The following is a 54,524-nucleotide window of genomic DNA, read 5'->3' on the forward strand; positions in this document are numbered from 1 at the left end:
GGATCGACGGGCTCGTCGCCCGGACCCGGCAAGGTCAGTTCGCTGTCGTCGCGCAACACACCGTCGACACGGACGGCGAACTGCTCCTCGACCGCCGCGATCGAACGCCGCTCAGCACCAAGCAAAGCGGTGCCGGTAGCCGGTGCGGAGCTCGTCCACTGCACCAGGCTGACCTGGTCGTGGAAGTCCGCCAGGTGGTGCGTCATCAGCGCACGAATCGAGGCACCGTACGCACCAGCCTTCGCTTGCGCGTCGTTCATGCTCGCCCCGGCGATCTCGACCGCAATGCCGATCCGCCAGGTGTGACCGATCAGGCCGTTCGAGTCGGGGCCATACGGTGCGCCGATCGTGCCGCCGTCAACGACGACGAGGCGCGGGAGTGCGTCTTCGGCGAGTTCTTCGGTGACGGTGATCGGGTGGGTCTGCAGGCTGTTCCACGGCTGCACGCCCGGTGTGCCCGGGGTGACGGTTTCGCCGTCTTGGCGGACCGTCTCGTCGAGATACGTCGGCAGCCCAATTTCAAGCAGCGTCTCGATCACCAACGTCAAGTGGTTGCCGTCCGTGAGTGGCCCGAGAACACGGGCCTTTCGCTGGGCGTACGTCAACGCCGGCATCAGTCGGCCACGCTCATCGCGAACTTCTGCAACCGGCGCTGAACCTCACGGCGCCCCGACTCCGGGAGCTGCATGACCGGCCGGAGCTTCGTGAAGTGCGGCAGGTACGGGACGGTGGACCCGAACAGGAACATGCCTGGTGCCGTTTCGCGGATGCCTTGGTGGGCGCCCTTGATGCACAGGCTGTTCGCCATCGCACCGGTCGCGCGTCCGATGCGGGTGTCGAGGTCGTGCGACTCCTTGTACGCCAGCCAGGAATCGGACAGGCGCTTCCAGCCGTTCGAGCCGTACTCGCCCTGCGAATCGAACTGCTTCGCTGCCTCGTGGGTGAGGGCGTCCTCGATGTCGGGCCACGCGTCGGTCCAGTCTTCGACGGCGCCGGCGAGTCTGGAGAGGGTGCGGTCGACGATGCGGTCGCCGCCAACGTCGATGGTGAAACGCAGCGACATCCGGCTACCAGCGCGTCAAGCGTCCGACGGTCCGGCAACCCGTGCCGCGAACAGCCGGCCCGAACCGAGACACGCTGGGGTGCTCCGCTTCGTCGTCGGGCAGCGGGCACCGGTCGGTGATCTCGAACTTCGCGGCCGCGAGCTTCTCCTCCGCGAGCCGGCCGAGCTGGGCTGCGAGCGTGGTGTTCTCGACCGACGCCTCCGGCCGGTACGACATCTCGACCAGCTGGGCGGCGCGATACGTCATGAACGACGCAGCACGCAACTCCAGGCTTGCCGTGCACGGCGCACGTCCTTCGACAGCCTCCGTCAGTTCGCTGCCCGCCAGCGCGATCAACGCGGTGACCTGCGCAGCAGTCGGGCTGGTCTTCGTCGTGAACGTGTCGACGTAGTCGCCGCCACGCCCCGCTTCGACCGTCCGGGCCCGCAGCAGAGCAGCGACCGACGTCAGGGTCGGCCACCACTCCGGGGTGTTCTGCGGGTCCGGCACCCGTTACTCCGTGTCGCTGGTCGTCTTGCGACGGCCGTCGATCTTCTCGGCGGCGTCGAGGCTGACGAGACGATCGGCGACCTTCTGGTCGACGTCGACGACCGTGCCGCCCTTGAGCCACACGCCGTCGATCTCGACCAGTCGGCCCTTGAGCTCAACCTTCGGCATCAGGAGCTGATGCCGCGGATCTCGACGGCAGCCGGTGTGTTGTCGACCACGAACGCCGGGGAGCCCTCGAGGTCGATCTGCTGCGACCGGATCGGCTTGTTGTCCCACGTGTCGACCGTGAGGGGGTCCTCCCAGTACGTGCCGCCGAGCTGCCCCTCGGCCGCCAGGAGCGCCTTCGTGGCCGGCTGTGCCGGGTTCGAGATCGGCTCGAGGCCGTAGGCGGACAGGACGTCCATCGCGCGCTTGCGGCCGTAGCCCTGCACGAACAGCAGCCAGTCCGACGGGTTCATGATCAGGAGCGTCGGCTTCTGGCCCTGGTCGTCGGCCTCGAAGACCGCGAGGCCCGCGTCGATGGCACCCTCCGGACGGAGACGCGCGGCCGTCGGGCTCGCGCCCTCGACCGTGAACGACGTCCAGTTCGCGGCGGCCGTGATGAACTGCCCGTCCTCCTGCAGCCGCGCCGAGATCACGGCGAGCGCGAGCTTCCTGAACTTCCGGTCCAGCGACTGCGTGGCGCCGCGAACGAGGCGGTTGTACAGGCGGATGTCGTTGCGCTTCAGCGACTGGCGCGGGATGACGATCTTGTGGCCCCACGTGGAGACCTCGGCGATCTTCGGCGCGCCGACCTTGCCGCCGTACTCCGGCAGCTCAGCACCGGGAGCGACTTCCTCGACCTCTTCGATGCCGGCGTTGACGTCGGGATCGTTGGGGTAGTACTTGATCGCGCCGCCGGTCGTGGCTCCGGAGTCCGGCAGCAGCCGGCCGAGGAACGAGAACGCGGTGTAGAGCTGCGCGAAGTCACGTGCGACGACCCGAGGGTCCTGCACGTACTGCGAGATCGTGATGTTGCGCCCGTTGACCGTCGGAACGGCCTCCGGGTACAGGGGGGTGGGGATGTTGGCGACCATGAGTCAGTTCCTCAGACGAGACGGACTTCGACGTCCTGATCGGTCGCCGTTGTGGTGGACAGGGCGTAGGCGACGATCACGTTCGTGCCGGTCTGCGGGATGACCTTGCCGCCCGTGCCGACCATCAGCGCGACGGGGCCGGCGGATGTGTCGATCGCGGCGCCGCACTGGACGCGCAGCTGGTAGCCGGAGCCGGAGTACACTGCGACGGTCTTGCCGGCGACCGTGTCGACGGCGGGGACGCCGAGCGCCCAGACGTTCGCGACGGCCGGCTTGATCGGCAGGTTCTCGCCGGCCAGTGCGTTGCGGCCCGCGGAGATGGTGACGAACCGCTTCGCGAGCACGTCGGCCGTGGCGCGGCCGGTGACCTGAACGCCGGGTCGGAAGTGGACGCGGGTTTCGTTGGCAGCCATGGGTCAGGCCCCCTTCGTGAGGGTGTCGATGCGGGCCTGTTCGGCCGCGGTGAACTGGACGATGGACGGGAGCAGCTCGTCCGTGGGCTGCTCGTCGTGCGGCTGCCGCGAGAACGTCGCGAGCTGGCCGACGGGGATGGTCGCGGCGACGTGGTCGAAGATCCCGCGGGTGAGCTGCGGGTTCTCCTTGTAGTCGGCGACGACCTTGTCCTTGGACTTCGGGGCGATCTTGCCGGCGGCGACGAGCTCGGACGCGAACGTCTCGGCGTCGGTCTGGGCCTTGCGGTCCATGAACTCGTCGAAGCGCTTCAGCCGGGCGTTGATGTCGGCCTCCTGGTCCTCGCTGATCAGCTTGAACCCGGCGGGCGGGGTGTAATCGGGCGTGTCGACCTTCGGCTCGTCGGCCTTGGGCTGCTCGTCCACCTTCGGCGCGTCCGTCGTCGCGGTCGTGTCGTCGGTCTTGTTCTCCGGAGCGTCCGTCGTCTCCGGGGTCTTCTCGGGCTGGGTGTCAGCCATGTTCGGTCCCTCCAGGGGATCGGGGGTGGTGACCGCCGGAGCGGCGTTGTCGTCATCGGGAGAAGGGGTGGAGAAGGCCACCAGCCGCGACGCAGCCACGAGGGGCGCGTCAGCGGTTGGGGATGGGGCCGCGGTGTCGTTGCGCGCCCACAGGTCTTCGAGGTCCTCGAGCGTTTCGACTGCCGGCAGTTCGTCGGACAGCAGCGCGAGGCCGGTGACGACCATGCGGTAGTCGCCGGTGTCGGTCTTGACGTTCCGGATCGCTTCGATCGAACGGGACGGGAACGCGGTTGCGGCGATCCGGTCGATGTTCGGCGGGACCGTGATGTCGGCGTACAGGGTGTCGCCGTCGACCTGCAGGTTCTGGGTACGCCCGATGACTGCGCGGTCGAGGAGACGGATGTGGTCGCCGTCTTGGCGGAACGAGTGGCCGAGGATGGTGCGGGCGGTCTTGACGGCGGGGTCGCCTTGGGCGGCGACGGCGTCGTTGAGGTCGTCGATGGTGATGCCGCCGTCGCCGACGCTGGTCTGGTGGTTGCCGACTGCGGCGATGGGGACGCGCTTCCAGGTGACGAGGTCGTCGGTCATGCGGTGCCCCTGTCGTCAACGGCCAGTGCCTGCTCGGACTCCCACGTGACGACGTACAGGCAGCGGCACCTGTCGCCGCCCTCGCACCCGGCGTAACCTCCGGTCGGGAAGTCCTGCTCGGCTTCGTCGACCGAGTCGTACTGCGTGCCGTCGAGATCAGCGCACGCGGAGCACGTGTTGCCATCGAGCACGCTCGAGGCGTAGATGTCGCGGATCTGGCTCTCGGATGCGCGGGTCTGCGTCTGCCTGCCCGCCGTCTGTGCACGGGTGGTGTCCGCGCCGGCGATCTGCGTCAGCTGGGCGTCGGTGAGCTGCGTGTCGATCTGGTCCTTGACTGCTGCTGCGACAGCGGCAGGATCGGCGGCCTCGGACGCCAAGGCCTGCGTGCGGTTCGTGACCTCTTCGGCGACGGTCGTCGCGATCTGCTGCGACGCAAGGGTCGCGGCAGTCGACGCTGCGGTGGCGTACTCGACGTTCGCCTCCTGAACACGGGTCCCGGCCTCGCGGGCATCCGCGGCGACTGTGCCGGCGGCCTGCTGCGCCGTTGACTCCAGGACGCTGGACACGGCCTCGAGCTGCGCTTGCGGAACGGCGTCGAGGGCGGCTGCTCGTGCGTCCTCGCGGAGCGTCTCGAGGGCGCCGAGGACGGTGTTCGCGGTTGCGACTACCTCGATCGCGGCCTTCAGCTGCTCGCCACGGACAGCGCGGTACGCGGTCGTGACTTCCGCGACGGCGTCTTCCCAGTCGCCATGTATCTCGGCGAAGTTCGTGGACCGCTCGGCAGCACGCAGCTGACGGGTTGCCTGCGGAACACCAGGCACCTTGCCACCGTCCGGGGCCGCTCGGGCTGCGGCGACGTGGTCTGTGCCGCACGTGCATCCACGGGACGCAGCGACGACATCGGCCGGTTCGTCCACGGAAGGCTGGGCCGGCGGCGGGGTGTTCACGACGATCGGCGTTGCCGGCTTCGGCTTGTCGCACGTGACGCGCGGCCTCTTCACCAGGCCCCGGTAGTCGTTGAACTCCGTCCACCGGGACACGGACTGGCGGTTGAACTCCTCCGCGATGTCAGCGGCAACCGCGATTCGTGCGGACGCTGCGATGTCCTCGTGGACCTCCCCCAGCGCACGCGACCCCGACTCGGTTGAGCCGAGCTGGACGACCTGCTCCGACCACGCGCGGCTCATCGCCTCTTCGTGGTGCTTGATCGACTGCAGCGGGTCGGTGACCGCACCCGTGATGCCGACGTTCTCGGCGGTCTGGCCCTGCTGAAGGCCGATCGCTGCGAGCTCGTCCACGATCGTCTGCGAGAACGCGTCGGTCAGCTCCTCGATCGTGTCGTGGTCGTCGCCTTCCTTGCCGGTGACGACCCACGTGCCGTTCGCGGACTTGTTGTGGCGGACCTGATCGACGCGGTACAGCTCCTGGTTGCAGAGCCAGTGCATGTACAGCGGGCGAAGCATCGACCGGCCAACCGGGTCGCCCTGCCGCGGCTTGTACGCCCACCGCTGCACACGGACGGCATCGAGAACGACGGGCTCGGGGCCGAGCAGATCGACACCGAGCGACTGCAGGGTGCCGTCGGGTTCGACCATCCACTTTCCGGGGTTGATCGTTTCCTGCTCGATCGGCGCGAACCGCTTGATGCGCCACCAACCGGGGTCCATGTCGGTGTCGCCGACGATCTCGCAGACGGCGTGGCCGTACAGGGCGTACGTGAGTGCGTAGTCGAGGAGCTGGTGGAACCCGACCTGGTACCGGCGGGTCGAGTCGTCGTCGGCCTGGCCGATCGGGAGGTCGAGGTCTTCGGCGAGTTTCGCTGCGGCGTCGGGCGGCAGGTCGCCGGGCTCGAGGCGCCAGGGGAGGTTGTGGATCGGCTGGAAGAACGCGGACTCGAGCGCGACGATGTGGCCGTAGGTCCGCATCTCGGCGATGACGTCGTTGCGCCAGGGGTACGTCCATTCGGGGACGCGTTCCATGACGCGCGTGGCGATCTGGGTCCAGGTCGCGGCCGCGGCGGTGGTGTTGCCGGCGGTGGCGAGGACGGGACGGCGGACGGTGTCTTGGCCGGTCGGTGCGTTTGGCGCGATTGCCACTGCCCGTGAGGGTACTAGCGATCACGGACGCTATTTCAGCGCTATGCGCTGGTTTGAGGTCAGGCGGCGCGGCGTGCTGTGGTGCGTGGTCGTCGGGTGCGGCTCCCCGGCCGTGTCTTGACGATGGGCTTCCAGTCGTCGGATGCGATGGCGGGGAGCTTGATGGCGCCGTAGGAGATGGTGTCGACCATGTCGTCGTGCGCGCCGTTCGGGAACGCGAGGAGTTCAGCTTCGAACTCGTCGAGCCATGGTGCGGTCTGGGGGTGGTAGACCGAGTGGGCTTCGTAGCGGGCGACGGCGTCCATGGCCCGGGTGACCTTGTCCGAAACCGGCTGGATGTCGTGCACGGGCACGCCGCGTCCTCGCAGCGTCTTGACCGGGCCGTATCCGTGACCGAACCCCTCCACATGCAACGGCGCTCGGGCCTGGCCTTTCCAGACTCCCTCGATGAAGTCTGGGACCTGGAGCAGGTCGAACTTGCGCGCCTTCAGGTCCCAGATGATTAGGTCGGAGTCGGGCGTACGCAGGAACGTGGTGACGACGCTGTAGTCGGCGGTCTCCTTGGTCGACGCGGCAGTATCCGCAACAAGGAACTTTGCGCACCGGCCGATGTCGAAGCTCTTCGAGGTTCCGTCAAGGGCGTGCAACCGGATGAACGGCTGCCCATCGACGTTCTCGGACATCGTCCAGTATCGGAAGTGCTCGGCCTTGAACAACATGCCCTCGGCCGGTGCGGGCGTCTGCTGATACAGGCTCGCCCACTGGTAACTGCCGACCGTCCGCTTCGTCGTCAGCAACTCGTCGCGAGTCATCAACGCCTCGCACAACGCCTCCCCCACCTCGCGACCGAGCGCGTCGCCTTCCTCTGCGATCGCGGGCAGGTTCAGCACGGTCCACTGGTCCGCTTCGGGATCGTCGGCGGACTGCTGAATCATGCGCCCGGCCAGATCGTCTTCGTGCCACCGGGTTTGCACGACGATGGCCGAACCGCCTGTCGCTAGACGGGAGCGTGCGGTGCCCTTCCACCACTTCCATTGGTCGTCGCGGATGTTCGACGACGCGGCGTCCTTGTCGTTCTTGATCGGGTCGTCGACGATCAGCAGGTGAGCGCCGCGGCCGGTGATTGTTCCTCCCACGCCGGCGGCGATAAAGACGCCGCCCTGGTCGGTCTGCCAGCGACTTGAAGCGGCCACATCGTCGCGCACCTCGACCCCGAAAACCGCGGGCCCGAACTCCTCGAGCGCGTCCCGTGCACCGCGGCCGAAGTCCTCGGCCAGGTGCGCGGTGTTTGAGGTGACCATCACCTTGCGGCGCGGGAACGTGCCCAAGTACCAGGCCGGGAAGTAGTGCGAGATCAGCTGCGACTTGCCGTGCCGCGGGGGCATGGTGACGATCGCGCGCTTGACCTCGCCGGACGCGACCCGCATCAACAGGTCGGTCAGCAGGAGCAGGTGCTTGTACGGCAGCCACCCCTGTTCGGGGTCGCTCGTTTCGTTCCGGCCGTCTGCGACCCAGGCGAACCCCGCGGGAGAAGCCCGGGCCGTGATGATGTCCTTGGCGTCTAGCCCATGCTCAGCCGGCGCCGCACTAGTCGTCGACATTGCCAGCGCGCTCGCGAACCATGTCGAGCGCCCAAGCGCGAACGGCCGGGTCGCTCATATCCGCAGCTTGCACCTTGATCGCGTCACCGCCCACACCGCTGACCTCAGTGGCCTGCTTCGGGCGGCCGTACGCGCGGTCGAGGATCTCCTTCGCGGCGAGGAGCCTGACGCGGTGGTCCGGCAGGATCTCAAGCTCGGCGCTCTCACCGGAGCCTACGACGGTGTGGGTGTCGGCTTCCAGGCCGTCCCAGAGCACGTTGAGGACGGCATCGGCCTGCTGTTCGAGGCGCTCCCGCAGGATGTCCACCGCCCGCGGGTTGCGGGGACGACCCGACCCCTCCTGCGGCCCTCCGAACCCCGTGGAAGCTCGTGTTTCCTGGTCGCTGTGCGCGAGGCAGAAGTCACTGCCCTTGAGGGGTGCGGCTCCGCAGTCTTCGCCCTGGGCGTTCTCGCCCTTACACCGACGACGAGCTGTCATCCTTCAGCCTCGCGCTCTGCAAGAAGGCGGGCACGCATCGGCTTTCCGCCGCGGCGCTCCCACTCAGCGAAGGCGTCCCAGTACACCGCGTATTCGATCTTGTCGAGGCCGGCGCCAAAGCGTGTGGCTGCTTCGCCTGCGTCCTCGAACGCATTGACGATGGCGTCGAGTTCGTCGTCGGTGAAGGCGTCCCACCGGCTCATCAGCGGGCCTCGAATCGAAGGATCGCGTGCGGACCGACCAGAAGGTTCCTCCGGGCCTCATCGACTGCCCGGGTCAGCCGTGTGATGCGGTCGGGGCCTTCGCCGAAGGGTTTCGGCGTGACGCCCACGGTCCAGACCTCAGTGATGAGGCTGATCGGTTCGGCGTTTCCTCCGGGGTGCAACTGGTCGATGATGTCGTCCCGTTCGACGTAGAGGACCCAGGGCATGTCCTTCAGTTCGTCGATCGTCATCGGTCGGTCCGCCTGACGGGGATGAGTTCGATGGGCGGGTCGTTGACCAGATCGTCGTGCAGCACCTGTGCCGCGTTCGCCAACGCCTTCAAGGTCATCTCGCCGTTGATGGTCGTCATGCGGCGTTGCTGTGCCCAGCCGGCCGACGTCATCGCTGCGGTCGACCGGACCTTGAGGTGCCAGATCGTGGGTGCGGGGTGGTCGAGTGTGAGCGTCATGCTGTACTCGGCGCAGAGGTCGGCGAGGGCTTGGAGTGGGTCGTGTGGGTGTTCGCCGATCCCTTGATGGTATCGCGCATATCGGCTGTTTCAGGACGCATTCGGGAGCGGGAGGTCGTGGTTCGGGCCGCGGTCGGATGACGGTTGCGGCGCTTGTTGGATCTGGTGTTCCTTCGCGGTGCTGACGATGCGCGGGTAGCTCGCTTGAAACGTGAGCGGCACGACTCCGGTGCCGCCGTGCCTGTTCTTCGCGACGTTGATCTCGACGATCCCGGGCGTTTCGGAGCGCTTGTTGTAGTACTCGTCGCGGTACATCAGCAGGACTTGGTCGGCGGTCTGTTCGACGTCCCCGGATTCGCGGAGGTCCGACAGGTGCGGGCGTTTGTCGTCGCGCGTTTCGCACTCGCGGTTCAGCTGGCTGAGCGCGATGACGGGGCATTCGAGGTCGAACGCGAGGGTCTTGAGCTCGTTTGCCATCTCGGCGACCTGGAGGTGCCGGGGGGTCTTGGGGTCGGTGGGTTTGAGGAGCTGCAGGTAGTCGACGACGATCAGGGCGAGGGGGTCTTTGGCGTGTTGGCGGTGCGCGATGCGTACGAGTTCGCGGACTTGGAGGCCGCGTCGGACGACGACGTGGATGCGGTTCGCTTCCTCCGTTTCGAGGAGCCCCATGATGCGGCCCCAGGCGGGGTCCTTGTTCGCTCCGGGCCGGCGGCCCTCGCCGTGCGTGAGCCAGTGGCCGGGCGTGGACGTGCGGCCTGAGACGTAGCGGGCGGCGACTTCTTGGTCGGTCATCTCGAGGGAGCCGAAGAGGACGGCGCCTTGGGTGGCGGCGTTGGCGGTGATGTCGACGGCGAATGCGGTTTTGCCCATGGCGGGGCGGGCGCCGATGACGCAGAGGTTGCCGGGCTCGAGGCCTTTGAGGACGTGGTCGAGGTCGGGGTAGCGCGTTTGGAGGCCGGGGTTGTGTTCGGGGTTTTCCCAGGCGGGGATGGTTGCTTCGGCGATGTCGGCGATGGTGCGGGTGGGGCGGCCGTCGGTTGATGCGGCGGCGGCCATGGCTTGGTCGTGTGCGACGAGGATGTCGGCGGGTTTTTGGTCGGGGGCGTGCGCCTGGCGGATCGCGGCGGTGCAGGCGTTGATGATGCGTCGGCGTTCGGCGAGGTCGAGGAGTCGTGCGGCGTGTTCGGGGTTCGCTTTCGGGTTCGCGTTGTAGACGATCTGCGCGGCGGTTTCGAGTACGGCGTCGCGGTCGTGGTAGCCCTCGATGAGGTCGGGGTGGCGTTGTAGGACGTCGTTGAGGACGTGGTGGTCGATGGGGCCTTTGGCGTGGTCGATGCGGTGTTGGACGACGCGCCAGAGGCTGATGTGGTGGTCGTGGGTGAAGTCGGTGTCGGTGAGCTTGTCGTCGAGGGCGTAGCGTTCGGCGGCTTGGCGGCTGGTGAGGGCGGCGCCGAGGATGTGCTGTTCGAGGTCGTGGTCTTGCGGGGGGGTTTGGTCGTTCACTCGGCCTCCTTCGCCCTCGATGTGGAAGTGATCGAGTCGAAGATGCGGACGGCCTCCGTCAGCACCGATCCCGCGTCCTCTCGCTCCCGGGAGCACGGCTCCAGATGACCGAGGTCACGAACGCAACGCCAGTCCCAGCCCCCGTACCGGACGGTCCCCCGGCACCTCTGCCGCTTATCCACGGTCGGCCTCCTCGGCCCTCGAAGTAGCGTTCCCGGCTCGCACCGCGCCGCAGCGCAAGCAGACCTCGCCGCTCTCCACAGCGGAGTTGCGGGCATCGACCCACTGGTGCTCGCAAGCCCTCGAAGTAGCGTTGGTAGCGACCGCCCAGTACATGGACGCCGCGCAGCACGCGAAGCCGTAGACCATGGCGCCCCACCCAGCGAGCAACATCGCCGTGCCTTCGCCCATGAAAACGACGCCGATCAGGAACCAGATGGTTCGGAAGTCGGAAGCGGTCATCGACGCTCATCCCCCGGAGTGAGGTCGCGCTCCATGAAGCGCTGGATCAGCCGCTCAGCGGCCGCGCGGAAGCGCTCGGTCTCAGCGGACGCGGGCTCGTACGGGAACGACTCGTCACCCTCCGCAGCGCGCAGGGCCGCGATACCGGCGTCGTCGAGGTCGACGATCGCCGTCGCCTGCTCCATCTTGCGCAGCCCGCCGCGGTGCAGCATGACCGCCTGCCACGTCCCGGCACCGCGTTCCCGGACGCACGTCACCATGCACGCCATCGCCTCGCCGTCGACGTAGGAGAGCGCCGCCGCGAGGTCGTAGCGGTCACGGTCCTTGCCCGGGTCGAGGAGACGCACCTCGTGCTGGCCGATGACGAACTCGCCGTGGCCGTCCCGCGCGAGAGCGCGACGGCACAGCAGCTCACCCGCGCTGCGGATCTTCGCCTCAGGCACGACCCTGCTCCTGACCAGCGGCGGCGTCGAGCTGGGCCCGCAGCCGGCGTGCCTCGTTACGGGCACCATTGCGCTGCTCGATCAGAATCGACGCGGTCTTGCGGCTCGCGCCGAGCTGGCGCTTCAGCCGAGCATTCTCGCCCTCGAGCGTCAGGTTGCGCCCAAGGGCGCGTTGGGCGATGGCGTGTGCGTGTCCGTAGCTCATGCGGCTTCCTGGTGGGTCTGGGTGTGCTCGGCGACGTAGGTGTCGACGAGGTCGTCGAGGTCGCGTGCGGCCTGGGCGGGGTCGAGGGAGGCGAGATACCGCGCCTCGAGATCCGTCGGCGGTGGCAGGAACCGCGGGTGCGGCCTGTGCACCGCGGCGGCGTGGTGCGGGTCGTGGACGGCGACGAGGCGGCGGGGCCGGAACGCGTTGGGGTCGAACCAGTCGTCGGTCATGCCGGCATCTCGATCAGTTCGCCGACCGCGCCGCCGTTGACGCGGTGGTTGTGGTTGATGATCAGCAGCCGCAGGTTGTTCTTGACCTCGGTTTGGTCCGGGGTTGCGTCGGCCCATTGGCGGCGGAGTGCTTGCTTCCACTGGCCGGCTTCGAAGGTGGACCTGTTGCCTTGCCAGTGGTCGGAGAGGTCGGACATGGCGAGGAGCTGTGCGGCGGCGGGGTCGGATCGTTCGAGGTCTTGGAGCGTGAACAGCCACTCGTAGCGGTTGCGCTTGAGTGCGCGGTCGACGGTTTCGAATGCCTGCTCGAACGGCGGCAGGCCGGGCACGTCCGGTTTCGGCTGGCCGGTGGAGATGTCGAGCTTCGGGGCGTCGCTGCTGGTGACGATGCCGCGGAAGTAGCCGAAGGGGTTGCCGGTGATGAGCCGCTCGCGGTGGCGCTTGATGACGATGTGTGCGACAGCAACGAGGTCGACAGTCGGGTAGTCGGTGTGCAGCACCGCGAGTTGGTAGGCGTCGAGGATTTGGACGCCGGCGTCTTGGAGGAGCTTCGCGGCCAGGTCGGGGTGCGGCAGCATCGGCGGCGGGGGCGGAACGACAGTGAGAGGAGAAGGCGAGGCGGCGGCGGTTTCCGGGGGCCGGGCCGGGCCGGGTTGGGACGGGACGGGCCGGGCCGGGCCGGGACTTCCGGAATCCGCGTTGCTTCCGGACGGATTCCGCGCGGAATCCTGCTGGACGCGGCCTGGAGTCTTCGGGGATTCCTTGCGGCCTCCAACCGCCTTCCGCTCGCGGTCCTTCGCGCGCTTGGACTCAAGGTCTTGGCGGGCCGGGTTGTACTCGAGGTAGTCGTGGACGCGGTAGTGATCGTCGTCGACGGTGTCGAACAGGCCGGTGTCGACGAGGACGGCGAGGACGTCGGTGTACTCGGCGGGGTCGGGGAGCTTCTCGTGAAGCCACTCGACATCAACGAGGCCGTCGGTTTCGTGGCGGGAGCAATAGGTGATCGCCATGGAGTGGAGGCCGACGGCGCGGGGGTGCTGGCGCCAGGCTTTCTTGACCTTGCGGTTGTCGTCCATGCGGTCGTCGAACTTCGCCCAGGTCATCGGGTGGGGTCCTTGGTGTCGTTGATGCACGCGGTGAGCCAGGCGCCGGCGAGCGCGAGGTCGGTTCCGACGTTGAGGAACCACGCAAGAAACGCGAGGGAGCACGCGAACGCGACCGCGAAGTTGATGAGCCGGACGGGATGGGCGAGGCGGATCACGCGGCCGCCTCGAACAGCTCGAGCTGCACGGGCTCGGACACGCCGCGGGCTTGGCGGTGTGCCTCGAGGTAGAGGCCGAACGCGTACTTCACGTCGGCGCGGCTGTGGATCGGCGCGGTGCCGTTCGGGGAGGCGTTGCCGACGTATCCGACCTCGGCGAGGAGCACGCCGTAGATGGCGGTGCTGCCGTCGGCCATGGGGTACTCGGCGCGTTGCCAGCGCCAAGGCATCTGGATGCGCTCGAGGTCGACGATCAGGGTTCGTTCGAGGCTGCCGATCGGGTGGGTGAACCAGCCGGGAGTGGTGAGGGCCTGGTCGAGCGGGTCAGTCGCCACGATCTGACTCCTGTTCGGAAGCAGGCCCGTCGGTCGGCCAGTGCGAGACGGTCCAGAACGTGGCGGTCGTCACCGGGTCCGGGCCGTCGCCGACGCGGTAGAGCACGACCTCCGGACCGTGGACTGCCTCGATCCGCCAGGGGTGGCCGGCGGGGTCGATGCGGACTTGGCCGACAGTGGGGACGTCTTCGGTCTCTCGGAACTCGCGGCCGTCCAGGCTGTGGTGGATGACGTGCCAGCCGACCGATCCGTCTTCGCGCTCGACGGGTTCGACGGTCGGGCCGCAGATGCAGTCGCCGCCCTCCGTGTCGTGCCCGACGATGTCGTTGACGGGGTATGTGTGGACCGTCGTCATGCGGTCACGCGCCCTTCCGCTTCGAGGATGCGTTGCCCCGGGTGGAGTCGAGCGCCTCAAAGGCCTCGCGCTTCCAGGCACGGTCACGCAGACGCCGCACTTCGAGCGCCTCGGACGCGAGAGTTTCGGCGGGCCGGAACAGGCGCCACACCCCGAACGCGAAGTTGAAGGCGGCAGCCGCGAAGGCCACCCACGAGAACACAGCTCCACGGTCGATGGCGTTCGCCAGCGCGTACGAGCCGGCGGTAGCCCACAGGAACGTGCTCCACCCGAGCTCGCGGCGCCAGAGACGGTAGGCCCCGACCGACAGCTCTTCCCGAACCTGGATCGGCGTCTCCTCATGGAAGATGCTCACGCGACCCGCTCCGTGTTGTCGGCGATCCGGGACGCCTCGGTCCCCAAGACCAAGGCCAGGTGCTGCAGCCGGGCGTCGATACCGAGCAGGGCGTGGATCAGACCGCGGGCCAGGACCTCGGTTTCACCACCATGCTCTGCGTGGACGTCGAGGCATGCGGCGGCGAGATCGCGGCTGCTTTCCGCGCGGCCCCACGCGTCGTGGACGCTCATGCTGCTTCCCCCGATCGGATGAGCTCGCGGTACGCGCGACGGTCCGCTTTCGGGATCTGCCGCTTCTTCTGGATGCACGTCGTCGCGAGCAGCCGGCCGTCACGGATCACAAGCGGGAACGCGATCGGGCCCTTCACGGCCCAGCCGTCGGCGGGCTCCTGGCCCTGCTGCGCCCAGCCGGGCGGGCACACCTGGATCGTGCACGCCTCGAGCGCCGCGCCGATCTCTTCCTGCCGGGCGCGGGCCTTGATGCGCTGCCGGTACCTGTCGATCGCGTGAAGCGAGAGGTACGGGCCGGGAAGGGCCTCGAGTGCCTGACGCCGGGCGTCTAGGTCGGTACTATTCACCGTAGAACTCCTGTTCTGAAGGGCCCTGTGCTTGTCCGGCGTTGGGGCCCTTCTTTTTGGGCTCAACGCCGAGCGACTAGCGGAAGGCGATGAGATACCAGCGATCCGCGCTGGTACGGTGAATGTAGCACGCGAACAGCGCGTTCCGATGATATTTCGGCGCTACCAGATGGCCGTCGATGCACCCTCAGTGAACACCCCTGAGGCACCGTGATACGCACCCGATGACATCTCATCGGGGAACGACAGCGAGCCCCAAACGAGGGGCCCTAGAACACAGGCGATCCGGACCTAGCCGGTCAGATCACGCACGCTTGACATGCGTGAGGTCACAAGTTCGAGTCTTGTATCGCGCACCTCGCAGAAGGCCCCGCCCCGGCGGGGCCTTCGTCGTTCAGTCGGCCGCCGCGGCGCTGCGGCGGTCGGAGACGGCCGTCGTCGCGGCCTCCAGCAGGAAGCTGCCGAGCACGCCGCGCAGCGACTCCGCGGTCCGGCGGTCCGCCACCACGTTGCAGGCCTGCACGTGCAACGCCCACATCTCGTCGCGGTCGATCGGCCGGTCGAGGTCGCCGCCCAGGCGCCGCGCGAGCGCCCGGAGGGCCTCCCGGCGCTCGCGGGCCGCGCGGCCGCCGATCAGGCCGGCGTGGTGGTGCATCTCGATGTCGCGCCCGACGGCCTGCAACACGCTCCTGGGGGTGCACACCGTCCGCTCCATGATGTTCGGATCGACCACTTCCGCGCCGAACTTGAGCCCGAGTTCGTGGCCGTCGTCCCGGCGTCCCGGTCGGCGCCCGACGGCGCGCGACCTCGGCACGCCCCAGGAGCGCGCGCCGGTACCGTCGGGCTCCCCCGCACCCGACCGGACGGAGCACGATGTCCACCGCAGACCTGACCGTGATCGGCCTCGGCCGCGCCGAGGCGAGCGCCAGCGGCTACATCGCCGAGATCCAGCGCCGGCTCGCCGCGCAGGACCGGGTCCGGTTCGTCATGCACGGCATGGGCACCTCGCTGGAGGGCTCGACCGCCGACATCCTCGCCGTCGTCGCGACGCTCCACCGGGTGCCCCTGGACCTGGGGCTCCCCCGCGCCTACTCGATCCTCAAGCTCGACGAGCGCACCGACAAGCCGGACCAGACCCTCGAGGACAAGGTGCGCAGCGTCGAGGACCGGCTGGCCGCGGACGGCTCCTGAACCCGGCCCCGGCGGGCGACCGGAGGCCGGCGGCGGCGCGTGCACGACGAGGGTCCGGCGGACGACGTCAGCGCCGTCGGGGCAGCCAGATCCGCGACCCGTCGTCGACGAGCATCCCGTCCGGACCGACGGGGTCGCCGGGCCGCGGCCCCGACTCCACCGCGACGCCGTCGAGCCGGTCCGCCGCCACGAGCGCCGCGGCCGCGGCGTCGAGGCCGTCGTGGGACCACATCCCGAGGTGCGGGACGTCGCCGACCTCGGCGCGGAGGAGCGCGACGCGCTCCCCCAGCCCGTCCGGGCGCTGCTTGCTGCGCAGGCGCCGCCCGCCGGCGAGCTCCGCGAACGCCGCGTGGGGATAGACCTCGATCGCGAGGGCCCCGGCCTCGCGGAAGGCCGCGTGCAGCGCGACCGCGACCGCCATCCAGGATCCGTCCGGGACGTCCGCCGGCGTCACCCAGGAGACCCAGTGGCCGTGGTGCCGGCCGAGCGCCACCTCCCCCGTCCGCGCCGCCCGGAACTTCCGTGCGATCGTCCCGTCGTCCGCGTGGACGCCGGGGCTCGCGGCGTCCGGGCCGTCGATGCCGGCGACCTGCGCTCCCGCGGCCCACGACACGACCCCGGCGACGTCGTGGGCGTCGAAGACCGCGGCGCGGGCGATCCGCCGGTCCGCGGTCAGCGCGACGGCGTGGAGGCTCCGGGCCCCGACGTCGATTCCCACGGCGGGTGCCGCGGAGCCGTCCGCCGGGGCGACGTCGTCGTCCGGCTGCGGTCCGGTGCTCAGGCGGCGGCGTGGTGGTCGCGCCGGCGCTGCTCCTCGAGCTTCGCCTCGCGGTACTCGCGCGGCGACCGCGGCTGACGGACGACCGGGTCGGGGGCGGCGTGGCGCGCCTGCGGCGACGGTCGGCGCTCCGGGGCGGGCTCGGCGGGACGCCCGGACCCCGGCCGGCGCTCCGTGCCCCGCGAGGCCGAGACGACGGGGGGACGCTGGCGCTGCGGGCGCTCCGGCGGGGCGACCGGCTCGTCGCCGAAGCGCTCGCGCTCCTGGGCCTCGCGCTGCTCGCGATAGGCCCGGGGGGACGGGGAGATCGCCGCGCGGACCTTGCGGTCGCGCTCGGCCCGCTCGCGGCGGCGGCGCTCGGCCTTCGCGGCCGCGTCCTCCTCGGCCGTCGGCGCCGCGACGCGCGGACCGGACGCGATGCCGGCAGCCTCCGCGTTGGAGGACACCGACGTCGAGGGCCCGGCATCGGTGACCGCGGCGACGGCGGGGTCGACCGGCTTCGGCGCCCGGACCGGCGGGGCGGGGATCGCCAGCGTCCCGAGCTTGGTGTTCTGCAGCTCCTCGACGCGGTCGTGCTCCTCGACCGTGCTGCGGTCGACGAGGAACGCGAACAGCGTGCCCACGCCACCCCAGAACAGCAGGAGGAACAGGAGGAAGCCGACCCCCGCGTCCATGAACCAGCCGATCAGCGCGGAGGCGAGCAGACCGACGAGCCCGATGCCCCACCCGACCTCCGGCCCCGGTGCTGCTGACTGGTGCTGCATGTCGTCCTCGTTCCCCGGATCGGCGTTGCGTGCACCGATTCTCTCACGGCCCGCGGTGCCCGCCGGAGAAACCGCGCACACGGTGCGGTCAGGGTCGCCGCGACCGTCAGTCGCCCGGCCACTCCCCCGTGACCCGTTCGAACGCCTTGGCGCCCGCGCGGTCCGTGGCGGCCTTGACGGCCCCGAAGATCGCGCCCTGCAGCGCCGCGGCCGGGATGATCTGCGCCCAGCCGTACTCGCTCTGGAGCGCACCGGGCGCGTCCTCCTCCCCCGCGACCCGCTTCCAGACCTGCTTGAAGAGCGCCCCGCCGGCGAGGCCGCCGAGGACGCCGAACGCGATGCCCAGGGGCTTGTAGAGGAGCTTCACCGCGACCGCCTCCAGAGGACGACGAGCATCAGGACGCCCGCCACCGCGGCGATCGTCGTCACCGGCACCTTGTGTTCCTCGACGGCCTGCCCCGCCTGCTGCGCGCGGGCCTGCGCGGACGCCGTCGCCGCCCCGGCCGTGTCCTGCGCCCCCGAGGCCACCTGCGCGGCGGACTCCTGCGCGTCGGAGGCCGCGGTGGACGCCTTGGACTGGACGCTCGCCGCAGCGTCGCCGATCGCGGCCTGCGCCTTCGTGGCCGTCTCGGAGACGACCTCCTTCGCGTGCTGCACGCCGTCCTTGGCCTGCTGCTTGCGCTCGTCGATGCCCTCCTTCGCCCGCGCCTTCACGTCGAGCTTGTGGGACAGGGCCTCGACCGTGTCGCCGAGCTCGCTGCGGGTCTCCTCGATCTGCTCGCGCAGCTCGGCCGCGGAGCCGGCCTCGGCCGGGTCGGGCTCCGTCCCGGGCACGGGGTCCGGGTGCTCGGGCTCGGCCGCGTGGACCTGCTCGACCGTGGCGTCCTCCGTCACGGCCTCGTCCTTCTCGCTCGCGCTCATCGTCCGCTCCGCTCCTTGATCTCCTGGACGTCCCGTTGGGTGCTGTCGATCGCCTGCTCGGGCACCGGCGGCGTGGCGGCGGTGACCTCCTTCTTGCCGACCAGCGCCGCGACGCCGGCGACCGCGAAGAGCACGACGGCCACGATCAGCGCGGCGAGCCACCCGTCGACGGCGGTCGCCAGCGCGAGGATCGCGGTCGCGACCAGGGCGCCGACCCCGTAGAAGGCGATCACCCCGGCCCCGCCGAAGAGCCCGACGCCGATGCCGGCCTTCTTCCCCTTCTCCTGCATCTCGAGCTGCGCCAGGCGCAGCTCCTGTCGCACGAGGGTCGAGGTCTGTTGGGAGAAGTCGTGGACGAGCTGGGCGACGGGCCGCTCGTCCGAGGTCTGGGGGGCCATGCCCTCCACGCTGCCCCCTGTCCCGTGCGACAAACGGACACGGGTCGGGCGAGGACGACGCGGCCGTCCTCGGGGATCAGGAGGGGCGCGGCCGGCTCGGCGGCGCCGTTCCGGACGATCGACCACCGGGGTTCCACCGATCGTCGTGCCCACCTCCCCCCATCGGTGGTCCCCCAATTGGAACATTCGGCGTCAGGATGGCTACGATCCAGGTGTGGGAGCGACGGGCGAGACGCTGCACGCGAACCGACGGGCCGGGACCTCGTGACGAGCGGGGGAGCAGGTCACGCGGGTCGGGGCCGCCGCGACGTGGGGGCGATGGATCGCCTCGGGGCGGCCGCGCTCAGCAGCGGGGTCGCCGTGGTGCGCGTCACCGGCGTGCGGGACGACCTCCACCTGGCGACGCTGCGTCGCGCGATCGCCGCCATCCGCGGCATCGGCGCGGTCGACGTCCGGTCCGAGGGCGAGGTCCCCGTCCTCGACGTGACGACCCTCCGCCCGGTGGCGCTCGCGAGCGAGCTGCGGACCGTCCTCGGACGGCAGGTCGTCTCGTGCCTCGCGGTGGACGGCCAGATCGAGCTGACCGTCGACCCCGGGCACCGCGGACCGCACCAGGGTCGCCCGGGCGTCCGTGCCCGCCGGGACACCGACGCGCTCCACGGTCCGGGCGCGCTCGCCGGCCACATCGCCTACCCGGGGTCCGGCGCGCGCGGGTCCGCCGGGCCGGGCACCACCGGAGCGGACACGTCCGGCCACGGGCCCCCGCCACCGTCGTCGACGCGCCGCAGCTGGGCCGCGTACGGCGCCCGCCCGCCCGTGGCGGACGCGGCGCCGGGCGGCGACGCGCCCCGCCCCCGTCCGCCGGGAGCGGACCCCGCCGAGTCCGGCCTGCGTCAGGCGATCGACGCGATCGCGTCGCTGTCGATCCTGACCTTCGACACCGACCTGCGGTTCGTCCGGACCGCCGGCGCGATGCACGACCGCTACGACCACCGGGGGAGCGAGCTCCTCGGACGCCGTCCCGACGAGATCGTCGGCCGGGAGCACTGGAAGCAGCTGGCGCCCGGGTACGAGGGGGCGCTCCGGGGCAGGACCACCACGCTCGAGACGCCGAGCCCGGACGGCCAGCGCCACTACGAGGCGACGTTCCGGCCGCTCGTCGACGGCGACCGCATCGTCGGCGGGACCGTGACGCTCCGCGACATCACCGGCGAGCGGCGCGACGAGCGCCGGCTCGAGGAGCTCCGCGCCGTGCTCGCGTCGTCGTTCGACCGTGCCCCCACCGGTCAGGCGCTGCTGTCGCCCGACGGCGAGTGGATGCGCACCAACGAGGCGCTCCGGCGGCTCCTCGGCCGCAGCGACGAGTCGCTGCTCGGGACCACGCTCCGCGAGACGACCCACCCGGACGACCGTGGGAGGGAGGACCAGCTCCTGTTCGGGGTCCGGCAGGGCGCGCAGGACGGGTACGACATCGAGAAGCGCATGCTCCGTGGCGACGGGACGGAGCTCCGCGTGCACGCCCGGGTCTCGGCGATCCGGACCCGGGAGACGCAGATCCGCGGATTCATCGTGCACGTGGACGAGAGCGGGCACTGGGCCGCCGGGGGCGCCTGAGCTCCGGGCCGCCCGACGCCCGGTCGACCGGCGACGGATACCCGACCGACACGCGGCGCTCGTACGTTGGTCCACATGCGCACCGCAAGGCTCCCCCGCCGCACCGCGACCGCCGACGTGGCGACCGTGCTCGCCGCCGCCGGACGCCGGGACCGGCTGACGAACCTGACGCCGGTGCTCGTCGCGCTCACCGCCGCGGCCGGCCTGCTGGTCCTGGCCCTCGCCGGATGACGCCCTGCGTCTCGGACGTGCACGGGCGACCCGGGACTCCTACGGCGTAGGCGGAGGAACGACCGTGGGGATCGGCGAGCGACTGGCGGCGAAGGCCGCCGCGATCGGAGAGCAGGCGAAGGAGGTCGCCGCGACCCGCGCGCGCGAGGCCGCCGACGCGGCGAAGGACGCCGTCACCGCGCGGACCGAGGGCGGGCTCCTCGGACTGCTGCGGATGGACGACGAGCGGCCGGTCACGATCGAGGGCGTCACCGTCCTCCTCGTGGCGGCGGTCCGGCGGGACGAGAGCCGCGGGCTCTCCGACCGGGACGTCCTGAAGGCCGCGAAGCGGCGCTACCGCCGGCTCGGGACGCTGTCCCTGCCGTCCGGGCCGGTCGGGGGGATCCTCGTGAACCTCTACTGCGAGGCGGCGACGCTCTGCGACGTCGTCGAGCTCCGCGGCGTGGCGATGTCCGACGACGCGGTCGCCGCCCACCTGCTCGTCCTGTGGCACGTGCTGCCCGACCTCGACGTGGCCGCGGCCGCCGTCGCCGGCGACGGCCTCGGGGTCGTCGACGAGCTCCGGGCCCGCGCCCGCGAGCGGGTGGCGGCCGTCGAGCTGCCCGATCCGATGACGAAGCGCGCGGCGCTGACGGCGTTGTGGCGGCTCAACGGCCTGGCCGGGGACGCCATGGAGGCCGAGGGCACCGGCGTCCGTGAGCGGCTCTTCCCGGGCCGTCGGGTCAAGGCGTTCGTCCGCGAGGCCGGCGAGCAGCTCGACCGCGCGGCGTAGGGCGCGCGCGTCCGGCCCCGCTCCCGAGGCGTAGTCGCATCATGGGACCCGTGGATTCACGCAGCACCCGCCGGCCGGTACGGAGGGCACCGGACCGGGCGGACGCGGCGGTCCGGTGCCCGCCCCACCTGCCCGCGGACCGCGCGGCGGCGTGGTCGGCGCTCCGCCTCGCGCTGGACGCCACCGGCGCGGCATCGGTCAGCGCACCCCAGGTCGCGGAGTGGCTGCGCGCGATCGACCCGGCGGCCGCGTCCCGGCCGCTGCGGGTCGAGCTGCTGCTCGAGGCCCTGGCCGTCGACGCGCGCACCACGGTGGTGTCGATCGACGCGTTCGGCGACCAGGAGCCCGGCTACGCGATGTGAGCCCATCCCGGTCGGGGTGCGGGCGGGGTCGCGGAGGCCCGGGTCACCGCCAGGCGTCGTCGTCCCAGCGATCGAGGTCGCGCAGCCACGCGGCCGCCGTCCCGTCCGACGGCGCGCGCCAGTCGCCGCGCGGGGACAGCGATCCGCCGGCGGACACCTTCGGGCCGTTGGGCAGCGCCGACCGCTTGAACTGCGCGAAGGCGAAGAAGCGCCGGCAGAAGACGTCGAGCCAGCGGCGGATCTCGGGCAGGTCGTAGGCGACCCGCCGGTCGTCCGGGAATCCGGTGGGCCACGCCCCACGGTCCGCGTCGTGCCACGCGTGCCAGGCCAGGAAGCCGATCTTCGACGGGCGGAACCCGTAGCGGAGCACGTGGAACAGCGTGAAGTCCTGCAGCGCGTACGGGCCGACCTTCGACTCGGTCGACTGGAGCTCCTCGCCGGGGACGAGCTCGGGGCTGATCTCCGTCTCGACGATCGCGGTGAGCGTCCCGTTCACGTCCGCGCCGAACTGGTCGGACGCCGCGACCCAGCGGATCAGGTGCTGGATCAGCGTCTTCGGCACCCCGCCGTTGACGTTGTAGTGGCTCATCTGATCGCCGACGCCGTAGGTCGACCAGCCGAGCGCGAGCTCGGAGAGGTCGCCCGTGCCCAGCACGATCCCGCCCCGCTGATTCGCGATCCGGAACAGGTAGTCCGTCCGCAGGCCCGCCTGGACGTTCTCGAACGTCACGTCGTAGACGGGCTCCCCGCGTCCGAAGGGGTGCCCCATCTCCTGCAGCATCAGCCGCGCCGTCGGGGTGATGTCGAGCTCCGCGGCGGTGATGCCGAGCGCCGCCATCAGGGCGTGCGCGTTCTCCTTCGTGCCGTCGCTCGTGGCGAAGCCGGGGAGCGTGTAGCCGAGGATGTCCGTCCGGGGCCGCCCGGCGCGGTCCATCGCCCGCGCGGCGACGATCAGCGCGTGGGTCGAGTCGAGGCCGCCCGAGACGCCGATGACGACCTTGGGGTGCCCGATCGACTCGAGGCGCCGGACGAGCCCCGCGACCTGGATGTTGTACGCCTCGTAGCAGTCGAGCTCGAGCCGCTCCGGGTCGGCGGGGACGAACGGGAACCGCTCGAGGCTCCGCCGCAGGCCGAGGTCCTCGTCGGGCGGGGCGAGCGTGAACCGCACGGTCCGGAAGGCGTCGGTCCGGGCGGCGTGCGTGCGGCGGTTGTCGTCGAACGTCCCCATCCGCATGCGCTCCTGGCGCAGCAGGTCCAGGTCGACGTCCGCCACCGACCGGCGGTCGCCGTCGGGGAACCGCTCGGTCTCGTCGAGCAGCGCCCCGTTCTCGTGGATCATCGTCTGCCCGTCCCACGCGAGGTCGGTCGTGGACTCCCCCTCGCCCGCCGCGGCGTAGACGTAGGCGGCGAGGCACCGCGCCGACTGGGACCGGCAGAGCAGCCGGCGGTCCTCCGCCCGGCCGACCGTGATCGGGCTGCCGGAGAGGTTCAGGAGCACGGTCGCGCCGGCGAGCGCGGCCTCCGAGCTCGGCGGGACCGGGACCCACAGGTCCTCGCAGACCTCGGCGTGGACGACGAGCCCCGGCACGTCGTCGGCGGCGAAGAGGAGGTCCGGGCCGAACGGGACTTCGTCGCCCGCGATCCGGATGGTCCCGCGCTCGGCGTCGCCGGCGGTCAGCTGGCGGCCCTCGTAGAACTCGCGGTAGTTCGGCAGGTAGGACTTCGGCGCGACGCCGAGCACGCGGCCGCGGTGGACGACCACGGCGCAGTTGTAGATCCCGTTGCGGTGGCGCAGCGGCGTGCCGAGCACGAGCAGCGGGAGCAGCCCGGCGGAGCCCTCGACGACCGCCGACAGGGCGGTCTCCACGTCGTCCAGCACCGGGTCCTGGTGCACGAGGTCCTCGAGCGAGTAGCCCGTCAGCGTGAGCTCCGGGAAGACCGCCACCGCGACGCCGTCCCCGTCGCACGCGGCCGCCTGCCGCAGGACGGCCTCGGCGTTCCGGACCGGGTCGGCGATCGCGACGCGCCCCGTGCACGCGGCGACCCGCGCGAACCCGTGCTGGTAGATGCTGCGGAAGTCCATCGTGCCCTCGGTCGTGCGGTCCGCCCGGGCGCGGCGGGCGCGCGGGCCCGACGGAGCCTACGAGGCCGTCGCCCGTGGTGCCCGCGGCGACACCGGGCGTGCAGCGCGCCGTCCCGCCGGGCCGGCGGTCAGGGGGCGGCGGGCGTCATGTCCGTCGGGGTCACGAGCGTGGCCCCCGACTCGGCGTAGCCGCTGCGCGTCGCGGCGGTGGGATCGCCGCCCGACCCGGACGCGAACGCGATGCCGCCCAGCGCCAGCAGGATCGCGACCGCCCCGCCGGCCACGGCCACGCGCGGCTTCGTGATGCGCGGGGTCGGCCCACCGTTGCCGATCGTGCCCCACCCGCCCGGCGACGTCGCCGACCCGTGACCGGACGCGGCGGCGTGCCCCGCGCCTCCGTGGCCCGACGCGGCGGCGCCGGCGTGCCCCGACGACGCGGACGATCCGGCGCCGGCCGTCCCGGCGTTCGCGGAGCTCGTCCCGGCGTGGCCGGCCGCGGCGGTGTTCCCGGCGGAGCCGGCGTGCCCCGCGGCCGCAGCGTGCCCCGTGGTCCCGCCGGCGTGGCCGGCACCCGACGCGGAGCCCGTCGTCCCGGCGTGCCCCGCGACCGCGTGCCCGGACGCGGTCGCGGCCACGTGGCCGGACGCCGCCGCCCCGGCGGCGGCGGACCCGCCCGAGGAGAAGATCGGCCAGCCGGAGAGGATCTGTCCCGGCAGTGCGAGCGGGTGCACGCCGAGGGCGCCCCACGGCAGCGCGAACGGCGGGACCACGGCCCCGATCCCCCGCAGGCGGCGCACGTGCGCCCGGCACCCGGGGCAGGACTCGAGGTGGGAGGCGGCGTACCGGCGTCGCTCGCCGTCCGGCGCCAGGACGCCGAGGGCGTAGGCGGTCATCAGCGACCGCTGGCTCTCGCACCAGCCGCCGGCGCCGACCTCGGCGGTGACGCCGCGGACGACCTTGGACACGCGGTCCATGATCTTCTCCATCCGCGGCGCCGAGACGCCCAGCGCCTCGGCGGCCTCGGGCCGGGAGTAGCCGTGGAGGTAGCAGAGGGCGGCCGCCCGGCGGTCCCGGCCGTCGAGGCGCTGGGTGAGCCCCTCGGAGAACTGCTTCAGGCGGGCGCGGTCGTCGAGGTCGCCCTCGAGGTCGGGCGCGACCCCGAGCTGGTCGAGGTCCGCGACGTCCCGCCGGCGATCGGGGTGCTGGGCGCGGTACTCGTCGACGGCACGGAAGAACGCGGCCTGGGTCAGGAACCCGGCCGGGTTCTGGACGTCCTCGCCGTCCGCGAGCTTCGCGTAGAGCGCGTGCCACGCCATGTTGTACGCAGCGTCGAGGTCCGCGGCGTCGAGCTGCACGCCCGCGGCGACCAGCCGGCGGCGGAGCGACGAGATCGTCGTCCCGCGGAGTCGCTCGTAGTCCCGGTCCATGGCCCGACGGGCACGCCGGCTCCCGCGCTCCTCGCGGGGCGGGAGGACGGTGCTCATCGGGCCGCGCCGGCTGAGCGACCGGGGCGTGAGGACGCGGGTGAGCGGACGGAGCGGTGCGGCATCACGGGACGGTGCCGGGTGGCGGGGCGGGACTCGCGCCCCCGGCGACGGCCCGTGATGAAAGCAGACCCGGGCGGCCGCTCCCACCACGCTCCCACCAATTCCACAGGCGTACGAGGGCGTCCCGAACGGGCCGACTGGGCCCTCCCCCGAACGTCCAGGGGCGTCGACCGGCCCGCAGCGGTCGTCCACCCGGGCGTCGCCTACGTGGCGAGCTCCGTGCGCATCCGGGCGAGACCGCGGCTGATCCGGCCCTTCACCGTCCCGAGCGGCATCCGGAGGCGCTCGGCGATCTCGATGTGCGTGCACCCGACGAAGAACGCGAGCTCGATGACCTCGCGCTGCTCGTACGAGAGGACGTCCAGCAGGTCGCGCGTGCGGTGGGCGTCGATCTGCCGCAGCGCCGCGACCTCCGTCGCCGTCGCCGCCGGTGCGGGCTGGCGGTCGATGGCGGTGTCGTCCCAGGACTCGCGCTCCGCGAGCCGGTTCCGGCGCCGCCGCTGGTCGACGGCGCGGTTGCGGACGATCGACAGGAGCCACGCGCGCGGCTCGCCGAGCGCGGGGTCGTAGGAGCCGGCCGACCGCCAGACCGCGATGAACGCCTCCTGGCAGACGTCGTCGGCGAGCGAGGTCCACCCGACGATCCGGCCCGCGAGCGCGTGGGCGGACACGACGTGCCGGTCGTAGAGCGCGTTGAACGCCGCGACGTCCGAGCGGGAGACGCGCTTCAGCAGCACCCGGTCGGAGACCGTCCGCAGGCTGTGGTCCGTATCGATCATCGTCCCGCGCCTCCCGACCTTCCGGTCGATGGCACGCAGCAGTGGGTGAAGTCGGTCGGCGCTCCGGTCGTGCGCCGCCTGGGCGAGTCCGTCATGTGTTCCCCGATAAGCGTTTCCCGCGCGGTCGGCGCGAGGAACACGTCCCCCACTGACCGCGAGCATAGGGGGTGGGTCGCCCCATGACACCTACCCGGACGGCATGGATCTCTCCCCCTAAGGGAGGGTCGTCGCACGACGGAGTCAGGTTCCGGCGCCACGCGGAAAGGGCTGGCTACGGATCCGTAGTTCCGCTACGCTACGGATCCGTAGCCACGAGCCGCCCGCGGGGTCCCCGACCACGCGCAGGCGCCTCCGGCCCACCGTCACCGAGCAGGGAGCAGCAGATGAGCACCACCACCGCCCCGCGCACCCGCACCAGCGGCCACGACCAGGCCTACGAGACGATGCTGAAGACCCTCTCCGAGGGCTCCGTGCACGTCCACTTCGATCCGTACGAGGACATCGCCTGGGACGCCCCGGAGATGCAGATCGACCAGCAGGACCCGCGCTGGATCCTCTCCCCCGTGCTCGACCCGCTCGGTGCGACGGAGTGGTACCGGTCGCAGCCCCGGGAGCGCCAGATCGAGATCGGCCGCTGGCGCATGGTCAACGCCATCAAGGTCGGCGGCGCGTTCGAGAGCATCCTCATCCGCGGGCTCATGCACTACGCGATGAGCCTGCCGAACGGCTCCGCCGAGTTCCGGTACTGCATGCACGAGATGACGGAGGAGTGCAACCACATCCAGATGTTCCAGGAGCTGGTCAACCGCACCGGCACCGACGTCCCCGGGATGCGCCCCCTGTTCAAGGCCGCGACGCCCCTGATCGGCGTGGCCGGCGGCTACCTCCCGGTCGTCCTGATGGTCGGCATCCTCGCCGGCGAGGAGCCGATCGACCACTACCAGAAGGCCATGCTGCGGGAGGGCGTCGACCTGCCGCCCGCGATGCTCCGGACGATGGAGATCCACATCGCGGAGGAGGCCCGCCACATCTCCTTCGCCGACGAGTTCCTGCGCCTGCGGGTCCCCCGCCTCGGCCGGGTCCAGAAGCACCTGCTGGCGATCGCTTTCCCGATCATCATGCGCTGGCTCGCCGGCGAGATCATGACCTCGCCGAAGTCGTTGAAGCGGCGCTTCCAGATCCCGGACGACGTCTACCGCGAGGCCTTCTGGAAGGGCGAGCACGCCCAGAGCGTCATGGCGTCGTACTTCGGCGACATGCGCCGTCTGTGCACCGACGTCGGGCTGATGACCCCGATGGCCAAGCGGATGTGGAAGCGCATGGGCATCGACGGCGAGCCCTCGAACTACCGCGGCGAGCCCGACCGCCGCGCGACGCTGGTCGCCTGATGCCCCACGTCGTCACGCAGTCGTGCGTCGGCGACGGGTCGTGCGTCTACGCCTGCCCCGTCAACTGCATCCAGCCGACCCCGGACGACCCGGCGTTCGAGCTGGCCGAGATGCTGCACGTCGATCCGGCGAGCTGCGTCGACTGCGGCGCGTGCATCAGCGCGTGCCCGGTCGACGCGATCAAGCCGCACACGCAGCTGACGGAGGCCGAGCGCGTGTTCGCCGGCATCAACGCCGAGTACCACGCCGTCCCGAAGGCCCGGCCGGTGATGGCGCCCATGCGTCCGCGTCTGGTCGTCAAGGACCGCGGCGAGGCGCTGCGGGTCGCGATCGTCGGGTCCGGGCCGGCCGCGATGTACGCGGCCGAGGAGCTCCTGACCGTCCCCGATGCGCGGGTCGACGTCTACGAGCGCCTGGACCAGCCGTTCGGCCTCGTCCGCACGGGCGTCGCGCCGGACCACCGCCGCACCCGGCGCGTCAGCCGCCAGATGGAGCGGATCCGCGAGTCCCCGCGCCTGTCGCTGCACCTCGGGGTCGAGGTCGGCCGCGACGTCACGCACGAGCAGCTGCTCGAGGGGCACCACGCGGTGATCTACGCCGTGGGCGCGGCGTCCGACCGGCGTCTGGAGATCCCCGGCGCCGACCTGCCCGGCGTCGTCTCCGCCACGCAGCTCGTCGGCTGGTACAACGGCCACCCCGACCACGCGGACCGCGCCGTCGACCTGTCGCACCGGCGGGCGGTCGTGATCGGCAACGGCAACGTCGCTCTCGACGTCGCGCGCGTCCTGACGCAGGACCCCGACGCCCTGGACGACAGCGAGATCGCGCCGGCCGCGCTCTCCGCCCTGCGGACGAGCGGGATCGAGGAGGTCGTCGTCCTCGCCCGGCGCGGAGCCGAGGGGTCGGCGTTCACGCTGCCGGAGCTCGTCGGCCTGCGGTCGACGCCCGGCGTCGCGCTGGACGTCCCGGCGTCCGAGCTCGTCGGGACCCCCGACGGTCACGCGAAGGTCGCCCTCCTGCGCGACCTGCCCGCGCCCGCCCCAGGGGACCGGCGGATCGCGCTGCGCTTCCGGCGCGCGCCCCTGCGGGTGCTCGGCGAGGGTGGGGTCGCGGCGCTGGAGGTCGAGCGCACCACGACGGATGCGTCCTGCGCCGTCGTCGGGACCGGCGAGCTCGAGCGCCTCGACGCGGGGCTGATCGTCACCTCGATCGGCTACCGCGGGCTGCCCGTCGGGGACCTGCCCTACGACGCCGCCCGCGGGATCGTCCCGAACGCCCTGGGGCGCGTCGTCGACCCGGCGACCGCGGTGCCGCGCGAGGGCACCTACGTCGTCGGCTGGATCAAGCGCGGCCCGTCCGGCTTCATCGGCACGAACAAGGGCTGCTCGCAGGACACGGTCGCCGCGCTGATCGAGGACTACAACGCCGGCCTGCTCCCGTCGCCGCCCGCGGTGGTCGCCGACCCCGCACCGGTCGGGGCACCCGGCAGGCGCGAGCGGCTGCGGGCGCTCGCGGGCCAGGCGCTCGCCGGACGGCGGTGAGCCGAGCCCGGGCGGGCCGCCCGGGCACGGCTCACGACGGGCGACCGCGGGTCGTGCGCCAGTAGCGGTCGACGGCGTGCGCCCGATTGCTCGCCCGCATCTTGCGCAGGATCCGGCGGACGTGGCTCTTCACGGTCGGCTCGGACAGCGTCAGCCGCTCGGCGATCTCTGCGTTGCGCAGCCCTCCCGCCATCAGCCGGAGCACCTCGAGCTCGCGACCGCTGAGGTGCCGGAGCTCCTCGGTCGGCGCGGGACCGGAGAGGACCACCGGGTGGCGCTCGGCCAGGACCTCCTCGCCGCGGAGGTGATCGGCGACGCGCAGGAGCTCGGAGCCGAGCCGCTCGACCTCCTGCGGCAGTTCGCGGAGGCGTTCGAGCAGCGCGGTCCGCTCCGAACCCGCAGCTCGCGGCCTCGACGGGGATGCGCTCGAGCATCTCGGCCACCGAGGCCACCGTCCGCAGGCGGGCGAGGGCCGCCTGGATCCGGCCGACGGCCGTCAGCTCGCCGGCGTCGTCCACGCGACCGACCTCAGGCCGCCGTACTGCGGACCGGCATCTTCTTCAGCCCGCCGCCGAAGTTCGACTGCGCGACCTTCGTCGGGCCGGCGGCCTCGATGGACTCGATCCGCGGCAGGAACTCCTCGAAGAAGATCTTCATCTCGAGCTTCGCGACGTGCTGGCCGATGCACGCGTGCGGGCCGTACCCGAACGCGATGTGCTTGTTCGGGCGGCGCGTCAGGTCGAACGTGTCCGGGTCGTCGAAGACGTCCGCGTCGCGGTTGCCCGACTGGTACAGGAGCATCAGACGGTCGCCCTTCCGGATCTCCTGACCGCTGATCACCGCGTCCTCCTCCGCCCTGCGGACGAAGTGCTTGATCGGCGATGCCCACCGGATCGCCTCGTTGACCAACCCACCGATGTTCTTCGGGTCCTCCCGGACGAGCGCCAGCTGGTCCGGGCGCCGGAGCAGCTCGTCGATGCCGGTGGCGATCGAGGTCGTCGTGGTGTCGTGCCCCGCGGTGGCGATTGCGACGAAGTAGCCGAAGCAGTACCCCTTCGACAGGTACTCGCCGTCGACCTTCGCGTTCGAGATCAGGCCGGCGAGATCGTCCTTCGGGTTCGCGCGTCGGTCCTCGACGAGCGCGTCGAAGTACCCGTAGAAGCCCTGGATGGCGTTCGCGAACTGCTCCGCCGCGGCCTCGGGGGTGACCTCCACGTCCGGCTTCTTCACGTCGGGGTCGTCGGTCCCGAAGAACTCCTGCGACAGGGCGTGCATCTGCGGCTCGTCCTCCCGCGGCACCCCGAACAGGGTCATGATCACGTGCATCGGGAAGGCCAGCAGCCAGTCCTGGATCAGGTCGAACTCGCCGTCCTTCACGGCCAGCTCCTCCATCGCCTCGCGGGCCGACCCGCGGATGCGGTCCTCGTAGCCCTTGAGGTTCGCCGGCCGGAACCAGTCGACGGCGACGTCCTTCAGCCGCGTGTGCTCCGGCGGGTCCAGGTACGGGATCGCATCGAGGATGCGCAGGTTGCCACCGGTCAGCGACTTCGTGAACGCGTCGCCGGCCTGGTTCTGCAGGATCGGGTTGTTGCCGCCCGGCTCGTCGGGCCCGCCGGCGCTCGAGAAGATCGTCGGGTTGCGCTCGATCTCCATGATGTCGGCGTGCTTGGAGACGAGCCACACCGGGTCGTAGCCCTCGACGCGGCCGACGCCGAGCGGCACGTGCTCGCGCAGCCACCGGTACGCCTCGTACAGGGCGGGCTCGTCGACGTGGCCCTCGGGCGTGACGATCCGGCGCGCCACCTCGTCGGGGATCTGACCGGTGGTGGGGGCTTCCGTGGTGCTCATGAGACTCCGTTGGTGCGAGGGGTGAGGGGTGGTGCGGGGACCGTCACGAGGGCACCGGGCCGGCCGTCCGCGCGGCGTCGCCCCGCATCAGGGAGCGGCCGACGATGTCGCGCATGATCTCGCTGGTCCCGCCGTAGATCCGCTGCACGCGGGCGTTGCGCAGGAGCCGCGCCATCGGGTACTCCTCGGAGTAGCCGTAGCCGCCGTGGAGCTGCAGGCAGCGGTCGATGACGCGGAATTCCATCTCGGTCGTCCAGTACTTCGCCGTGGCGGCCTGGGCGCCCGTGAGCTCACCGTCGCCGAGGGCCTGCAGGCACCGGTCGACGTAGACGCGTCCGAGCTCGACGTCGGCGTGCAGGTCGGCGAGCTGCCAGCGCAGTCCCTGGTGCTCGCCGATCGGCCTGCCGAACGTCGTGCGGTCGCGGCAGTACTCGACCGTGAGCTGCAGCGCGCGCTCGGCGACGGCGACGGCGACGACCGCGATCGACAGGCGCTCGCGCGGCAAGTGGCGCGTCAGTTGCGCCATGCCCCGGCCCTCGGCCCCGAGCAGGTTCGCCGCCGGCACGAAGACCTCGTCGAACGAGAGCTCGCCGGTGTCCTGGGCGTGGCACCCGAGCTTGTGCAGCGGGCCGCTGCGCGTGAAGCCCGGGGCGCCGTCCTCGACGCAGAGGAGCGTGAGACCGCCACCGGCACCCGCGGCGTCCGGCTCGAGGTCGGCGACGACGATCACCATGCCGGCCTGCAGGCCGGCGGTGACCCACGTCTTCGTCCCGTCGAGCACGTAGCCGCCGACCGCGCGACGGGCGGTCGTGCGGATGCCGCGCAGGTCGGAGCCGGTCCCGGGCTCGGTCATGCAGATCGCGAACGTCAGGTCGCCGGTCATGAACGACGGGAGCCAGCGCGCCTGCTGCTCCTCGGTGGCGAGGTCGCAGAGGTAGGGGCAGATGATGTCGCTCTGCGCCTGGAAGTTGTCGCCGACGGCGTCGCCGTAGGCGACCTCCTCGGCCACGATCGCGTTGAAGCGGTAGTCGTCGATCCCCGGGCCGCCGTGGGCCTCGGGGACCTCGAACCCGATCAGGCCCTGCGCGGCGGCCGCGCGCCAGAACGCCCGGGGCACCTCGCCGGCGGCCTCCCAGGCCGCCACGTTCGGGGTGGCGTGGGTGGCGACGAAGTCGCGGACCGCGGCCCGGAAGGCGTCGTGCTCGTCGGTGAAGAGCGTGCGCCTCACGCGTAGAGCTCGTCGATCTGCGCCGCGTAGCGCTCCTCGATCGGTCCGCGCTTGAGCTTCGCGGTCGGCGTCAGCTGGTCGCTCGCCGGAAGCCAGACGTGGTCCAGGACCCGGTAGGACTTGATCTGCTCGACCCGCGCCAGCTTCTCGTTGCCCTCGCGCACGGCCCGGTCGACCTCGGAGAGCACCTCGGGGTGCTGCGACAGCTCGGCGAACGGGGCCTCGGCGAGCCCACAGCTCGCGCGCAGCGCCTCGAGCCCGTCGGGATCGAGCACGATCAGCGCGACGTTGTACCTGCGCGCGTCGCCCACCGCGACGACCTGGCCGATCAGCGGCTCGCCGCCTTTGATCGCCTGCTCGATCATCGCCGGCGACATGTTCTTGCCGGCGCTGTTGATGATCAGCGCCTTCTTCCGATCGGTGATCGTGAGGTAGCCGTCGGCGTCGATCGTGCCGATGTCGCCGGAGTGCATCCAGCCGTCCTTCAGGACCTCGGCCGTGCGCTCTTCGTCGTCGAGGTAGCCGGGCATGGTCGTGACCCCGCTGACGAGGATCTCGCCGTCGTCGGCGAGCTTGACCTCGACCCCCGGGAGCGGCACGCCGCACGTGCCGATCTTCACGCGCTCCGGCGGGCTCGTCGACACGATGATCGTCTCCGACATGCCGTAGAGCTCGTTGACCGGGAGCCCGAGGGCGTGCAGCGCGACGAGCGTGTCGCGACCGGCGGGCGCCCCCGCCACGCCGAGCCACTCGGCCCGGTCGAGGCCGAGCATCGGCTTCACCGCACCGAGGACCGCGTCGTCGGCCTCGCGTGACGTGTCGAGCTCGGCCGCCGGGGCCGTGCCGGCCTGCTCGGCCTCGACCCGCTGGATCGCCCGCCCCCACGCCGCGCGGAACGTCGCGGCCTGCTCGGCGGGGAACTGCTCGCCGACCGCGCGGTGCACGCCGGAGAGGAGCTTCTCCCAGATCCGGGGGACGCCGAAGAACCGCGTCGGGCGGACCTCTGCGAGCGCACCACCGAGCTTCGTGGGGTCGCCGAGCGTCGTGATCTCGCAGCCGAAGACGAACCCCGCGTAGTGGCCGAACATCCGCTCGGCGATGTGTGCCATCGGCAGGTACGAGACGACGCGACCGTCCTCCGACACCGGGGTGTGCCCGTGGATCGAGGCCATCGTCGCCATCAGGCACCGGTGCAGGTACGGCACGCCCTTCGGCGCCCCGGTGGTGCCCGAGGTGTAGACGAGGCTGCAGAGGTCCTCCGGCCCGACGCGGGCGGCGGTCGCCTCGACGTCGAAGTCGTCCGGGCCGAGGTCCTGCAGGCCGAAGAGGTCGAGCTCCTCCCCCCGGTCGCCGTCGATCACGACGAGGTGCTCGAGGCCCGGGCACCGTTCGAGGAGCTCGCGTCCCTCGTCGGCCATCGACGCCTCGGTGATGAGGACCCGCGACGCGCTGCCCACGATGCTCGGCTCCAGCTGCGCGACCGGGGAGGTGGCGTACGCCGAGAACGGCACGGCGCCGAGGAGCAGGGCGCCCATGTCGGCGACGTGGAACTCCAGGCGGCTCGTGAGCAGCAGGGCGACGCGGTCGCCGTGCCCGACCCCGAGCGCGTGGAGCCCACCCGCGACCCGGCGGGCCTCCTCGTGCCACGCGCCGTAGGTCAGGGTCCGCTCCGAGCCGAAGGCGCGCAGCGCGACGCGGTCGGGCCGGTCGCGGACGACCTGGAGGAAGGCCGCGCAGAGCGTCGCCTCCCCGAGCGCCCGCTCGATCGGACCGCTCGTGGTGGTGTCGTCGTCTCGGGTGGGGTTCGTCATGGGCTGGCGTCAGTCTCTGCCGCCGTCGGCCCCCGGCGCTGCCACCGAGCGGGTGACCCCTGTCACCCCAAGGGCTGACTTTTTGCCACCGGGCCCCTAGGGTGGACCCGTGAGCGACGTCCTCGAGCGGTGCCGGGAGGAACGCCACCGCGCCCGCGAGGTCCGCGGGCACGTGTCCGTGGCCGTCGTCGCCGAACTGCGGTCGGAGTGGGAGTCGTGGCGTGCGACGGCGCGGACCCTCCCGACCACGGAATCGCTGCGCCGACTGCTCGAGGTCGCCGACGAGCTGCGCGCCGTCGACGAGCACGAGGAGCACACCCTGGAACGGACGAGGACCGAGATCCAGCACGCCCTCGGGCGGCTCCGGCGCTGCGACTCGATCGACCAGCTCGTCCGGCTCGCCCCCGGCGAGCTGCGGCGGGCCTGCGGGTTCTCCCGGGCGATGATCTCCCGGGTCGACGGGTCGTCGTGGGTGCCGATCTTCCCGCCGCCCGGGGTCGACGCCGACGCCGACGCGCTGCGGGCCCGGTTCGGGGACCACTTCGTCCTGCCGATGCAGCACATGCTGCTGGAGGCCGAGATGGTCCGGCGCCGCATCCCGCTGCTCGTGGAGCACGCCGCGAGCGACCCGCGGGTCCACGAGGCGTTCGTGAGCCTGGCGGGCGCGCGGGACTACGTCGGGGCTCCGATCCTGTCGGGGCGTCGCGTGATCGGCTTCCTCCACGCGGACCGCCGGGACCAGGACCACGCCGTCGCGCCGGGCGACCGCGAGGGGATCCACGTCTTCGCGCGGCACTTCGGCCTGCTCCACGACCGCGTGGCGATCGCCGAGGAGCTGCAGCGCCGGCACGACGACATCGCCGGCCGCCAGCGGGCGATGGCGGACGAGCTCGCGTCGCTCGTGACGAGTCGCCTCGTCTTCCTCCCGCCGGCGGAGTCGGACGTCTGGCGGCCGCAGGCTGAGCACCACCACGAGGCGGACGACCAGCCCGCACCCGACACGCTCACGGCCCGCGAGCGCGAGATCCTCGCGATGGTCGCGTCGGGTGCGACGAACCAGGCGATCGCCCGGGAGCTCGTCGTCTCGCCGAACACGATCAAGACGCACGTGGCGCGCGCGAGCCGCAAGCTCCGCGCCCACTCGCGCGCGGAGGCCGTCGCCCGATACCTGCAGGCCACGGAGCGGACCTGGTGAGCACCCCGGAGCACGTCGGCCGGACCGAGCCGCACGTCCTCGCGGCGGTCGAGCGGCTCGCTCGTCGTGCGGCGGATCGTGGCCTCGCGACGGCGGACGTGCCACGGCCGCCCCGCGCCCCCGACGCGCTGGCCCTCGTCCAGGGGCTCGCGCGCGACGCCGGTGCGCGGATGGCCGAGGGGTCCGGCCGCTCCGACGACGCCGCGATCGCGATGGACGCCCTCGACCTCGAACGCGAACTCCGGCACCACGGGGCGGTCCGGCGGGCCCGCCGCCGTGCCGCGCAGGAGGACGCCGTCGAGCGGCTGATGGCGATCGCCGATCCCGCGACCCTGCTGCGGCGGGTCGCCGACGAGGCCGTCCTCGCCGGGGGCATGCGGCGCGCGCTGTTCAGCCGCGTCGGGGACGACGCCTGGTCCCCGGTGTCGTGGTCGTCCGGCGCGTCCGACCGCCAGGACCCCGACGAGCCCACGGTGCCGCTGGACCGCATGCCGCTGGAGTTCGAGGTCGTGCGGACGCGCCGGCCGCTCCTCGTCACCGACGCCGACGCCGACGCACGGGTGCACCGGCGGATCCGCGGGGTGATGGACCGGTCGTTCGCCGTCGTCCCCGTCGCGCCGGACGACCGCGTGATCGGGCTGCTCCACGTCGACCGGGACGGGGAGGACCGCGACGTCGACGAGGGCGACCGCGACCTCTTGTGGGCGTTCGCCGAGGGGTTCGGCCGGCTCTACGAGCGCGCGGCGCTGCGGTACCGGCTCGGCGCCCAGCGCGCGATCGTCGAGGCGACTGCCCGCGCGGCGCTGAAGGCGGTGCCCGAGCTCAGCGAGACGATCGAGCTCGCCCGGCCCGTCGACCTCCGGTACCGCGCACGCGACCCGCTGGAGGACCGCCCGGTCGACGACGCGCTCCTGACGCCGCGCGAGCGCGAGGTCGCAGACCTCATGGCGGCGGGGCTGACGAACGCCGCGATCGGCCGGAAGCTCGTCGTCGAGCCCGCGACCGTGAAATCGCACATGCGGATCATCCTCCGGAAGCTCGGGGCCACGAACCGGGCCCAGGCGGTCGCGCTGTACCTCCGCCGCGACGTGCCCGGATCGTCGCCGCGCGACCGCCGCTGACGCCGCTCCGGCGCCGAACACGACGGGAGTTCCGCCCAACGCACGACGAGAGTCACCCGCAGGGCTGAAGCGCGGGAGGTCACGGTTGACAGAGACTGCTCCCAGTCCCAGAGACTGCTCCCGGTCCGGGCCGCCGACGCCCCGACCGCGTCGTCCCCGGACGCGTCCCTCGACGCCCGACACCGGGTGGCTCCGTCCCCGGAGCACCCACGACCCAGAAGGCCGCATGACCGACAAGGTGCTCTACGAGAAGCGCGGGCCGATCGCCTACGTCACCCTCAACCGCCCGGACAAGCTCAACGCGATCGACCCGGACGTCAACGAGCGGCTGCGCGAGATCTGGACCGACTTCCGCGACGACGACGAGCTCCGCCTGGCGATCCTCACCGGGTCGGGCGACAAGGCCTTCTGCGCCGGCGCCGACCTGTCGACGATGGTCGGGCACTGGACCGGGGCGGGCCCGGGACTCGGCCGCGACGCACTGCCCAACGGCTTCGCCGGCGGCATCACCCGCGGGCTGCACCGGACGAAGAAGCCGGTGATCGCGGCGCTGAACGGCTACGTCATCGGGGGCGGCCTCGAGCTCGCGCTGGCGTGCGACATCCGCGTCGCCGTCGACCACGCGATGTTCGGCTCGTTCGAGCTGCGTCGCGGGATGCACCCCGCCGACGGCGGCATCGTCCGGCTCGTGAACATCTGCGGCGCCGGGATCGCTCTCGAGCTCGAGCTCACGGGTGAACCCATCGATGCGCAGCGCGCCCTGCAGTGCAACCTGATCTCGAAGGTCGTCTCACCGGAGGACCTGATGGAGACCGCCGAGTGGTACGCCGAGAAGATCCTGCGCAACCCACAGAAGGGGGTCGAGTCGGCGAAGGACACGATCCTCGAGGTCATCGGCCGGCCGCTGGAGGACCAGCTGCGGATCGAGGCCCTCTACGGCTACTCGATCTTCGGCAACCCCGAGATCGACGAGGAGCGCGCCCGCTTCCTCGCCGAGGGCGACCCCGCGTGAGCGACCCGACCACCCTGACGCTGACGCGCCCCCGGGACGGCGTCGCGCAGATCACGCTGAACCGGCCGGAGAAGCTCAACGCGCTGAACGCGACGATGTTCGACGAGCTGACCGCGACCGCGAGGACCGTCGGCGCCGACCGCACCGTCCGGGCGGTCGTGCTCACGGGCGCCGGACGCGCGTTCTGCCCGGGCTTCGACCTGGCGGACGCCCCCGCGCTCGCCGAGCTGACGTCGAGCGAGATGCTCGACTTCCAGGAGCGCGCCGCCGGCGTCGTCGAGGCGATCCACGCCGTCCCGCAGCCGGTGGTCGCCGCGATCAACGGGGCCTGCGTCGGCGGTGGGCTCTCGCTCGCGCTGGCGTCGGACGTCCGGATCGCCGCGGAGGACGCGAAGCTCTGCGCGATCTTCGTGCGCGGCGGGTTCTCGGCCGGCGACCTCGGGTGCACGTGGTTCCTGCCCCGGATCGTCGGCCTCGGCGTCGCCGCCGAGCTGATCACGACGGCCCGCACGGTCCTCGCCGACGAGGCCCTGCGGATCGGCCTGATCAGCCACGTCCACCCCGCGGAGGACCTGGTGGACGCCGCCCTCGACACCGCGTCGACGATCGCGGCCAACGCGCCGCTCGGCGTCCGGATGAGCCTCCGCGCGCTCTACGCCAACGTCGACGCCCCCTCGCTCCGCACCGCGCTCGAGCTCGAGAACCGCGGCCAGGCGATGCTCTCCCCCGGCCCCGACGTGCGCGAGGCGCTCGCCGCCGCGCGCGACGGCCGGACGCCCCGGTTCGCGGACTGACCAGCATCCGTGCGCCCCCCGACCACCGCCAGCCGACGAGGACTCCCCGCATGACCACGACCGCCCCCGGCATCGGCATGACCGTCTTCAACGAGCCGCTGAAGCACCGCACCGCCGAGGACCGACGCACCGTGCTGCGCTCCATCGGCGAGTCCGGGATCGACCACATCCACCTCGGCGACCACGTCAGCTTCCGCAACGGCACCGGCTGGGACGGCCTGATCACCGCCACGTCGATGCTCCACATGCAGGACCTCGTCCCGGTGCACCTCGGCGTCTACCAGCCCGTGCTGCGCCATCCCGTCCTCGTCGCCCGGGAGCTCTCGACGCTGACGGAGCTCGCCCCGGGCCGTCTGGTGCTCGGCGTCGGCGTCGGAGGCGACGACCCCGCCGAGGTCCGCATGTGCGGCGTCAACCCGAAGACCCGCGGACGCCGGATGGACGAGCACCTGCCGATCCTGCGGGCGCTCCTGCACGGCGAGCGCGTCACGCACGACGGCGAGTTCTTCCAGCTGGACGACGTGTTCCTCACGCCCACGCCCGATCCCGAGATCCCGATCCTGATCGGTGGGCGCTCCGACAAGGCGATCCAGCGCACCGGGCGGCTCGGCGACGGCTGGCAGGGGATCTGGGTCTCCGCCGACCGGTTCGCCCAGACCGTCGAGCAGGTCGAGCAGGCGGGCGCCGACGCCGGCCGGACCGACGTGCCGTGGCGCCACCAGATGATCGTCTGGTGCGGCCTCGGCGACGACCGCGTGAAGGTGCGGGAGGTCGTCGCGCACGAGATGCACGCGATCTACGGCATCGACTACGAGCGCTTCGAGAAGTGGTCGCCCGCCGGGACGCCCGAGGACCTGGCCGAGTTCCTCGCGCCGTACGCCGAGCGGGGGTGCAGCGACTTCAGCCTGATCGCCCACGGCGGGGAGCTCGAGGAGACCATCGAGCACGTCGCCGCGGTCAAGCGCCTGCTGTCGGGGGTGACGGTCGCATGAGCGGGACGACGGCCGGGCCCGACGTCGACCGGGCGTCGCTCGAGCGGTGGCTCGTGGAGCGCGACCTCCTCGACGCGGTCGCCGACATCCGCCGCATCGGGGACGGGCACTCGAACATCACCCTGCTGGTCGGGGACGGCACGCGGCGGGTCGTGGTCCGGCGGCCACCGCCGCCCCCGCTCCCGCCCGGGGCGCACGACGTGCTCCGGGAGGCGCAGGTGCTCCGTGCGCTCGAGGGCACGGGCGTGCCCGTGGCGCGGGTCGTCGCCGTCGACGACGTGCCGGAGGTCGCAGACGTTCCGATGTACGTGATGGACCACGTCGACGGCGTGGTCCTGACCGACGACACGCCGGCTCCGTACGCCGACCCCGCGACGCGCCGGCACATCGCGGACGGCATCGTCGACGCCCTCGCGGCGCTGCACGCCGCGGACTGGCGCGCCCACGGGCTCGAGTCCTTCGGCAGGGCCGACGGGTACCTGGAGCGGCAGCTCCGGCGGCTCGGGAAGCTCATCGGCGACGGCGAGCAGCCCGTGGGCCTCGAGGAGCTCGGTGCCTGGCTCGTGGGGACCACGCCGGAGTCCGGGCCGGCCACGATCGTCCACGGCGACTACCGCATCGGCAACCTCATGCTCCGCCCGCAGGACGACCAGCCGGTCGCGGCGATCCTGGACTGGGAGCTCGCCACTATCGGTGACCCGCTGGCCGACCTCGGCTACCTCGTCGCAACGTGGGCCCACCCGACCGCACCCGAGCACCCGCTCACCCGACTCTGTCGCGTGACCACCGAGGACGGCTATCCGGACCCGGCCGCGCTCGCCGCCCGGTACGCGGCGAGGACCGGACGCGACGTCTCCGCCCTCTCGTGGTACGCGGCCTTCGCCCTCTGGCGGCTCGCCATCCTCTTCGAGTACAGCCGGCGCCGCTACGAGAGCGGCAACGGTGATCCGTACTACGCCGATCCCTCGATGGTGCGCGAGTTCGTCGACGCCGGGCTCGCGATCCGCGACCGAGGGAGCACGGGCGGATGACGATCGTCGCCCGCCCCGCCCGAGAGGACCACATGACCGTCAGCACGCTCACCGCCCAGGACGACCTCCGCCACCGCGTCCCCGCGGGCGTGAAGGGCCGCGACAGCCTGTTCTGGAACCTGATCCTGCCGGAGGAGGAGCTCGGGCTGCAGGTCTACACGATGGTCGACCACAACGGCTGGGCCGGCCGGCAGCTCGCCGTCTTCGGCCCCGGGCCGGAGCCGCTGGCGCTGGAGATGGAGCACGGGATCAAGGTCCCCGACGACCAGGACTTCGACGCCTGGCGCGTCGGCGGCCTGGAGATCGACCTGCCCGAGCCGCTCACGCGCGCCGAGATCCGGTACGCCGGCGACGGCGTCTCGCTGGAGTACTCCTACACCGCCCTCCACGCGCCGTTCAGCTACACCCGCAACCCGGTCGGCTGCCCGCAGTGGATGGCGATCGACCGCTTCGAGCAGACCGGCCGCGCGACTGGGACGCTGAAGGTCGACGGGCGGACCATCGACTTCGACACGCTGGTCCACCGCGACCACTCGTGGGGGCGCAGGAACTGGCGCTTCCCGCACCACTGGAAGTGGCTGTGCGCGCAGACCCCGGACGGGGTGGGGCTCAACGCGATGTTGTGGATCGCGCGCGGCGAGCTCGGCGTCAACGGCTACGTGCTGCGCGACGGCGAGCCCGTCGCGTTCACCGGGGTGCGGCAGTCGGCGACATACGACGACGACATGACCCAGCGGCACCTCGAGGTCGAGTTCGACGACGAGCGGGGCGACACGACCACCATGACCATGGACCGCTACGCCGTGGTGAACATGCCGTTCGGGACCGACACGACGGTCACCGAGGCCGCCTGCACCGTCACGATCGACGGCGCCCCCGGCCACGGTCAGTGGGAGTGCCTCTGGCCGACCTCGTACGTCACCCACCTCGCCGCGACCGAGTAGCGCCCGGGAGGGTCCCGTACGGTCCGAGCTTGGCCGGCGGCGCCAGGACCGGTCGGTCGCCGGTCGCGGAATCGCCAGAGCCGGCGTGTCGGGGTCGGGCTCAGCCGCCGATGGCGCTCATCGGGCGGTCCGGCGGCCGGAACCCCGGCTTGTGCATCTCGTGCCCCCACTGCTTCCCCGCCACCGCACGACGGATCATCGCGACCAGCTCGTCGTCCGACGCACCCGACCTGAGCGCCTTGCCGTCGGCCACCCGCCGCATGGGTGACGTCAGACGCCGGGTGTCCTCGCGGTGCTTCCCGGAGTTGCGGCCCTTGATGCGACTCGGCGACGGCCGACACGTCCGCGGGCGGGACCTCCGTGGTCGAGACGGGTACCGCGGTGCTGGTGTTCTCGGGCATGCGAGGGGCTCCGGTGACGACTGAGGAGGGTCCTGAGGTCGACGAACCTCCCCCCGGTCGCGACGGCGGCGCCAGGGCTGCGGACCGAAGGGATGAGTCGATTCATCCCCGTGGACCGCGCACGACGCGGAACCGCCCCTCACATCCGGAACAACGGCCGCGCGACCGGCTCCAGCGGGGCGTTCGCGCACGCCTCCAGCGCCAGCGCCACGACGCGCCGGGTGTCCCGCGGGTCGATGACGCCGTCGTCCCAGAGCCGGGCGGAGGCGTAGACCGGGTTGCCCTGCCGCTCGAACTGGTCGCGCAGCCCGTCGCCGAACGCGCGGCGCTCGTCGGGGTCCCACGTCTCGCCGCGCGCGGCCGCCTGGTCGTCGCGGATCGTCGTCAGCACCGTCGCGGCCTGCTCGCCGCCCATCACCGAGATCCGCGCGTTGGGCCACATGAACATGAACCGCGGCGAGTAGGCGCGGCCGCACATCCCGTAGTTGCCGGCGCCGTACGAGCCACCGATGACGACGGTGATCCGCGGCACCCGGGTCGTCGAGACCGCGGCGACGAGCTTCGCGCCGTCCTTCGCGATGCCGCCGGCCTCGTAGTCCCGGCCGACCATGAAGCCCGCGACGTTCTGGAGGAACAGCAGCGGGATGCCGCGCTCGTCGCAGAGCTCGACGAAGTGCGCGCCCTTCAGCGCGCTCTCGCGGAAGAGGATCCCCTGGTTGGCGAGGATCCCGACCGGATGGCCCTGCACCACCGCGAAGCCGCAGACGAGCGTCTCCCCGAACAGCGGCTTGAACTCGTGGAACGATCCCGCATCGACGATGCGGGAGATCGCGTCGCGGACCTCGTAGGGCTCGCGGGGATCGGCCGGCACGACGTCGAGGATCGTGTCCGGGTCGTGCTCGGGACCGACGGCCGGCCCGACCTCCCACGGCGCCGTCGTCCCCGCCGGGGCGATCCCGTCCGGCCCGGCGGCGGTGACGTACGGCGTGCGGGGCCGCGGCAGCGTCCGGACGATGCGCCGCACGAGCTGCAGCGCGTGCGCGTCGTCCTCGGCCAGGTGGTCGACGACCCCCGACGTCCGCGCGTGCAGGTCGCCGCCGCCGAGGTCCTCGGCCGAGACGACCTCGCCCGTCGCCGCCTTCACCAGCGGCGGGCCACCGAGGAAGATCGTGCCCTGCTCCTTGACGATCACCGTCTCGTCGCTCATCGCCGGCACGTACGCGCCGCCGGCGGTGCACGACCCCATGACGGCGGAGACCTGCGGGATCCCGGCGCGCGAGAGGTTCGCCTGGTTGAAGAAGATCCGGCCGAAGTGCTCGCGGTCGGGGAAGACCTCGTCCTGCCGCGGCAGGAACGCGCCGCCGGAGTCCACGAGGTACACGCACGGCAGGCGGTTCTCCTTCGCGATCTCCTGCGCACGGAGGTGCTTCTTCACCGTCAGCGGGTAGTACGACCCGCCCTTCACCGTCGCGTCGTTGGCGACGATCATCACCTCGCGGCCGTGCACCCGGCCGATCCCGGCGACGACCCCCGCGGCCGGCAGGTCGTCCTCGTAGACGTCCTCGGCGGCCAGCGGCGCGACCTCCAGGAACGGCGAGAACGGGTCCACGAGCCGCTCGATCCGCTCACGGGCCAGGAGCTTGCCGCGCGCCGTGTGCCGGTCGCGGGCGCGCTGTCCCCCACCGCCCGCGATCCGCTCCAGGCGGGTCCGCAGGTCGGCGATCAGGGTCAGGTGCCGCTCGCGGTGCGTCGTGGGGGCCGACCCGACCGTCACGTCCTCGGCGTCCTGCTCGATGCTGCTCATGCCTCGTCCTCCTCGACCGCCGCGAGCACCTGGCCGCGCGCGACGGGGTCGCCGACCGCGACGTCGATCGCGGTCACCGTTCCGGCGTGCGGCGCGGTGACGTCCATCTCCATCTTCATCGACTCCACGACGAGCACCACGCCACCGGCGCCCACGCGGTCGCCGACCGCCGCGCGGACGGCCAGGACGACCCCGGGCAGCTGCGCCTCGAGACCACCCGCCGTCGCGCCCGGCCCGCCGGTGGCCTCGGGCGCGTCGCGCCACGACCACGTCCCGCCGTCCGTGTGCAGCCACCACCGGTCGCCGTCGCGCGCGAGGGTCCGCGCCGGGTCGGGGACGATCGGTGCGGCGGGGCCGGCGGCCTCGCCCTGCCGCTCGTCGCCGACCAGCACGACCACGCCGTCCGCGGTCGCACGTGCCCGGACCGTCACCGCGGCGTCGTCGGGGTCCAGCAGGTCCAGCGGGGTCCAGCCCGCGGCGCCGGAGCGCCACGAGTCGACGGCCGCGAACGCCCCGGCGCCCGCCTCCGCGGCGAGCACGGCGTGCCGCTCGACCACGAGCGACCGCAGGGCCCGGTCGCGGTCGTCGACGGGCTCCGCCGACAGGGACGCGGCGTCGTCCGGTCGCGCGAGCAGCCGCTCGACGAGGGTCGTCGTGGGGCGGTCGGCCACGACCTCCTCGCGGGCGGTCAGCCGGCGCAGGAAGCCCGCGTTCGTCTCGACCCCGAGCACGACGAGGTCGGCCAGCGCACGGTCCAGTCGCGCGAGCGCCTGCGCGCGGTCGCGGCCCGTCGCGATCACCTTCATCAGCATCGGGTCGAACGCGGTCGTCACGACCGTGCCCTCCTCGATGCCGGAGTCCACGCGCACACCGGGACCGGACGGCTCGCGGTACGCGACGACCGGACCGATCGCCGGCAGGAACCGCGCGGGGACGAACGTGCCGTCCGTCCCGGTGGCCCCCGCGATCCGCTCCGCGGTGATCCGCGCCTCGATCGCGTGGCCGACCGCGGGCGCCGAGAGCGCCTCCGCGTCGATCCGCTCCCCGTCGGCGATCCGCAGCTGCAGCTCGACGAGGTCCAGCCCGTGCACGAGCTCCGTGACCGGGTGCTCGACCTGCAGCCGGGCGTTCATCTCGAGGAAGTAGAAGGGCCGGGCACCGTCCGCGCCGACGGTCCCGGACACGTCGAGCAGGAACTCGACCGTCCCGAGGTTCCGGTACCCCGCGGCCGTCGCCAGCCGCACCGCCGCCCCGTGGAGCGCGGTCCGCTCGGCGTCCGTCAGGCAGACCGCCGGGGACTCCTCGAGCAGCTTCTGGTGCCGGCGCTGGAGGCTGCACTCCCGCTCGCCGATCGCCACGACGGTGCCGTGCGCGTCGGCGGCGATCTGCACCTCGACGTGCCGCGCCGGGTCGACGAGCCGCTCGACGAGGAGCTCGCCACGCCCGAACGCCGCCTGCGCCTCGCGGCGGGCGGCCTCCACCGCACCCCTGATCGCGCCGGCGTCGTCGACGCGACGCATGCCCTTGCCACCGCCGCCCGCCGACGCCTTCAGGAGGAGCGGGAGCCCCGCGTCGTCGGCGAACGCGCGCACGGCGGCCTCGTCGACGTCCGCGCCCTGGAGCCCCGGGACGACCGGCACCCCGGCGTCGGCCGCGGTCTCCTTCGAGCGGATCTTGTCGCCGAGGAGGTCGATCGCGTCGGAGCCGGGCCCGATCCACGTGATGCCGGCGGCCTCGAACGCCCGGGCGGCGTCGGCGCGCTCCGCGAGGAACCCGTAGCCCGGATGCACGGCGTCGCAGCCGGTGTCGCGGGCGACGTCGACGAGCTGCTCGAGGTCGAGGTAGGGCGACGACGTCCCGTCGGTGCGCAGGGCGACGGCGCGGTCGGCGGCGCGCGCGTGGGGCGCGCCGAGGTCCTCCGGCGCGCACACGGCGACGGACTCCGTGCCGACGCGGGCGAGCGTCCCGGCGATCCGGACGGCGATCTCGCCGCGGTTGGCGATCAGGACGCGGTCAGGCACGGGCGTCCCGCCCGTCCGGGCAGGCGGTCGGCATCCGACTACGCCAGGACGGCGCGGGAGATGACCATCTGCTGGACCTCGTCCGTGCCCTCGCCGATGGTCAGGATCTTCGCGTCGCGGTAGAACCGGCAGACGGGGTACTCCTCGATGTAGCCGTAGCCACCGTGGATCTGGACGGCCTCCTCGGACGCCTTGACCGCGAGCCGCCCGGTCTTCAGCTTCGCCTGGGCGGCGGTCAGCGAGAAGTCGCGGCCGGCGTCCTTCAGCGCCGCGGCGCGGTAGACGAGGAGCCTCGCGGCCTCGATCTCCGTGGCCATGTCGGCGATCTTCGCCTGGATCTGCCCGAACCGCGCGATCGGCCCGCCGAACGCGTTGCGGCTCTTGGCGTAGGCCGCGGCCTCGTCCAGCGCGCCCTGCGCGAGCCCGAGCCCCATCGCCGCCACGCCGATCCGGCCGCCGTCGAGGATCCGCATGAACTGCTTGAAGCCCTGACCGCGCGGACCGAGGAGGTGCGCCTCGGGCACCTCGGCGCCGGAGAACGAGAGCGGCCGCGTGTCCGAGGCGTTCCAACCCATCTTCCGGTACGGCTCGCCGATCTCGTAGCCGGGCGTGCCGTTCGGAACGATGAGGTTCGAGATCTCCGGACGCGTGCGGCCCTTCGCGTCGGTGGTCTCCCCCGTGATCGCGGTGATCGCGACGTGCCCGGAGATGTCGGTCCCGGCGTTGGTGATGAACTGCTTGGAGCCGTCGATCGTCCAGGTGCCGCCGTCGAGGCTCGCACGGGTCTTCAGGGCGCCGGCGTCGGACCCGGCCTCGGGCTCCGTCAGCCCGAACGCCCCGAGCTTCTTCCCCGCGCAGAGGTCGGGCAGGTACTCGGCCTTCTGCGCGTCGTCGCCGAACAGCCAGATCGGCTGCGTGCCGAGCGACGTGTGGGCGCACATCGTGATCGCGACGGACGAGTCGATCCGCGTGAGCTCCTCGACCGCGACGGCGTACTGCAGCGTCGTGCCGCCGGCGCCCCCGACCTCCTCCGGGAACGGGATGCCCATCCACCCGAGCTCCCCCATCTTGGCGACGAGCTCGTAGGGGAACGCCTTCGTCCGGTCGAGCTCCTCCGCGACCGGCGCGACCTCCTGGACGGCGAAGTCGCGGACGACCTTCCGCAGTTCGAGGGCGTCGTCGGGCAGATCGAGGTCCATGCCTGCACTTCTACCGACTGAACGGTCTAATTTCAAGATGCGCGGCGTTCGTGGTTGACTCCCGGGGCAGCCCCGCCCCCGAGTTCCGCGAACCTCCACCCCCATGGCCGACCCGCCCAAGAGCCCCACGCTGCGGCGCAAGTACGACTCCCGTCAGCGGGAGGTCCTCGACGCGTGCGCCCGTGCGTTCGCCGAGCGCGGGTACCACGGGACCTCGATCGACGACCTGATCGAGGCCACGGGCCTGGCCCGCGGTGGGCTCTACCACTACATCGGGTCGAAGTCCGAGGCCCTGACCCGGATCCTCGACGACCTGATGGGCCCGCTGCTCGAGGCGGCGACGGCGGCCGTGGAGGGCCCCGACGCCCCGGCGTCGGCCGCGGGCCGGCTCCGTGCGATGACGCGCATCTGGATGCACCAGGTCGAGACCCATCGGGCGCACGTCGCGGTCTTCGAGCAGGAGCGCCGGACCCTGGAGCGCGACCCCGCGTGGTCCGCCGTCCGCGACGACCGCCGGGCGTTCGAGGCCCTGCTGCTCCGGGTGCTCCGCGACGGCGTCCGCACCGGGGAGTTCACGATCCCCGACCCCGACCTCACCGCGCTGGCCCTCCTCGGCATGGTCAACCACAGCGCCCTGTGGTTCGCCCCCGACGGGCGCCTCGACGCCGAGCAGGTCGCCGACGGCTTCGTCGACCTCCTCCTGCGCGGCGTGCGGAACAGCTGACGCGGAGCGTCGCCGACGCGACGCATGGCGGCGGCACGGGTGGGGAGCCACCGCGAGCGGAGGTCGCCGGGGCGCCCCGCCCCGGGCCCGTGCGTGATCCGCCGCGACCTTCGCCGACCCGTCTCCCCCGCGCCCGTCCGGCGCCGGGCGGCACCGCTTCCCCCGAAGGAGGTCAAGGAGGGACGGCCGATCTGGACTCAAGGCGCAACAGATCGGCATCGTGCTCGTCCTGATCCTGCTCGTCTGGATCTGGCTGCTCGGTCGCTGACGATCCCGCCGGGCGAGCGACGGGTCGGGGGTCCGCTCAGGACCCGGTCGGGCGCATCCGCTCCCGGGGCTCGTGCTTGCCGAGGCGCAGCAGGCGCCCGAACCGGCCGACACCCGCCCGGTCGAGGTCGGCGGACGCGAGCGAGTGGATGAAGCCGAACGCCAGGAGCACGTGGTACCGCGACTGGGTCTGCCGGTAGACGAAGCCGGCCAGGCCGGAGGACATCGTCGGGTGGAAGTCGCGCACCTCGAGCTGCATCCGCGCGTGGCTCATCGGGGTGCCGTCGGCCTCGCCGCCGCGGTCGTCGTCGCGCCGGACCTCGAGCTCGAGGACCCCGCGGCCGCGGCCCCGGCGCGAGATCAGCAGCCCGCGGTCGATCGGCCAACGGACCGTGCCGCTGTCGGCGTCGACGAGGAACTCCGGCTCGCGGAAGCCGAGGAGCTTGATGCGGGGCGAGAGGAAGCAGACGTATCGCCCGCCGCCCTCGACGACGACGCGGATCAGCCCGAGGGACGTCTTCTCCATGTAGAGCCAGTAGAGGCTCGCGAGGCGCTCGAGGTGCCGGACGTCCCAGCTCGCGTCCAGCCGCTCGGTCGGCGTGATGATCGACGCCGACTGCACGGAGTGGACGGCCCTCGTGCGCCGGTCGACGCCGGTGTCGTTGACGTAGTGCCCGATCCGGCTGCGGTCGGTCGCGACCAGCCGGCGGATCCTGCCGCGCATCACCCAGAGCGCGACCGGCAGCGTGACCAGCAGGACGAGCGAGATGATCAGGGCGAACGGCATGGCGGGCTCCGGGACGGGTGGGCGCTGGGACGGGGCGGCGTCGGAGCGGCTAGACCGGCGGGGCGGACGGCGCCGCCGGTCCCGAGCGGCCGCGCGGCAGCTCCCGGGCGAGCGCCGTGAGGCGCAACCCGGTCTCCACGGCCTTCTGTACCCCGAGCTGCGGTGCGGCGATCGGGAGCTGCCACGCGGGTGCGACCACCGCGCCCTGCCGGTGCTCGACCGCGCGGACGATGCGCTCGGCGGCGTCGGCGGCGGTCAGCGAGCGGGTCAGCACGCCCGGGGTCCGTTCCATGGCGCGGTGCAGGCGCTCGTCCTCCCCGACGAGGGTCGACATCTCGGTGTCGACCATGCCGAGGTACATGACGCCCGCGGACGTCCCGCGGTGCAGGAGCTCGATCCGCATCTGCGCGACGAGCTCGCCGACAGCGGCCTTCGTCGCGGGGTAGACGCCGGCCAGCGGCGTGGGGACGATGCCCGCGATCGACGCCACGGCGAGCAGGTGGCCCTCGGAGCGGTCGACGTGCGGCAGGGCGGCCTGCAGGGTCCACAGCGTGCCGCAGAGGTTCGTGTCGATCACGCGGCGGGCGTCCTCCTCGGACTGCTCGGCGATCGTGCCCGTCAGGACGACGCCCGCACCGGCCACGACGGCGCTCAGCCCCCCGAAGCGCTCGGCCGCGCGGTCGGCGGCCTCGACGACCTGCCGGCGGTCGGTGACGTCGGCGGGCGCCGCCACCGCGTCCTCGTGGTCGAGCTCCTCGACGAGGGCGTCGAGCCGCTCGCTCGGGCGACTCATCAGCGCGACCTTCGCCCCGCGCTCCAGGAGGACGCGCGCCACCTCGCGGCCGATACCGCCGGTCGCGCCGGAGAGGAGGACGCCGCGGCCCTGCAGCGAGATGCGGCTCATGCCGCGCCGCTCCCGTCGTCGACGGGGTCCGTCGTGCGGTGCTCGCTCCGGGCGACGAGGTCGTCCGGGTCCCGGTCGCCGAGGCCGTCGTCGCCGTCCGGGCCGCCGCCGTCGCGCTCGGGAGCACCCCGGGTCCCGGCCCGTTCGGTCAGCGCCTGCGCCGACTCGCGGCCCCCGGGGAGCTCCTCGCGGAGCGCCGTGTGGCCCATGAACCACTCGGCGATCGCACGGGTCAAGGTCTGCGGCCAGACCGACGGGGCGAGCCAGCGGGGCGCGGTCACCACGCGGCTGCGGCGCTCGAGGGCGCGGACGATCCGCTTTGCGACGGCGTCCGCGGTGATCGCCCTCGTGAGGAACGCCACCGAGTGCTGCGCCGCGCGGGCGGCGCGTGCGTCGGACTGGACGTCGCGGTTCATCTGGGTGTCGACCGCGCTCAGGTAGACGACACCGGCGGAGGACGGGCGGTTCATCGCCTCGGTCCGGACGGTCGCGACGATCGAGTCGACCGCGGCCTTCGTCGCCGGGTAGACCCCGGAGAGCGGGATCGGCGCGATGCCGGCGATCGACGACAGCGCGAGCGCATGGCCGCCCTGGCGGTCGATGTGCGGCATGGCCGCCTGGAACGCCCACAGGGTCCCGTAGAAGTTCACGTCGACGACGTTGCGGGCGTCGGCCTCGGTCTGGGCGACGAGCGTCTCCGGGCGGACGAGCCCCGCACCGATGACGGCGCCGATCAGACCGCCGGTGACCTCGCACGCGGCGTCGACGGCCGCGACGACCTGGTCGCGGTCGCGGACGTCGGCAGGGGCCGGCACCGCGGCGGGGCCCAGCTCGGCGGCGACCGCGTCGAGGCGCTCGCCGGTGAGGTCGAGCAGCACGGGTCGGGCGCCGGCCCGGACCAGCCGGCGGGCCACGGCCGCGCCGATCCCGCCCGCCGCGCCGGTCACGAGGACGCCGCGCCCTTGGAGGAGGAGTCGAGCCATCCGGCGTCCCTACCCCCGCGCGGCGGCCCCACCCGTCGGCTCCCTCAGACGGCCCGCAGCACGAGCAGCAGGAGGAGCGTCAGGCCGACCGACAGGGCGATCGAGCCGGCGCAGCCGAGGCGGTTCGAGAAGAAGAGGAACACGTGGCCCGCGGCTCAGGCCGGGCCGTGCGGCTGGAGGACGGCCTTGATCATGCCGTCGTCCTTCTTCTGGAACGTCTCGTAGGCCTGCGGGCCCTCCTCGAGCGGGAGCTTGTGCGTCGCGAGGCCGTCGACGTCGAGGGGGTCCTCGTCGCCCTCCAGGAGCGGCATGAGGTCGCCGATCCAGCGCTTCACGTTCGCCTGGCCCATCTTCAGCGTGAGCTGCTTGTCGAACATCTGCAGCATCGGCATCGGGTCGGCGGTGCCGCCGTAGACGCCCGAGATCGACAGCGTGCCGCCGCGGCGGACGACGTCGATGGCGGTGTGCAGGACGACCATCCGGTCGATGCCGCCGGTCTCCATGACCTTCTGCGCGAGCTTGTCGGGCAGGAGGCCCGTGATCTTCTGCGCGAAGGCGCCGACGGGCGCGCCGTGGGCCTCCATGCCGACGGCGTCGAGCACGCTGTCGGGGCCGCGGCCGCCGGTCAGCTCGCGCAGGGCGGCGCCGAGGTCGTCGTGCTTCGTGATGTCGATCGGCGTGACGCCGTGCTTCTCGGCCATCGCCAGGCGCTCGGGCACGAGGTCGAGGCCGAAGACCTGGCCGGCGCCGCGGTGCAGCGCGATGCGGGCGGCCATCTGGCCGATCGGGCCGAGCCCGAAGATCGCGATGGTCCCGCCCTTGGGGACGTTCGCGTACTCGACGCCCTGCCAGGCGGTCGGGAGGACGTCGGAGAGGTAGACGAAGCGCTCGTCCTTCGGGCCGTGCGGGACCTTGATCGGGCCGTACTGCGCCTGCGGCACGCGGAGGTACTCGGCCTGACCGCCGGGGACCTGGCCGTAGAGCTTCGAGAAGCCGAGCAGCGAGGCGCCGGTGTCGTACTCGCGGACCTGCGTGGTCTCGCACTGCGACTGCAGCCCGCCGTCGCACATGAAGCAGTGGCCGCACGAGATGTTGAACGGGATGACGACGCGGTCGCCCGCCTTGATGTGCGTCACCTCGGGGCCGACGGCCTCGACGATGCCCATCGGCTCGTGGCCGAGGACGTCGCCCTTGTCGAGGTAGGGCCCGAGGACCTCGTAGAGGTGCAGGTCGGACCCGCAGATGCCGCTCGAGGTCACCTTGATGATCGCGTCGGTGGGCTGCTCGATCGTCGGGTCGGGGACCGTGTCGATGCGGACGTCGTCGACGCCGTGCCAGGTGAGTGCCTTCATGGGGATGCCTCTCGTTCGGGGTGCTGCGAGCGGGGTCCCTACCCGTGCCCCGGGGTGCGAACCGGGCGGATCCGGACGGTCGCGGGCACCCGCCGGATCGGCGTCCCTACCCCGCGACGGCGCCCCGGAACCGGGGCGACGAACAACGTCTACGCGGGGTTTCCCGACGCGCGGACCCGGGGTACGGACGGCGCCATGCCGCGACGGACGATCCTTCCCATCGCCTCTCCCCACGCCCGGTCCACGGCCTCCGGGAGCTGAGTCGTGCGCATCGTCCTCATCGCCCACCACGTCGCCCCCATCCGGCCGCCGTTCGGTGGCGGCGTCGAGTCGTTCACCTGGAACCTCGGACGCTGGCTCGCCCGCCGCGGGCACGACGTGGTCGCCCACGCGCCACGGGGCTCGGCGATCCCGGGCGTCGAGATCCGCGAGCTCGACCTCGACGTCCGTCTCAGCGACGCCGCCCGCTCCGACGTCGACATGCCGCCGGGGGACTTCATGGCCGCGCACCACGCCTACCAGCGCCTGATGCTCGAGCTGCGCGCGGCGCCCACGACCTACGACGTCGTCCACTCGAACACGCTGCACTACCTGCCGCTCCTGATGGCGTCGACGATCGGCATCCCGATGCTGACGACGCTGCACACGCCGCCGACCCCGTGGCTCGAGAGCGCGCTGCGGTCGCTCGAGCCCACCGGGCGCCCGGCGCTGAACGCGGTCTCCCCCGCCACCCGCGCGGCCTGGGACGAGGTCGTGCCCGGCGTGCCGGTGGTCCGCAACGGCGTCGACCCGGCGGCGTGGCCGGCGGGGCGGGGCGGCGGGGGCGCCGTCTGGAGCGGGCGCATCGTGCCCGAGAAGGCGCCGCACCTGGCGATCGACGCCTGTCGGGCCGCCGGGCGCGGGCTCGTCCTAGCCGGGCCGGTCATCGACCGGGCCTACTGGTCGGCGGAGGTCGAGCCGCGCCTCGGGCCGGACGTCCGCTACGCCGGGCACCTCGACCACGAGGACCTCGCCCGGGAGCTCGGCGCGGCGTCCGTCGCCCTGATGACGCCGGCGTGGGACGAGCCGTTCGGCCTGGCGGCCGCCGAGGCGATGGCCTGCGGGACCCCCGTGGCCGCGTTCGCGCGCGGCGGCCTGCCCGAGCTCGTCGGCGACGACGGCGGGCGCCTCGCCCGCCCCGGCGACGTCGCCGACCTGGCCCGGGCGATCATCGCCGCGGCCGCGATGGATCGCGACGCCGTCCGCGCGCACGCGACCCTGACGGCCGGCATCGACGCGATGGGCCGGGCCTACGAGCGCCGGTACGCGCGCCTCGCCGGCGGGCGGACGCGTCCCGAGCCGCTGCACGTCGTGCGCACGCCGCCGGTCGTCGCCCCCGGCCCGCGACGGTCCCGGAGCCGGGCGCTCGCCGTCGCCCCGGTCCGGGCACCGTCGTGACGGTCGGCTGGTACGTCCACCACCACGGCGCCGGCCACCTCCACCGCTTCCTCGCCGTCCGCGAGCTGCTCGGACCGGAGGTCGTCGGACTCGGCTCGCTGGCGCGGCCCGCGTCGGTCCCGGAGGACGGCTGGGTCCAGCTCCCCGGCGACGTCCCCGACGGCGAGCCCGACGACCCGACGGCGGGCGGCACGCTGCACTGGGCGCCGCGACGGGTCGCCGGCCTCCGCGCCCGCACCGCGCGGATCGCGGCGTGGGTCGCCGAGCACGACCCCGCCGTCCTCGTCGTGGACGTCTCCGTCGAGGTCGCGCTGCTCGGCCGGCTGCTCTCGGTGCCGACGGTCGTGGTCGCCCAGCGTGGCCGCCGCACGGACCGGCCGCACGCCGCGGCCTACGCGGGCGCCTCCGCGGTGCTCGCGCCGTGGACCGCCGCCACGCACGCGCCGGGCGACGGTCCACCCGAGGACCGGTTGGTGCTGTGCGGGGCCGTCTCGCGGTTCGACCGCCTGTCGCCGGACCGGCCGGAACGCGCCCCCGCCGCCGACCCGCGACGGGTGCTCGTGCTCGTCGGCGCCGGTGGGCACGACCTGCACGCCCAGGACGTCGTCGCGGCGGCCGCCGCGACGCCGGGCGTCGTCTGGGAGGTGGCGGGGGCGCTGCGGGTGCCTGACGGCCGCGTCACCGATCGCGGCCCGGACGCCGACGTCCGCGCGCTGCTCCACGCCACCGACGTCGTGGTCGGGACCGCCGGAGGCAACGTCGTGGCGGAGGTCGCGGCGGCCCGCCGCCCGCTGATCCTCCTGCCGCAGGCCCGCCCCTTCGGGGAGCAGCGCCGCCAGGCGTCGCTGCTGCAGTCCGCCGGTCTCGCGGCGACCCTCGCCGCGTGGCCGGCCCCGGAGGCGTGGCCGGAGCTCCTGCGCGACGCTGCCGCACGGCCGGTCGGGCGGTGGTCGGCCCACCACGACGGGCGGGGCGCGGAGCGGATGGCGACGGCGGTCCGCGCGGTGGCCCGCGGGGAGGATCCACCCCGAGCGGCCGCGACGACATCGCTCGCCCGCGCCGAGGGGCCGGCCCGGTGCGCGTAGGCCTCGCCACGATCCAGCGCGGACGCCGCGAGCACCTCCGGCGCCAGGTCGCGGGCGTCGCCGCCCAGACCCGGCGGCCCGACGCGTACGTCGTCGTCTCGATGGACCCCGCCAGCGCGGACCGCCCGTCGCCCGACGGGCCGAGGATCGACGACCCCGATCCGAGGGTGATCCGGATGCCGGTCGCGGACGAGCTGCCCCTCCCCCTCGCCGCCGCCCGCAACGCCGCGGTCGCGGCCCTCGACGGGATGGACCTCGTCGTCCTGCTCGACACCGACTGCATCCCGGGCCCGGAGCTCGTCGCCCGCTACGCCGACGCGACGCGCGAGCGCGGCGGCCTGCTCGCCGGACCCGTCGGTCACCTGCCCGCGGGTCGCCCCTCCGCGACCGTCCTGACCGAGGACGACCGCCGGGCCGCGCGGGTCCGGGGCGGTCGGCCGGTCCCGGACGCCGGAGCGCTGCTCGACGAGCCGCGGCACGAGCTGTTCTGGTCGCTCTCCTTCGCGGTGAC

The 54,524-nt window shown here is 72.7% G+C and carries 63 protein-coding genes (2 of these 63 only partly in view); 18 read left to right on the forward strand and 45 right to left on the reverse strand.

Annotated elements, in window-relative coordinates; translation table 11 throughout:
• From PATMI_RS0121160 to PATMI_RS0121290, 25 genes are all read right to left on the reverse strand, one after another.
• On the reverse strand, positions 1–539 hold the 5' portion of the coding sequence (locus PATMI_RS0121160) for a hypothetical protein (protein WP_157260906.1). The gene continues 79 nt to the left of window position 1, outside the view; only the first 539 of its 618 coding nucleotides appear in the window; its start codon is at positions 537–539; its stop codon lies beyond the left edge, outside the window.
• A gap of 74 nt (positions 540–613) precedes the next feature.
• Positions 614–1,063: a hypothetical protein gene (locus PATMI_RS0121165; protein WP_026912350.1), complete on the reverse strand. Its 450-nt coding sequence runs from the start codon at positions 1,061–1,063 to the stop codon at positions 614–616.
• 4 nt (positions 1,064–1,067) lie between these two features.
• Positions 1,068–1,553, reverse strand: a complete 486-nt coding sequence (locus tag PATMI_RS0121170) for a hypothetical protein (RefSeq protein WP_026912351.1) — start codon at positions 1,551–1,553, stop codon at positions 1,068–1,070.
• Positions 1,554–1,556: 3 nt separating this feature from the next.
• Positions 1,557–1,721 carry a hypothetical protein gene (locus PATMI_RS36955; RefSeq protein WP_157260907.1) on the reverse strand — a complete coding sequence of 55 codons (165 nt, stop codon included), beginning with the start codon at positions 1,719–1,721 and terminating at the stop codon, positions 1,557–1,559.
• Positions 1,721–2,629, reverse strand: coding sequence for a major capsid protein (locus PATMI_RS0121180; protein WP_026912352.1), 909 nt, complete (start codon positions 2,627–2,629; stop codon positions 1,721–1,723). The genes PATMI_RS36955 and PATMI_RS0121180 overlap by 1 nt, the downstream gene beginning before the upstream one ends.
• An 11-nt stretch (positions 2,630–2,640) precedes the next feature.
• Positions 2,641–3,042: a capsid cement protein gene (locus tag PATMI_RS0121185; protein ID WP_026912353.1), complete on the reverse strand. Its 402-nt coding sequence runs from the start codon at positions 3,040–3,042 to the stop codon at positions 2,641–2,643.
• Positions 3,043–3,045: 3 nt separating this feature from the next.
• A complete protein-coding gene (locus PATMI_RS0121190) occupies positions 3,046–4,146 on the reverse strand; it encodes a hypothetical protein (protein ID WP_026912354.1) in 1,101 nt (366 codons plus the stop codon).
• Entirely contained in the window at positions 4,143–6,125 is a 1,983-nt protein-coding gene (locus PATMI_RS0121195) for a phage portal protein family protein (RefSeq protein ID WP_157260908.1), read from the reverse strand. Before PATMI_RS0121195 ends, PATMI_RS0121190 begins: the two co-directional genes overlap by 4 nt.
• Positions 6,126–6,301: 176 nt before the next feature.
• Positions 6,302–7,843, reverse strand: coding sequence for a phage terminase large subunit (terL, locus tag PATMI_RS32155; protein WP_051472114.1), 1,542 nt, complete (start codon positions 7,841–7,843; stop codon positions 6,302–6,304).
• On the reverse strand, positions 7,830–8,150 hold the full coding sequence (locus PATMI_RS0121205) for a hypothetical protein (RefSeq protein ID WP_026912356.1): 321 nt from the start codon (positions 8,148–8,150) through the stop codon (positions 7,830–7,832). Before PATMI_RS0121205 ends, terL begins: the two co-directional genes overlap by 14 nt.
• 167 nt (positions 8,151–8,317) lie before the next feature.
• The gene (locus PATMI_RS0121210) at positions 8,318–8,524 is read right to left on the reverse strand and encodes a hypothetical protein (protein ID WP_026912357.1); all 207 of its coding nucleotides are present in this window, start codon (positions 8,522–8,524) and stop codon (positions 8,318–8,320) included.
• A complete protein-coding gene (locus PATMI_RS0121215; protein ID WP_026912358.1) occupies positions 8,524–8,775 on the reverse strand; it encodes a hypothetical protein in 252 nt (83 codons plus the stop codon). Before PATMI_RS0121215 ends, PATMI_RS0121210 begins: the two co-directional genes overlap by 1 nt.
• Positions 8,772–8,993, reverse strand: coding sequence for a hypothetical protein (locus PATMI_RS0121220; RefSeq protein WP_026912359.1), 222 nt, complete (start codon positions 8,991–8,993; stop codon positions 8,772–8,774). The genes PATMI_RS0121215 and PATMI_RS0121220 overlap by 4 nt, the downstream gene beginning before the upstream one ends.
• 90 nt (positions 8,994–9,083) lie before the next feature.
• Positions 9,084–10,496 carry a replicative DNA helicase gene (locus PATMI_RS0121225; RefSeq protein WP_026912360.1) on the reverse strand — a complete coding sequence of 471 codons (1,413 nt, stop codon included), beginning with the start codon at positions 10,494–10,496 and terminating at the stop codon, positions 9,084–9,086.
• 458 nt (positions 10,497–10,954) lie between these two features.
• Positions 10,955–11,401, reverse strand: a complete 447-nt coding sequence (locus PATMI_RS0121240; RefSeq protein WP_026912363.1) for a hypothetical protein — start codon at positions 11,399–11,401, stop codon at positions 10,955–10,957.
• Positions 11,394–11,606 (reverse strand): hypothetical protein, encoded by a 213-nt coding sequence (locus tag PATMI_RS0121245; protein WP_026912364.1) that lies wholly within the window; start codon positions 11,604–11,606, stop codon positions 11,394–11,396. The genes PATMI_RS0121240 and PATMI_RS0121245 overlap by 8 nt, the downstream gene beginning before the upstream one ends.
• Positions 11,603–11,839, reverse strand: a complete 237-nt coding sequence (locus PATMI_RS0121250) for a hypothetical protein (protein WP_026912365.1) — start codon at positions 11,837–11,839, stop codon at positions 11,603–11,605. Before PATMI_RS0121250 ends, PATMI_RS0121245 begins: the two co-directional genes overlap by 4 nt.
• A complete protein-coding gene (locus PATMI_RS0121255; protein ID WP_026912366.1) occupies positions 11,836–12,942 on the reverse strand; it encodes a hypothetical protein in 1,107 nt (368 codons plus the stop codon). The genes PATMI_RS0121250 and PATMI_RS0121255 overlap by 4 nt, the downstream gene beginning before the upstream one ends.
• A complete protein-coding gene (locus PATMI_RS36960; protein WP_157260909.1) occupies positions 12,939–13,100 on the reverse strand; it encodes a hypothetical protein in 162 nt (53 codons plus the stop codon). Before PATMI_RS36960 ends, PATMI_RS0121255 begins: the two co-directional genes overlap by 4 nt.
• Positions 13,097–13,435, reverse strand: coding sequence for a hypothetical protein (locus PATMI_RS0121265; RefSeq protein ID WP_026912367.1), 339 nt, complete (start codon positions 13,433–13,435; stop codon positions 13,097–13,099). Before PATMI_RS0121265 ends, PATMI_RS36960 begins: the two co-directional genes overlap by 4 nt.
• Complete coding sequence (locus PATMI_RS32160) at positions 13,425–13,790, reverse strand: hypothetical protein (RefSeq protein WP_036726234.1); 366 nt, start codon at positions 13,788–13,790, stop codon at positions 13,425–13,427. Before PATMI_RS32160 ends, PATMI_RS0121265 begins: the two co-directional genes overlap by 11 nt.
• Before the next feature lie 4 nt (positions 13,791–13,794).
• On the reverse strand, positions 13,795–14,145 hold the full coding sequence (locus PATMI_RS0121275; RefSeq protein ID WP_026912368.1) for a hypothetical protein: 351 nt from the start codon (positions 14,143–14,145) through the stop codon (positions 13,795–13,797).
• On the reverse strand, positions 14,142–14,357 hold the full coding sequence (locus PATMI_RS0121280; RefSeq protein WP_026912369.1) for a hypothetical protein: 216 nt from the start codon (positions 14,355–14,357) through the stop codon (positions 14,142–14,144). The genes PATMI_RS0121275 and PATMI_RS0121280 overlap by 4 nt, the downstream gene beginning before the upstream one ends.
• Complete coding sequence (locus PATMI_RS0121285) at positions 14,354–14,704, reverse strand: hypothetical protein (RefSeq protein ID WP_026912370.1); 351 nt, start codon at positions 14,702–14,704, stop codon at positions 14,354–14,356. The genes PATMI_RS0121280 and PATMI_RS0121285 overlap by 4 nt, the downstream gene beginning before the upstream one ends.
• A 394-nt stretch (positions 14,705–15,098) precedes the next feature.
• Positions 15,099–15,407 (reverse strand): hypothetical protein, encoded by a 309-nt coding sequence (locus PATMI_RS0121290; protein ID WP_169738407.1) that lies wholly within the window; start codon positions 15,405–15,407, stop codon positions 15,099–15,101.
• Between the two features lie 170 nt (positions 15,408–15,577).
• Here PATMI_RS0121290 and PATMI_RS0121295 point away from each other — a divergent pair, with 170 nt between their 5' ends.
• Complete coding sequence (locus PATMI_RS0121295) at positions 15,578–15,895, forward strand: MTH1187 family thiamine-binding protein (RefSeq protein ID WP_026912372.1); 318 nt, start codon at positions 15,578–15,580, stop codon at positions 15,893–15,895.
• Between the two features lie 67 nt (positions 15,896–15,962).
• Here PATMI_RS0121295 and PATMI_RS0121300 read toward each other — a convergent pair whose 3' ends face one another.
• From PATMI_RS0121300 to PATMI_RS0121320, 5 genes are all read right to left on the reverse strand, one after another.
• Complete coding sequence (locus tag PATMI_RS0121300) at positions 15,963–16,613, reverse strand: DUF429 domain-containing protein (protein ID WP_026912373.1); 651 nt, start codon at positions 16,611–16,613, stop codon at positions 15,963–15,965.
• Positions 16,614–16,672: 59 nt separating this feature from the next.
• Positions 16,673–17,437 (reverse strand): hypothetical protein, encoded by a 765-nt coding sequence (locus PATMI_RS0121305; RefSeq protein ID WP_026912374.1) that lies wholly within the window; start codon positions 17,435–17,437, stop codon positions 16,673–16,675.
• 106 nt (positions 17,438–17,543) lie between these two features.
• Positions 17,544–17,804 carry a DUF4235 domain-containing protein gene (locus tag PATMI_RS0121310; RefSeq protein ID WP_026912375.1) on the reverse strand — a complete coding sequence of 87 codons (261 nt, stop codon included), beginning with the start codon at positions 17,802–17,804 and terminating at the stop codon, positions 17,544–17,546.
• Positions 17,801–18,358: a DUF3618 domain-containing protein gene (locus PATMI_RS35225; protein WP_051472115.1), complete on the reverse strand. Its 558-nt coding sequence runs from the start codon at positions 18,356–18,358 to the stop codon at positions 17,801–17,803. The genes PATMI_RS0121310 and PATMI_RS35225 overlap by 4 nt, the downstream gene beginning before the upstream one ends.
• Entirely contained in the window at positions 18,355–18,756 is a 402-nt protein-coding gene (locus PATMI_RS0121320; RefSeq protein WP_036726236.1) for a phage holin family protein, read from the reverse strand. The genes PATMI_RS35225 and PATMI_RS0121320 overlap by 4 nt, the downstream gene beginning before the upstream one ends.
• A 318-nt stretch (positions 18,757–19,074) precedes the next feature.
• Between PATMI_RS0121320 and PATMI_RS0121325 the strand changes: the two genes are divergently transcribed.
• From PATMI_RS0121325 to PATMI_RS0121340, 4 genes are all read left to right on the forward strand, one after another.
• Positions 19,075–20,370 (forward strand): PAS domain-containing protein, encoded by a 1,296-nt coding sequence (locus PATMI_RS0121325; protein WP_026912377.1) that lies wholly within the window; start codon positions 19,075–19,077, stop codon positions 20,368–20,370.
• A 75-nt stretch (positions 20,371–20,445) separates the two neighbouring features.
• Positions 20,446–20,601, forward strand: coding sequence for a hypothetical protein (locus tag PATMI_RS36965; RefSeq protein WP_157260911.1), 156 nt, complete (start codon positions 20,446–20,448; stop codon positions 20,599–20,601).
• Positions 20,602–20,665: 64 nt separating this feature from the next.
• Positions 20,666–21,373: a hypothetical protein gene (locus tag PATMI_RS0121335; RefSeq protein ID WP_026912378.1), complete on the forward strand. Its 708-nt coding sequence runs from the start codon at positions 20,666–20,668 to the stop codon at positions 21,371–21,373.
• A 50-nt stretch (positions 21,374–21,423) separates the two neighbouring features.
• Positions 21,424–21,735, forward strand: a complete 312-nt coding sequence (locus PATMI_RS0121340; protein WP_026912379.1) for a hypothetical protein — start codon at positions 21,424–21,426, stop codon at positions 21,733–21,735.
• Positions 21,736–21,778: 43 nt separating this feature from the next.
• Here PATMI_RS0121340 and PATMI_RS0121345 read toward each other — a convergent pair whose 3' ends face one another.
• The 3 genes from PATMI_RS0121345 to PATMI_RS0121355 form a co-directional block, all read right to left on the reverse strand.
• On the reverse strand, positions 21,779–23,818 hold the full coding sequence (locus PATMI_RS0121345) for an NAD(+) synthase (protein WP_026912380.1): 2,040 nt from the start codon (positions 23,816–23,818) through the stop codon (positions 21,779–21,781).
• A 128-nt stretch (positions 23,819–23,946) separates the two neighbouring features.
• The gene (locus tag PATMI_RS0121350; protein ID WP_157260912.1) at positions 23,947–25,302 is read right to left on the reverse strand and encodes a sigma-70 family RNA polymerase sigma factor; all 1,356 of its coding nucleotides are present in this window, start codon (positions 25,300–25,302) and stop codon (positions 23,947–23,949) included.
• Positions 25,303–25,568: 266 nt separating this feature from the next.
• Positions 25,569–26,144: an RNA polymerase sigma factor gene (locus PATMI_RS0121355; RefSeq protein WP_026912382.1), complete on the reverse strand. Its 576-nt coding sequence runs from the start codon at positions 26,142–26,144 to the stop codon at positions 25,569–25,571.
• Between the two features lie 383 nt (positions 26,145–26,527).
• Here PATMI_RS0121355 and PATMI_RS0121360 point away from each other — a divergent pair, with 383 nt between their 5' ends.
• A complete protein-coding gene (locus PATMI_RS0121360; RefSeq protein WP_026912383.1) occupies positions 26,528–27,532 on the forward strand; it encodes an AurF N-oxygenase family protein in 1,005 nt (334 codons plus the stop codon).
• Positions 27,532–29,073, forward strand: a complete 1,542-nt coding sequence (locus PATMI_RS32170) for a 4Fe-4S binding protein (RefSeq protein ID WP_036726239.1) — start codon at positions 27,532–27,534, stop codon at positions 29,071–29,073. Before PATMI_RS0121360 ends, PATMI_RS32170 begins: the two co-directional genes overlap by 1 nt.
• Positions 29,074–29,104: 31 nt before the next feature.
• On the opposite strand, the gene PATMI_RS32175 is transcribed toward PATMI_RS32170, so the two are convergent.
• The 4 genes from PATMI_RS32175 to PATMI_RS0121385 form a co-directional block, all read right to left on the reverse strand.
• A complete protein-coding gene (locus PATMI_RS32175; protein ID WP_051472116.1) occupies positions 29,105–29,341 on the reverse strand; it encodes a response regulator transcription factor in 237 nt (78 codons plus the stop codon).
• Positions 29,342–29,601: 260 nt separating this feature from the next.
• A complete protein-coding gene (locus PATMI_RS0121375; protein ID WP_026912384.1) occupies positions 29,602–30,921 on the reverse strand; it encodes a cytochrome P450 in 1,320 nt (439 codons plus the stop codon).
• 43 nt (positions 30,922–30,964) lie between these two features.
• On the reverse strand, positions 30,965–32,149 hold the full coding sequence (locus tag PATMI_RS0121380; RefSeq protein WP_026912385.1) for an acyl-CoA dehydrogenase family protein: 1,185 nt from the start codon (positions 32,147–32,149) through the stop codon (positions 30,965–30,967).
• Complete coding sequence (locus PATMI_RS0121385) at positions 32,146–33,960, reverse strand: AMP-dependent synthetase/ligase (RefSeq protein ID WP_084270141.1); 1,815 nt, start codon at positions 33,958–33,960, stop codon at positions 32,146–32,148. The genes PATMI_RS0121380 and PATMI_RS0121385 overlap by 4 nt, the downstream gene beginning before the upstream one ends.
• 109 nt (positions 33,961–34,069) lie before the next feature.
• Here PATMI_RS0121385 and PATMI_RS0121390 point away from each other — a divergent pair, with 109 nt between their 5' ends.
• From PATMI_RS0121390 to PATMI_RS0121420, 7 genes are all read left to right on the forward strand, one after another.
• Positions 34,070–35,155 (forward strand): LuxR C-terminal-related transcriptional regulator, encoded by a 1,086-nt coding sequence (locus tag PATMI_RS0121390; protein WP_026912387.1) that lies wholly within the window; start codon positions 34,070–34,072, stop codon positions 35,153–35,155.
• Positions 35,152–36,276, forward strand: a complete 1,125-nt coding sequence (locus tag PATMI_RS35230; RefSeq protein WP_026912388.1) for a LuxR C-terminal-related transcriptional regulator — start codon at positions 35,152–35,154, stop codon at positions 36,274–36,276. Before PATMI_RS0121390 ends, PATMI_RS35230 begins: the two co-directional genes overlap by 4 nt.
• Positions 36,277–36,502: 226 nt before the next feature.
• Entirely contained in the window at positions 36,503–37,288 is a 786-nt protein-coding gene (locus PATMI_RS32185; protein WP_036726242.1) for an enoyl-CoA hydratase/isomerase family protein, read from the forward strand.
• On the forward strand, positions 37,285–38,082 hold the full coding sequence (locus tag PATMI_RS0121405; RefSeq protein WP_026912389.1) for an enoyl-CoA hydratase/isomerase family protein: 798 nt from the start codon (positions 37,285–37,287) through the stop codon (positions 38,080–38,082). Before PATMI_RS32185 ends, PATMI_RS0121405 begins: the two co-directional genes overlap by 4 nt.
• Positions 38,083–38,132: 50 nt before the next feature.
• On the forward strand, positions 38,133–39,074 hold the full coding sequence (locus PATMI_RS0121410) for an LLM class flavin-dependent oxidoreductase (protein WP_026912390.1): 942 nt from the start codon (positions 38,133–38,135) through the stop codon (positions 39,072–39,074).
• Complete coding sequence (locus PATMI_RS0121415; protein ID WP_026912391.1) at positions 39,071–40,105, forward strand: phosphotransferase family protein; 1,035 nt, start codon at positions 39,071–39,073, stop codon at positions 40,103–40,105. Before PATMI_RS0121410 ends, PATMI_RS0121415 begins: the two co-directional genes overlap by 4 nt.
• Entirely contained in the window at positions 40,102–41,049 is a 948-nt protein-coding gene (locus PATMI_RS0121420; RefSeq protein ID WP_026912392.1) for a DUF7064 domain-containing protein, read from the forward strand. Before PATMI_RS0121415 ends, PATMI_RS0121420 begins: the two co-directional genes overlap by 4 nt.
• Positions 41,050–41,149: 100 nt before the next feature.
• Here the strand turns inward: PATMI_RS0121420 and PATMI_RS36970 are convergent, their stop codons facing one another.
• The 4 genes from PATMI_RS36970 to PATMI_RS0121440 all read right to left on the reverse strand — a co-directional run bounded on the left by PATMI_RS36970 (position 41,150) and on the right by PATMI_RS0121440 (position 46,474).
• Positions 41,150–41,311 (reverse strand): hypothetical protein, encoded by a 162-nt coding sequence (locus PATMI_RS36970; protein ID WP_211241770.1) that lies wholly within the window; start codon positions 41,309–41,311, stop codon positions 41,150–41,152.
• Positions 41,312–41,589: 278 nt separating this feature from the next.
• Complete coding sequence (locus PATMI_RS0121430) at positions 41,590–43,254, reverse strand: carboxyl transferase domain-containing protein (protein WP_036726246.1); 1,665 nt, start codon at positions 43,252–43,254, stop codon at positions 41,590–41,592.
• Positions 43,251–45,275, reverse strand: a complete 2,025-nt coding sequence (locus tag PATMI_RS0121435; RefSeq protein ID WP_026912394.1) for an ATP-binding protein — start codon at positions 45,273–45,275, stop codon at positions 43,251–43,253. The genes PATMI_RS0121430 and PATMI_RS0121435 overlap by 4 nt, the downstream gene beginning before the upstream one ends.
• A 38-nt stretch (positions 45,276–45,313) precedes the next feature.
• A complete protein-coding gene (locus PATMI_RS0121440; protein WP_026912395.1) occupies positions 45,314–46,474 on the reverse strand; it encodes an acyl-CoA dehydrogenase family protein in 1,161 nt (386 codons plus the stop codon).
• Positions 46,475–46,577: 103 nt separating this feature from the next.
• Here PATMI_RS0121440 and PATMI_RS0121445 point away from each other — a divergent pair, with 103 nt between their 5' ends.
• The gene (locus tag PATMI_RS0121445) at positions 46,578–47,198 is read left to right on the forward strand and encodes a TetR/AcrR family transcriptional regulator (protein WP_026912396.1); all 621 of its coding nucleotides are present in this window, start codon (positions 46,578–46,580) and stop codon (positions 47,196–47,198) included.
• A gap of 304 nt (positions 47,199–47,502) precedes the next feature.
• On the opposite strand, the gene PATMI_RS0121450 is transcribed toward PATMI_RS0121445, so the two are convergent.
• The 4 genes from PATMI_RS0121450 to PATMI_RS0121470 all read right to left on the reverse strand — a co-directional run bounded on the left by PATMI_RS0121450 (position 47,503) and on the right by PATMI_RS0121470 (position 51,491).
• Entirely contained in the window at positions 47,503–48,252 is a 750-nt protein-coding gene (locus PATMI_RS0121450) for a hypothetical protein (RefSeq protein ID WP_026912397.1), read from the reverse strand.
• 49 nt (positions 48,253–48,301) lie between these two features.
• Entirely contained in the window at positions 48,302–49,156 is an 855-nt protein-coding gene (locus PATMI_RS32190) for an SDR family oxidoreductase (RefSeq protein ID WP_051472117.1), read from the reverse strand.
• Positions 49,153–50,139: an SDR family oxidoreductase gene (locus PATMI_RS35235; RefSeq protein ID WP_051472118.1), complete on the reverse strand. Its 987-nt coding sequence runs from the start codon at positions 50,137–50,139 to the stop codon at positions 49,153–49,155. Before PATMI_RS35235 ends, PATMI_RS32190 begins: the two co-directional genes overlap by 4 nt.
• A gap of 155 nt (positions 50,140–50,294) precedes the next feature.
• On the reverse strand, positions 50,295–51,491 hold the full coding sequence (locus PATMI_RS0121470) for a zinc-dependent alcohol dehydrogenase (RefSeq protein ID WP_026912398.1): 1,197 nt from the start codon (positions 51,489–51,491) through the stop codon (positions 50,295–50,297).
• 264 nt (positions 51,492–51,755) lie between these two features.
• Between PATMI_RS0121470 and PATMI_RS32200 the strand changes: the two genes are divergently transcribed.
• The 3 genes in view from PATMI_RS32200 to PATMI_RS0121485 are tightly spaced (each overlapping or abutting the next) and all read left to right on the forward strand, a layout consistent with a single transcriptional unit that may run on beyond the window.
• Entirely contained in the window at positions 51,756–52,928 is a 1,173-nt protein-coding gene (locus tag PATMI_RS32200; protein WP_051472119.1) for a glycosyltransferase, read from the forward strand.
• Positions 52,925–54,013 carry a glycosyltransferase family 28 protein gene (locus PATMI_RS32205; RefSeq protein WP_051472120.1) on the forward strand — a complete coding sequence of 363 codons (1,089 nt, stop codon included), beginning with the start codon at positions 52,925–52,927 and terminating at the stop codon, positions 54,011–54,013. The genes PATMI_RS32200 and PATMI_RS32205 overlap by 4 nt, the downstream gene beginning before the upstream one ends.
• Positions 54,004–54,524 carry the 5' portion of a glycosyltransferase family 2 protein gene (locus tag PATMI_RS0121485; RefSeq protein WP_026912399.1) on the forward strand. Its footprint extends 316 nt past the window's final position, so the window shows 521 of its 837 coding nt (coding positions 1–521); it begins with the start codon at positions 54,004–54,006; its stop codon lies off the right edge, out of view. The genes PATMI_RS32205 and PATMI_RS0121485 overlap by 10 nt, the downstream gene beginning before the upstream one ends.

It is taken from the genome of Patulibacter minatonensis DSM 18081 (genome assembly GCF_000519325.1).
GTDB lineage: Bacteria > Actinomycetota > Thermoleophilia > Solirubrobacterales > Solirubrobacteraceae > Patulibacter > Patulibacter minatonensis.

Coding starts and splice junctions, on each gene's coding strand:
- PATMI_RS0121350 (WP_157260912.1), bottom strand. CDS start 25,302: ATGAGCACCGTCCTCCCGCCCCGCGAGGAGCGCGGGAGCCGGCGTGCC.
- PATMI_RS0121305 (WP_026912374.1), bottom strand. CDS start 17,437: ATGCAGCACCAGTCAGCAGCACCGGGGCCGGAGGTCGGGTGGGGCATC.
- PATMI_RS0121245 (WP_026912364.1), bottom strand. CDS start 11,606: ATGAGCTACGGACACGCACACGCCATCGCCCAACGCGCCCTTGGGCGC.
- PATMI_RS0121215 (WP_026912358.1), bottom strand. CDS start 8,775: ATGACGATCGACGAACTGAAGGACATGCCCTGGGTCCTCTACGTCGAA.
- PATMI_RS36955 (WP_157260907.1), bottom strand. CDS start 1,721: ATGCCGAAGGTTGAGCTCAAGGGCCGACTGGTCGAGATCGACGGCGTG.
- PATMI_RS0121210 (WP_026912357.1), bottom strand. CDS start 8,524: ATGAGCCGGTGGGACGCCTTCACCGACGACGAACTCGACGCCATCGTC.
- PATMI_RS32170 (WP_036726239.1), top strand. CDS start 27,532: ATGCCCCACGTCGTCACGCAGTCGTGCGTCGGCGACGGGTCGTGCGTC.
- PATMI_RS0121255 (WP_026912366.1), bottom strand. CDS start 12,942: ATGACCTGGGCGAAGTTCGACGACCGCATGGACGACAACCGCAAGGTC.
- PATMI_RS0121445 (WP_026912396.1), top strand. CDS start 46,578: ATGGCCGACCCGCCCAAGAGCCCCACGCTGCGGCGCAAGTACGACTCC.
- PATMI_RS36965 (WP_157260911.1), top strand. CDS start 20,446: ATGCGCACCGCAAGGCTCCCCCGCCGCACCGCGACCGCCGACGTGGCG.
- PATMI_RS0121180 (WP_026912352.1), bottom strand. CDS start 2,629: ATGGTCGCCAACATCCCCACCCCCCTGTACCCGGAGGCCGTTCCGACG.
- terL (WP_051472114.1), bottom strand. CDS start 7,843: ATGTCGACGACTAGTGCGGCGCCGGCTGAGCATGGGCTAGACGCCAAG.
- PATMI_RS0121280 (WP_026912369.1), bottom strand. CDS start 14,357: ATGAGCGTCCACGACGCGTGGGGCCGCGCGGAAAGCAGCCGCGATCTC.
- PATMI_RS0121385 (WP_084270141.1), bottom strand. CDS start 33,960: ATGACGAACCCCACCCGAGACGACGACACCACCACGAGCGGTCCGATC.
- PATMI_RS32190 (WP_051472117.1), bottom strand. CDS start 49,156: ATGAGCCGCATCTCGCTGCAGGGCCGCGGCGTCCTCCTCTCCGGCGCG.
- PATMI_RS0121345 (WP_026912380.1), bottom strand. CDS start 23,818: ATGGACTTCCGCAGCATCTACCAGCACGGGTTCGCGCGGGTCGCCGCG.
- PATMI_RS0121470 (WP_026912398.1), bottom strand. CDS start 51,491: ATGAAGGCACTCACCTGGCACGGCGTCGACGACGTCCGCATCGACACG.
- PATMI_RS0121375 (WP_026912384.1), bottom strand. CDS start 30,921: ATGAGCACCACGGAAGCCCCCACCACCGGTCAGATCCCCGACGAGGTG.
- PATMI_RS0121360 (WP_026912383.1), top strand. CDS start 26,528: ATGAGCACCACCACCGCCCCGCGCACCCGCACCAGCGGCCACGACCAG.
- PATMI_RS36970 (WP_211241770.1), bottom strand. CDS start 41,311: ATGCGGCGGGTGGCCGACGGCAAGGCGCTCAGGTCGGGTGCGTCGGAC.
- PATMI_RS32185 (WP_036726242.1), top strand. CDS start 36,503: ATGACCGACAAGGTGCTCTACGAGAAGCGCGGGCCGATCGCCTACGTC.
- PATMI_RS0121295 (WP_026912372.1), top strand. CDS start 15,578: ATGTCCACCGCAGACCTGACCGTGATCGGCCTCGGCCGCGCCGAGGCG.
- PATMI_RS0121185 (WP_026912353.1), bottom strand. CDS start 3,042: ATGGCTGCCAACGAAACCCGCGTCCACTTCCGACCCGGCGTTCAGGTC.
- PATMI_RS0121415 (WP_026912391.1), top strand. CDS start 39,071: ATGAGCGGGACGACGGCCGGGCCCGACGTCGACCGGGCGTCGCTCGAG.
- PATMI_RS0121195 (WP_157260908.1), bottom strand. CDS start 6,125: ATGGAACGCGTCCCCGAATGGACGTACCCCTGGCGCAACGACGTCATC.
- PATMI_RS35225 (WP_051472115.1), bottom strand. CDS start 18,358: ATGAGCGCGAGCGAGAAGGACGAGGCCGTGACGGAGGACGCCACGGTC.
- PATMI_RS0121430 (WP_036726246.1), bottom strand. CDS start 43,254: ATGAGCAGCATCGAGCAGGACGCCGAGGACGTGACGGTCGGGTCGGCC.
- PATMI_RS32160 (WP_036726234.1), bottom strand. CDS start 13,790: ATGACGACGGTCCACACATACCCCGTCAACGACATCGTCGGGCACGAC.
- PATMI_RS0121410 (WP_026912390.1), top strand. CDS start 38,133: ATGACCACGACCGCCCCCGGCATCGGCATGACCGTCTTCAACGAGCCG.
- PATMI_RS0121440 (WP_026912395.1), bottom strand. CDS start 46,474: ATGGACCTCGATCTGCCCGACGACGCCCTCGAACTGCGGAAGGTCGTC.
- PATMI_RS0121220 (WP_026912359.1), bottom strand. CDS start 8,993: ATGACGCTCACACTCGACCACCCCGCACCCACGATCTGGCACCTCAAG.
- PATMI_RS0121250 (WP_026912365.1), bottom strand. CDS start 11,839: ATGACCGACGACTGGTTCGACCCCAACGCGTTCCGGCCCCGCCGCCTC.
- PATMI_RS0121420 (WP_026912392.1), top strand. CDS start 40,102: ATGACGATCGTCGCCCGCCCCGCCCGAGAGGACCACATGACCGTCAGC.
- PATMI_RS0121190 (WP_026912354.1), bottom strand. CDS start 4,146: ATGACCGACGACCTCGTCACCTGGAAGCGCGTCCCCATCGCCGCAGTC.
- PATMI_RS0121450 (WP_026912397.1), bottom strand. CDS start 48,252: ATGCCGTTCGCCCTGATCATCTCGCTCGTCCTGCTGGTCACGCTGCCG.
- PATMI_RS0121165 (WP_026912350.1), bottom strand. CDS start 1,063: ATGTCGCTGCGTTTCACCATCGACGTTGGCGGCGACCGCATCGTCGAC.
- PATMI_RS0121320 (WP_036726236.1), bottom strand. CDS start 18,756: ATGGCCCCCCAGACCTCGGACGAGCGGCCCGTCGCCCAGCTCGTCCAC.
- PATMI_RS35235 (WP_051472118.1), bottom strand. CDS start 50,139: ATGGCTCGACTCCTCCTCCAAGGGCGCGGCGTCCTCGTGACCGGCGCG.
- PATMI_RS0121355 (WP_026912382.1), bottom strand. CDS start 26,144: ATGATCGATACGGACCACAGCCTGCGGACGGTCTCCGACCGGGTGCTG.
- PATMI_RS0121325 (WP_026912377.1), top strand. CDS start 19,075: ATGGATCGCCTCGGGGCGGCCGCGCTCAGCAGCGGGGTCGCCGTGGTG.